This is a genomic window from Streptacidiphilus carbonis (assembly GCF_000787775.1).
GTDB lineage: Bacteria > Actinomycetota > Actinomycetes > Streptomycetales > Streptomycetaceae > Streptacidiphilus > Streptacidiphilus carbonis.
In genome coordinates, this window is the sequence record NZ_BBPM01000003.1 from 20,012 (window position 1) to 75,581 (window position 55,570).

General features: G+C 72.1%; 56 protein-coding genes and 2 pseudogenes (1 of these 58 only partly in view). 30 read left to right on the top strand and 28 right to left on the bottom strand.

Annotated features, from left to right (window positions below; all coding sequences use genetic code 11):
- From TR46_RS42050 to TR46_RS02845, 3 genes are all read left to right on the top strand, one after another.
- On the top strand, window positions 1-299 hold a 299-nt coding region (locus TR46_RS42050; RefSeq protein WP_201776361.1), incomplete at its 5' end, for a hypothetical protein.
- A gap of 72 nt (window positions 300-371) precedes the next feature.
- On the top strand, window positions 372-1,364 hold the full coding sequence (ku, locus tag TR46_RS02840; RefSeq protein WP_042392926.1) for a non-homologous end joining protein Ku: 993 nt from the start codon (window positions 372-374) through the stop codon (window positions 1,362-1,364).
- A gap of 92 nt (window positions 1,365-1,456) precedes the next feature.
- Window positions 1,457-1,903 (top strand): ATP-binding protein, encoded by a 447-nt coding sequence (locus TR46_RS02845; protein ID WP_236655183.1) that lies wholly within the window; start codon window positions 1,457-1,459, stop codon window positions 1,901-1,903.
- Here the strand turns inward: TR46_RS02845 and TR46_RS43010 are convergent.
- The gene (locus tag TR46_RS43010; protein WP_169790627.1) at window positions 1,900-2,067 is read right to left on the bottom strand and encodes a hypothetical protein; all 168 of its coding nucleotides are present in this window, start codon (window positions 2,065-2,067) and stop codon (window positions 1,900-1,902) included. The two genes, TR46_RS02845 and TR46_RS43010, sit on opposite strands and share 4 nt — an antisense overlap.
- Before the next feature lie 27 nt (window positions 2,068-2,094).
- On the bottom strand, window positions 2,095-2,451 hold the full coding sequence (locus tag TR46_RS02850; RefSeq protein ID WP_042392929.1) for a PRC-barrel domain-containing protein: 357 nt from the start codon (window positions 2,449-2,451) through the stop codon (window positions 2,095-2,097).
- Window positions 2,452-2,565: 114 nt separating this feature from the next.
- On the opposite strand from TR46_RS02850, the gene TR46_RS02855 reads away from it, so the two are divergent.
- From TR46_RS02855 to TR46_RS02875, 5 genes are all read left to right on the top strand, one after another.
- Window positions 2,566-3,075 carry a mycothiol transferase gene (locus tag TR46_RS02855; RefSeq protein WP_042393336.1) on the top strand — a complete coding sequence of 170 codons (510 nt, stop codon included), beginning with the start codon at window positions 2,566-2,568 and terminating at the stop codon, window positions 3,073-3,075.
- A 116-nt stretch (window positions 3,076-3,191) separates the two neighbouring features.
- A complete protein-coding gene (locus TR46_RS02860; protein WP_152626278.1) occupies window positions 3,192-3,452 on the top strand; it encodes a hypothetical protein in 261 nt (86 codons plus the stop codon).
- Window positions 3,453-3,664: 212 nt separating this feature from the next.
- A complete protein-coding gene (locus TR46_RS02865) occupies window positions 3,665-4,690 on the top strand; it encodes a PRC and DUF2382 domain-containing protein (RefSeq protein WP_042392934.1) in 1,026 nt (341 codons plus the stop codon).
- A 123-nt stretch (window positions 4,691-4,813) separates the two neighbouring features.
- A complete protein-coding gene (locus TR46_RS02870; protein ID WP_042392937.1) occupies window positions 4,814-5,212 on the top strand; it encodes a hypothetical protein in 399 nt (132 codons plus the stop codon).
- Window positions 5,213-5,328: 116 nt separating this feature from the next.
- Entirely contained in the window at window positions 5,329-6,135 is an 807-nt protein-coding gene (locus TR46_RS02875; protein WP_063770511.1) for an SAM-dependent methyltransferase, read from the top strand.
- Window positions 6,136-6,185: 50 nt separating this feature from the next.
- Here TR46_RS02875 and TR46_RS44980 read toward each other — a convergent pair whose 3' ends face one another.
- A complete protein-coding gene (locus TR46_RS44980) occupies window positions 6,186-6,719 on the bottom strand; it encodes an ATP-binding protein (RefSeq protein WP_042392939.1) in 534 nt (177 codons plus the stop codon).
- A gap of 121 nt (window positions 6,720-6,840) precedes the next feature.
- Between TR46_RS44980 and TR46_RS02885 the strand changes: the two genes are divergently transcribed.
- The 5 genes and pseudogenes from TR46_RS02885 to TR46_RS43930 form a co-directional block, all read left to right on the top strand.
- Window positions 6,841-7,740: an oxygenase MpaB family protein gene (locus tag TR46_RS02885; RefSeq protein ID WP_042392942.1), complete on the top strand. Its 900-nt coding sequence runs from the start codon at window positions 6,841-6,843 to the stop codon at window positions 7,738-7,740.
- Window positions 7,741-7,864: 124 nt separating this feature from the next.
- Window positions 7,865-8,656: a DNA-formamidopyrimidine glycosylase family protein gene (locus TR46_RS02890; RefSeq protein WP_042392944.1), complete on the top strand. Its 792-nt coding sequence runs from the start codon at window positions 7,865-7,867 to the stop codon at window positions 8,654-8,656.
- Window positions 8,657-8,674: 18 nt separating this feature from the next.
- A complete protein-coding gene (locus TR46_RS02895; protein ID WP_042392947.1) occupies window positions 8,675-9,520 on the top strand; it encodes an aldo/keto reductase in 846 nt (281 codons plus the stop codon).
- A 102-nt stretch (window positions 9,521-9,622) separates the two neighbouring features.
- Window positions 9,623-10,435 (top strand): VOC family protein, encoded by an 813-nt coding sequence (locus tag TR46_RS02900; protein WP_042392949.1) that lies wholly within the window; start codon window positions 9,623-9,625, stop codon window positions 10,433-10,435.
- Between the two features lie 110 nt (window positions 10,436-10,545).
- A pseudogene (locus TR46_RS43930) lies at window positions 10,546-10,788 on the top strand (type B 50S ribosomal protein L31); the annotation flags it as partial.
- A gap of 318 nt (window positions 10,789-11,106) precedes the next feature.
- Here the strand turns inward: TR46_RS43930 and TR46_RS02910 are convergent.
- From TR46_RS02910 to TR46_RS02920, 3 genes are all read right to left on the bottom strand, one after another.
- Window positions 11,107-11,352, bottom strand: a complete 246-nt coding sequence (locus tag TR46_RS02910) for a DUF2630 family protein (RefSeq protein WP_042392954.1) — start codon at window positions 11,350-11,352, stop codon at window positions 11,107-11,109.
- Window positions 11,353-11,436: 84 nt separating this feature from the next.
- Complete coding sequence (locus TR46_RS02915) at window positions 11,437-11,793, bottom strand: hypothetical protein (protein ID WP_042392957.1); 357 nt, start codon at window positions 11,791-11,793, stop codon at window positions 11,437-11,439.
- Window positions 11,794-11,854: 61 nt separating this feature from the next.
- Window positions 11,855-13,150: an MFS transporter gene (locus TR46_RS02920; protein WP_084717808.1), complete on the bottom strand. Its 1,296-nt coding sequence runs from the start codon at window positions 13,148-13,150 to the stop codon at window positions 11,855-11,857.
- A 78-nt stretch (window positions 13,151-13,228) separates the two neighbouring features.
- On the opposite strand from TR46_RS02920, the gene TR46_RS02925 reads away from it, so the two are divergent.
- Together TR46_RS02925 and TR46_RS02930 are read left to right on the top strand one after the other, a co-directional pair.
- On the top strand, window positions 13,229-13,828 hold the full coding sequence (locus TR46_RS02925; RefSeq protein WP_042392960.1) for a TetR/AcrR family transcriptional regulator: 600 nt from the start codon (window positions 13,229-13,231) through the stop codon (window positions 13,826-13,828).
- A 101-nt stretch (window positions 13,829-13,929) separates the two neighbouring features.
- Window positions 13,930-14,970 (top strand): L,D-transpeptidase, encoded by a 1,041-nt coding sequence (locus tag TR46_RS02930; RefSeq protein ID WP_439654335.1) that lies wholly within the window; start codon window positions 13,930-13,932, stop codon window positions 14,968-14,970.
- Between the two features lie 79 nt (window positions 14,971-15,049).
- Here the strand turns inward: TR46_RS02930 and TR46_RS02935 are convergent, their stop codons facing one another.
- The gene (locus TR46_RS02935; RefSeq protein WP_042392963.1) at window positions 15,050-15,787 is read right to left on the bottom strand and encodes an SAM-dependent methyltransferase; all 738 of its coding nucleotides are present in this window, start codon (window positions 15,785-15,787) and stop codon (window positions 15,050-15,052) included.
- A gap of 56 nt (window positions 15,788-15,843) precedes the next feature.
- Window positions 15,844-17,175, bottom strand: a complete 1,332-nt coding sequence (locus TR46_RS02940) for a cellulose binding domain-containing protein (RefSeq protein ID WP_052432529.1) — start codon at window positions 17,173-17,175, stop codon at window positions 15,844-15,846.
- A 298-nt stretch (window positions 17,176-17,473) separates the two neighbouring features.
- Here TR46_RS02940 and TR46_RS02945 point away from each other — a divergent pair, with 298 nt between their 5' ends.
- Together TR46_RS02945 and TR46_RS02950 are read left to right on the top strand one after the other, a co-directional pair.
- A complete protein-coding gene (locus TR46_RS02945) occupies window positions 17,474-20,173 on the top strand; it encodes a glycoside hydrolase family 9 protein (protein WP_052432510.1) in 2,700 nt (899 codons plus the stop codon).
- 347 nt (window positions 20,174-20,520) lie between these two features.
- Complete coding sequence (locus TR46_RS02950; protein WP_042392969.1) at window positions 20,521-24,111, top strand: choice-of-anchor D domain-containing protein; 3,591 nt, start codon at window positions 20,521-20,523, stop codon at window positions 24,109-24,111.
- Window positions 24,112-24,175: 64 nt separating this feature from the next.
- On the opposite strand, the gene TR46_RS02955 is transcribed toward TR46_RS02950, so the two are convergent.
- Complete coding sequence (locus TR46_RS02955; RefSeq protein ID WP_084717810.1) at window positions 24,176-25,411, bottom strand: PP2C family protein-serine/threonine phosphatase; 1,236 nt, start codon at window positions 25,409-25,411, stop codon at window positions 24,176-24,178.
- Window positions 25,408-26,931: a sensor histidine kinase gene (locus tag TR46_RS02960; RefSeq protein WP_369405976.1), complete on the bottom strand. Its 1,524-nt coding sequence runs from the start codon at window positions 26,929-26,931 to the stop codon at window positions 25,408-25,410. Before TR46_RS02960 ends, TR46_RS02955 begins: the two co-directional genes overlap by 4 nt.
- Before the next feature lie 288 nt (window positions 26,932-27,219).
- Between TR46_RS02960 and TR46_RS02965 the strand changes: the two genes are divergently transcribed.
- A complete protein-coding gene (locus TR46_RS02965) occupies window positions 27,220-27,894 on the top strand; it encodes a GNAT family N-acetyltransferase (RefSeq protein ID WP_042392973.1) in 675 nt (224 codons plus the stop codon).
- 18 nt (window positions 27,895-27,912) lie between these two features.
- On the opposite strand, the gene TR46_RS02970 is transcribed toward TR46_RS02965, so the two are convergent.
- From TR46_RS02970 to TR46_RS02985, 4 genes are all read right to left on the bottom strand, one after another.
- On the bottom strand, window positions 27,913-29,301 hold the full coding sequence (locus TR46_RS02970; RefSeq protein WP_042393350.1) for an NADP-dependent succinic semialdehyde dehydrogenase: 1,389 nt from the start codon (window positions 29,299-29,301) through the stop codon (window positions 27,913-27,915).
- A 5-nt stretch (window positions 29,302-29,306) separates the two neighbouring features.
- On the bottom strand, window positions 29,307-29,735 hold the full coding sequence (locus TR46_RS02975; protein WP_042393352.1) for a DUF5709 domain-containing protein: 429 nt from the start codon (window positions 29,733-29,735) through the stop codon (window positions 29,307-29,309).
- 122 nt (window positions 29,736-29,857) lie between these two features.
- Window positions 29,858-30,664 carry a hypothetical protein gene (locus TR46_RS37650; RefSeq protein ID WP_052432511.1) on the bottom strand — a complete coding sequence of 269 codons (807 nt, stop codon included), beginning with the start codon at window positions 30,662-30,664 and terminating at the stop codon, window positions 29,858-29,860.
- A 154-nt stretch (window positions 30,665-30,818) separates the two neighbouring features.
- Window positions 30,819-31,739 (bottom strand): RNA polymerase sigma factor SigF, encoded by a 921-nt coding sequence (locus tag TR46_RS02985; RefSeq protein ID WP_084717816.1) that lies wholly within the window; start codon window positions 31,737-31,739, stop codon window positions 30,819-30,821.
- Window positions 31,740-31,959: 220 nt separating this feature from the next.
- Between TR46_RS02985 and TR46_RS02990 the strand changes: the two genes are divergently transcribed.
- From TR46_RS02990 to TR46_RS03005, 4 genes are all read left to right on the top strand, one after another.
- A complete protein-coding gene (locus TR46_RS02990; protein WP_052432512.1) occupies window positions 31,960-32,406 on the top strand; it encodes an ATP-binding protein in 447 nt (148 codons plus the stop codon).
- Window positions 32,407-32,489: 83 nt separating this feature from the next.
- Window positions 32,490-32,921, top strand: coding sequence for an STAS domain-containing protein (locus TR46_RS02995; protein WP_042392976.1), 432 nt, complete (start codon window positions 32,490-32,492; stop codon window positions 32,919-32,921).
- Window positions 32,918-33,391 carry an ATP-binding protein gene (locus TR46_RS03000; protein ID WP_174505082.1) on the top strand — a complete coding sequence of 158 codons (474 nt, stop codon included), beginning with the start codon at window positions 32,918-32,920 and terminating at the stop codon, window positions 33,389-33,391. The genes TR46_RS02995 and TR46_RS03000 overlap by 4 nt, the downstream gene beginning before the upstream one ends.
- A 205-nt stretch (window positions 33,392-33,596) precedes the next feature.
- Window positions 33,597-33,905, top strand: a complete 309-nt coding sequence (locus TR46_RS03005; protein WP_063770513.1) for a DUF6296 family protein — start codon at window positions 33,597-33,599, stop codon at window positions 33,903-33,905.
- Here the strand turns inward: TR46_RS03005 and TR46_RS03010 are convergent.
- Window positions 33,845-35,191, bottom strand: a complete 1,347-nt coding sequence (locus TR46_RS03010) for an FAD-dependent oxidoreductase (RefSeq protein ID WP_042392978.1) — start codon at window positions 35,189-35,191, stop codon at window positions 33,845-33,847. The two genes, TR46_RS03005 and TR46_RS03010, sit on opposite strands and share 61 nt — an antisense overlap.
- A 36-nt stretch (window positions 35,192-35,227) precedes the next feature.
- Window positions 35,228-36,253 (bottom strand): alpha/beta hydrolase-fold protein, encoded by a 1,026-nt coding sequence (locus TR46_RS03015; RefSeq protein ID WP_042392981.1) that lies wholly within the window; start codon window positions 36,251-36,253, stop codon window positions 35,228-35,230.
- A 99-nt stretch (window positions 36,254-36,352) separates the two neighbouring features.
- On the opposite strand from TR46_RS03015, the gene TR46_RS03020 reads away from it, so the two are divergent.
- Entirely contained in the window at window positions 36,353-36,733 is a 381-nt protein-coding gene (locus tag TR46_RS03020) for a hypothetical protein (RefSeq protein WP_084717820.1), read from the top strand.
- Between the two features lie 39 nt (window positions 36,734-36,772).
- Here TR46_RS03020 and meaB read toward each other — a convergent pair whose 3' ends face one another.
- The 5 genes from meaB to TR46_RS03045 form a co-directional block, all read right to left on the bottom strand.
- Window positions 36,773-37,834 (bottom strand): methylmalonyl Co-A mutase-associated GTPase MeaB, encoded by a 1,062-nt coding sequence (gene meaB / locus TR46_RS03025; protein WP_174505083.1) that lies wholly within the window; start codon window positions 37,832-37,834, stop codon window positions 36,773-36,775.
- Window positions 37,831-40,035, bottom strand: coding sequence for a methylmalonyl-CoA mutase (scpA, locus tag TR46_RS03030; RefSeq protein WP_174505084.1), 2,205 nt, complete (start codon window positions 40,033-40,035; stop codon window positions 37,831-37,833). The genes meaB and scpA overlap by 4 nt, the downstream gene beginning before the upstream one ends.
- Window positions 40,035-41,885 carry a methylmalonyl-CoA mutase family protein gene (locus TR46_RS03035; RefSeq protein ID WP_042392990.1) on the bottom strand — a complete coding sequence of 617 codons (1,851 nt, stop codon included), beginning with the start codon at window positions 41,883-41,885 and terminating at the stop codon, window positions 40,035-40,037. The genes scpA and TR46_RS03035 overlap by 1 nt, the downstream gene beginning before the upstream one ends.
- 125 nt (window positions 41,886-42,010) lie before the next feature.
- Window positions 42,011-42,241: a hypothetical protein gene (locus tag TR46_RS03040; RefSeq protein ID WP_042392993.1), complete on the bottom strand. Its 231-nt coding sequence runs from the start codon at window positions 42,239-42,241 to the stop codon at window positions 42,011-42,013.
- A 154-nt stretch (window positions 42,242-42,395) separates the two neighbouring features.
- Complete coding sequence (locus TR46_RS03045; RefSeq protein ID WP_042392996.1) at window positions 42,396-43,154, bottom strand: SDR family oxidoreductase; 759 nt, start codon at window positions 43,152-43,154, stop codon at window positions 42,396-42,398.
- A gap of 103 nt (window positions 43,155-43,257) precedes the next feature.
- Between TR46_RS03045 and TR46_RS03050 the strand changes: the two genes are divergently transcribed.
- Window positions 43,258-44,067, top strand: coding sequence for an MBL fold metallo-hydrolase (locus tag TR46_RS03050; protein ID WP_042392999.1), 810 nt, complete (start codon window positions 43,258-43,260; stop codon window positions 44,065-44,067).
- A 7-nt stretch (window positions 44,068-44,074) separates the two neighbouring features.
- Here the strand turns inward: TR46_RS03050 and TR46_RS03055 are convergent, their stop codons facing one another.
- From TR46_RS03055 to TR46_RS03065, 3 genes are all read right to left on the bottom strand, one after another.
- Entirely contained in the window at window positions 44,075-45,130 is a 1,056-nt protein-coding gene (locus TR46_RS03055) for a phosphatidylinositol-specific phospholipase C domain-containing protein (protein WP_042393002.1), read from the bottom strand.
- A 156-nt stretch (window positions 45,131-45,286) separates the two neighbouring features.
- On the bottom strand, window positions 45,287-45,496 hold the full coding sequence (locus tag TR46_RS03060; protein ID WP_042393005.1) for a hypothetical protein: 210 nt from the start codon (window positions 45,494-45,496) through the stop codon (window positions 45,287-45,289).
- 148 nt (window positions 45,497-45,644) lie between these two features.
- Window positions 45,645-47,360, bottom strand: coding sequence for a glycoside hydrolase family 99 protein (locus tag TR46_RS03065; protein WP_042393008.1), 1,716 nt, complete (start codon window positions 47,358-47,360; stop codon window positions 45,645-45,647).
- A 164-nt stretch (window positions 47,361-47,524) separates the two neighbouring features.
- Between TR46_RS03065 and TR46_RS03070 the strand changes: the two genes are divergently transcribed.
- The 3 genes from TR46_RS03070 to TR46_RS03080 are packed head-to-tail and all read left to right on the top strand — an operon-like array spanning window position 47,525 to window position 50,115.
- Window positions 47,525-48,469 carry an ABC transporter ATP-binding protein gene (locus TR46_RS03070; protein WP_042393011.1) on the top strand — a complete coding sequence of 315 codons (945 nt, stop codon included), beginning with the start codon at window positions 47,525-47,527 and terminating at the stop codon, window positions 48,467-48,469.
- Window positions 48,470-48,497: 28 nt separating this feature from the next.
- Complete coding sequence (locus TR46_RS03075) at window positions 48,498-49,322, top strand: ABC transporter permease (RefSeq protein WP_084717824.1); 825 nt, start codon at window positions 48,498-48,500, stop codon at window positions 49,320-49,322.
- 10 nt (window positions 49,323-49,332) lie between these two features.
- Window positions 49,333-50,115: an ABC transporter permease gene (locus tag TR46_RS03080; RefSeq protein WP_042393014.1), complete on the top strand. Its 783-nt coding sequence runs from the start codon at window positions 49,333-49,335 to the stop codon at window positions 50,113-50,115.
- A gap of 142 nt (window positions 50,116-50,257) precedes the next feature.
- On the opposite strand, the gene TR46_RS03085 is transcribed toward TR46_RS03080, so the two are convergent.
- From TR46_RS03085 to TR46_RS03095, 3 genes are read right to left on the bottom strand one after another with little or no spacing between them, the layout of a single operon-like run.
- On the bottom strand, window positions 50,258-50,554 hold the full coding sequence (locus TR46_RS03085) for a DUF3349 domain-containing protein (RefSeq protein WP_042393016.1): 297 nt from the start codon (window positions 50,552-50,554) through the stop codon (window positions 50,258-50,260).
- 21 nt (window positions 50,555-50,575) lie between these two features.
- A complete protein-coding gene (locus tag TR46_RS03090; RefSeq protein WP_042393018.1) occupies window positions 50,576-50,848 on the bottom strand; it encodes a hypothetical protein in 273 nt (90 codons plus the stop codon).
- Complete coding sequence (locus TR46_RS03095; RefSeq protein WP_042393020.1) at window positions 50,845-52,002, bottom strand: inorganic phosphate transporter; 1,158 nt, start codon at window positions 52,000-52,002, stop codon at window positions 50,845-50,847. The genes TR46_RS03090 and TR46_RS03095 overlap by 4 nt, the downstream gene beginning before the upstream one ends.
- Window positions 52,003-52,312: 310 nt before the next feature.
- Here TR46_RS03095 and TR46_RS03100 point away from each other — a divergent pair.
- Both TR46_RS03100 and TR46_RS03105 read left to right on the top strand, forming a co-directional pair.
- A pseudogene (locus TR46_RS03100) lies at window positions 52,313-53,446 on the top strand (RNA polymerase sigma factor); the annotation flags it as partial.
- Window positions 53,447-53,496: 50 nt separating this feature from the next.
- Entirely contained in the window at window positions 53,497-53,883 is a 387-nt protein-coding gene (locus tag TR46_RS03105) for an RNA-binding S4 domain-containing protein (protein WP_042393022.1), read from the top strand.
- Here TR46_RS03105 and TR46_RS03110 read toward each other — a convergent pair.
- On the bottom strand, window positions 53,837-54,907 hold the full coding sequence (locus tag TR46_RS03110) for a terpene synthase family protein (RefSeq protein WP_042393024.1): 1,071 nt from the start codon (window positions 54,905-54,907) through the stop codon (window positions 53,837-53,839). The two genes, TR46_RS03105 and TR46_RS03110, sit on opposite strands and share 47 nt — an antisense overlap.
- 144 nt (window positions 54,908-55,051) lie before the next feature.
- Between TR46_RS03110 and TR46_RS03115 the strand changes: the two genes are divergently transcribed.
- A protein-coding gene (locus tag TR46_RS03115) for an AI-2E family transporter (protein ID WP_201776362.1) crosses the window boundary here: on the top strand, window positions 55,052-55,570 show its 5' end (the start). The gene runs 651 nt beyond the window's last position; only the first 519 of its 1,170 coding nucleotides appear in the window; its start codon is at window positions 55,052-55,054; the stop codon falls past the right edge of the window.

Consider the following 55,570-nt stretch of genomic DNA (forward strand, 5'->3'; position numbering starts at 1 on the left):
GCCTCAAGGAGGCCGAGCGGCAGTCCGCCGCAGCGGCCAGGGCCGCCACCGCGGCCCGCCGGGAGCTGGACCGCGCCGCCGAACGCCACCGCCGCGCCCACAGCGGCGCGGAGGAGCTCTCCGCCCGGCTGGACCGGGCCCGCGCGGCCGAGCGCACCGCGGCGGAGCAGGAGCGCACGCTCAGGACCAAGGTCGAGACCACCGACCGGGACGCCCGCAGGGCCGCCGGCCGGGCCAGGGACGCCGCCGTCCGCGTGCGCCACCTCGACAACAGGCGTATCAGGGATGCAGGGGGCTGAGCAGGGACAACCGTAGAAGACGTACCGACCTGAAACGTACCGACGGGGAACACAACAGACAGGAGCAGAGCGATGGCGCGAGCGACCTGGACCGGCGCGCTGACCTTCGGCCTGGTCACCGTGCCGGTGTCGATATTCTCGGCGACGGAGGACCACACCACCCGGTTCCGGCAGATCCAGCGCGGCACCGCCGACCGGGTCAGGATCCGGCGCACCAACGCGCGCACCGGCGACGAGGTCGCCTTCAACGAGATCGTCAAGGGGTACGACCTCGGCGACGACCAGTACGTCGTCCTGGAACCCAGCGAGCTCGACGAGATCGCCCCTGGCCGCTCCCGGCTGATCGAGGTCTCCGGCTTCGTGGACCTGGCCGCCGTCGATCCGCTGTTCTTCGTCTCCGGCTACTACCTGGCGCCGCGCGGGGAGGAGTTCGCCCAGGTCTACTCACTGCTGGTGGAGGCCCTGGAGGAGTCGGGCCGGGCGGCGATCGCCACCATGGTGATGCGCGGCCGGCAGTACCTCACCGCCGTCCGCGCCAGCGGCGACGTACTGGAACTGCACACCCTGCACTGGGCCGACGAGGTCCGCGACCCGGCCGAGGAACTGCCGAGCCCACCGGTGCGCACCCGGGTCTCCGCCGAACAGTTGAGCGCCGCCAAGCAGTTGATCGACGCCATGAGCGTGGACTGGAAGCCGGCGGACTACCGCGACGAGTACGAGGACCGGGTGCGCGAGCTGATCGACGCCAAGCGGTCCGGCCAGGAGATCGTCACCGCCGAGCCCGCCCCCGAGGCCACCAATGTCATCGACCTGATGGAGGCCCTGCGGCGCAGCCTGGACCGCTCCGGCAGCCCGACGGCGCAGAAGTCCAGGGCGACCACGGTCAAGAAGCGGGCCGGGCGGAAGCAGGAGCAGAAGGAGGACCTGAGCGGACTCAGCAAGGCCGAGCTCTACCAGCGGGCCACCGCGCTGGACCTGCCGGGCCGCTCGAAGATGACCCGCGAGGAGCTGGAGCGCGCCGTCGCCGCGGCTGCGCCGTCCGGCCGCGCCAAAGCGGTCGCCTGAGGCGCAGTCAGCGTCCGGGTGCGATTGGGACCGCCCGCTGCGGGGAGGAGATCCTCCGGACCGCGCAGGAACTGCACGCGGGAGGACTCGCGGTGGAATTCCATCTGCTGGTCGAGGGCGTGGGCGCCCCGCAGCTGCGCCTGGACCTCGACGGCGGCACCGGAACGGCGGGGACGGCCAGGGAGGCCGTCACCGCGTTCCTCACCGCCCTCACCCGGGTCTGCCGGCCGACCCGCCGGGGCGCCCCCGGCGACGTCCTGCTGGTGGTCTCGGAACTCGTCACCAACGCGGTGCGGCACGCCCCGGGCGCGCTGACGCTCTGCCTGGCCCGGCTGCCCGGCGAGGTGCAGGTGACGGTGCGCGACGGCAACCCCTTCGGGCCCCGGGCCCGTCCGCCGGACCTGAGGTCCGGCACCGGCGGCTTCGGCTGGCCCACCGTGCAGCGTCTGGCCCGCGAGGTCAGGGTGGTCCCGCACCGGGACGGCAAGGAGATCCACGCCTATGTCCCCTGGGACCCGCCGCCGCCCGACGGTCCCTAGCGGACCCGGCGGCGGTGCGACCGCGACCAGCGGGAGCCGATCCAGGCCAGGTCCAGGAGCAGCAGCACGCACCCGATGACCAGCAGGTAGAGCAGCCCCTGCACGACGAAGCCGATGATGCCCAGCACCATCGCGATGATCACGACCAGCAGGAAGAGTGCCATGGCTGCGTGTCCTTCCCGGTTCCGGCGTCAGCCTCGGGCGAGCAGCCGCTCGCCGTTCGCGCCCGGCTGGTACTCCAGCCCGTAGTGCTCGAAGACGGCCTTCTCGTCCGCGGCGGCGAGGACGTCGTCGGTGCCCATCGCGGGCGAGCCCTTGACCAGGCCCCTGGCGAAGGGCACCTTGACGTACCCGGGGCCCACCACGGCCTCGGCCAGCGGGACGAAGACCAGCCGGTGCCGGGTCGGCAGGCCGATCCGCACGGTCGCCATGGCCGGCTGATCGGTTCGCGTGTCGACGTACACCGCTTCCAGTGTGCCGATCCGGCGCCCTTCGCCGTCGACCACGTCCTGCGTGCGCCACTCGCGGATGTCACCGACCTCGATCACCGGACTTCCTCTCCGACGTACTGTGTGTCTGCTCTGTATCTGCCCCGGTGCGTCCCGCGCACTCCCAGCCGACGCCACCGGCGGCCGCACCGAGAGGACACTCCCATCATGGCTGTGACAAGCACCGATCTGCTCGCCGACGCCTTCGACCGGATCAGCGAGTGCGTCGGCGACGTGCTCCAGGACCTCAGCGGCGACGACCTGGTGGCCCGGGTCGGCCCCGGGGCCAACTCGATCGGCTGGCTGGTCTGGCACCTGACCCGGGTCCAGGACGACCACGTCGCCGCGGCGGGCGGGCTGGAGCAGGTCTGGCTGGCCGGCGGCTGGCAGCGGCGCTTCGGGCTCCCCTACCCGCCGGAGGCCCACGGCTACGGCCAGTCCAGCGCCGAGGTGGGCGACTTCCAGGGCGTCCCGGTGCGGCTGCTGCAGCAGTACCACGAGGCGGTCCACGAGCAGACCCTGCGCTTCCTGAAGGGGCTGGACGAGGGCGCTCTGGACCGGGTGGTGGACACCTCGTTCCACCCGCCGGTCACCCTCGCCGTCCGGCTGGTCAGCGTGGTCTCCGACGATCTGCAGCACGTCGGCCAGGCGGCCTACGTCCGCGGACTGCTGCGGCGGCGCTGACGCCGCTCCCGGTGACGTACCGTCGAATGTGTCTCGGCGTTCGCGGCGGGCCAGGGGCCGGGGCGGGTCCCTGCCCCCCACGGGCGAGCCGAATCCGTCCGGCAGGGGGTTGGACCATGTACACAGGCAAGAGCTGGCCGTTCCGGTCTCGAGCGGCCCGGCGCGGGTCGGAGCCGACCGTGCGCTACGGGATCCCGCAGGTGACGCCGCTGCACCCGGTGGCCGGGCTGGACCACGCCCTGGCGCAGGCGACCGCCCTGCTCTCCCGGGCGCGGTCGGCCCGGGACTGGGCCGAGGTGCAGCGGCTGCTCGGCTGGATCGACGCGCACCTGGACCAGCGGCTACGGCTCACCCGGCCGCCGACCACCGCGCCCTGATCGCCGCGGCCTGGACACGGCTTCCCTGCGGGACCTCCGCGGGCGCCCTGGGACGTTCCGGGGACGCCCGCAGACATCCCGGAGAGTGAGCGCGCCACCGTCCCGAGTTGCGGGGCGGATCACCCGGACGCACCGTCGACTCGTGGTGTCCCCCTGTCGCCGCGCACGTTCCGGCGAGGCCGCCACTTCCCCTCACGTCTGTGGAGGTAGTTGTGAGCACGACGCTTGACCCGGCCCGGGTGATCGGGCACAAGGTAATCGACGCCGATGGCCACAAGATCGGGCAGGCCGACGAGGTGTACCTGGACGACAGCACCGGCACCCCGCAGTGGGTGACCGTGAAGGGCGGACTCTTCGGCGGCAAGGGCCACTTCGCCCCGCTCGGCGGCGCCGTCCTGGTGGACGACCAGCTGCGGTTGGCGTACCCCAAGGCCAAGGTCGACAGCGCACCCGAACTGGAGACCGGCCGGCATCTGTCGGTCGAGGAGGAGATGACCCTCTACCAGCACTACGGGCTGGGACATCCGGAGAAGTCCGGAACCGGCACGAACATAGGCACCGGCACCGGCATGGGCACGGGCATGGGCACTGGAACGGGCACCGGCACGGACTCGGCCAGGGGCATGGACGCCGCCGCCGGCACCGCCGCCGGCACGGCCATGTCCGACCACGCCGGCGCCCACGGCTCCGCGGGCATCAACGCCGGCTCCGCGGGCATGAACGCCGGCTCCGCCGGAATGACCGCGGGCTCCGCCGGAATGATGGCCGCCCCGACCGGCATGGGCCGGCTCGGCACCACGGACGCCGGTCCCGAGGCGACCCCGGACCGGATGGCCATGGGCAGCGCCGACGGCAGGGTGATGACCCGCTACGAGGAGCGGCTGCACGTCGGTACCGAGCGGGTCGAGGCCCGCCAGGCCCGGCTGCGGAAGACCGTCACCACCGAGCACGTCGAGCGGACCGTCCCGCTCACGCACCAGGAGATCCGGGTCGAGCGCGAGCCGATCGCCGAGGGCGAGCGCGACTCCGCCATGGGTACCGCCGACTTCGCCGACGCCGACCTGGACGTGACGCTCTACGAGGAGCGTCCGGTGGTGACCAAGGAGGTCGTCGCCGTGGAGCGGGTGCGGCTGATGGTGGAGGAGGTCACCGAGCAGGTGACCGTGCAGGAGGAGGTCCGCGCCGAGCGGATCGACCTGGTCGGCGATGCCGAGGAGGACCCCAGGAACCGCATGTAGCGGACGCGTGGCCGCCGGCGCCGCTCCCGCCCGTGTGCGACCCGTCGCACCTGCGCGGGGGCGGCGCCGGCGTCGGCCGAGCGGCCCCCCTTGCCCCGCGCCCGAAGGGGAAGAAGGAGAGACATGGACGACTTCGCCGGACCCACACCGCAGGACCAGGTCTCGCTCTACCTGGAAGCCCTCGAACTGAACATGGACCCGGACCAGTTCCGGGTCCTCGGCGCCCTGCTGCAGGGCGCCGGACAGCTGTACGACTCCGGGATGGAGCAGGTCGACACCGCCGTCGACGAGGAGGACGAGGAGTTCCTGACCGAGGACGTCATGGAGGAGTTCCTGGTCATCGTCGGCATGCTCACCACCGGCCGGATGGACCAGCAGGTGGTGGACATCGGCGGCGGGATCACCACCGTGGTGACCCAGGACGTCGCCACCGACCCGGCACGGATGCGCGAGCTGCGCACCTGGGCCGCCGAGCAGCGCGGCCTGCGGGACGCCGAGGACGACGCCGGCCCGGACCGCTGACGCACCGTCAGCCGGGGGATCCTGCCCGCACGAAGTCGGTTACCCCAGCCCTGATCTGCCGTCATTCCCCTCTACACTGGGGACCACACCCCTGCGGAGAGTCGGACAAGGATGCGATGACCGATCAGACCTGGATCCCCGAGGACGTGGACACCGGGCGGCCCAGCATCGCCCGCATCTACGACTTCCACCTCGGTGGGGACCACAATCTGCCGGTCGACCGGGAGGCCGCGCGCGAAGTCGTCGCCGTGATGCCGGAGCTCCCGAGCATCCTGCGGGCCAACCGGGCCTTTCTGATCCGCTGCGTGGCTCACCTCGCCGACCGGGGCGTCAGAAACTATCTGGACCTGGGCTCCGGCATCCCGACCGTGGGCAACGTCCATGAGACCGCCCAGTCCGCCGACCCGCTGGCCCGGGTGGTCTACCTGGACAGCGACCCGGTCGCGGTGGAGCACAGCCGGCGGATACTGCTGGACAACGACCGCGCCGTCGCCGTCGCCGGGGACCTCCGCGACGCGGCGTCGGTCCTGGCCCACCCCGAGGTGCAGCGGCTGCTGGGACCGGCCGAGCCGCTCGCGGTGCTGATGAGCGCGGTGCTGCACTTCGTCCCCGACGACGCCGAGGCGGCCGACCTGGTCGCGGCCTACCGCGAGGCGATCCCGGTCGGCAGCTACCTGGCGGTGTCGCACGGCAGCCACCGGGAGGAGTCGGCGGCCAGGATCGGGCGGGCGGCCGAGACCTACTCCCGCAAGGTCGCGCCGATGCGGCTGCGCTCGCTGGAACAGGTCGCGGGACTGCTGAAGGGCTTCGAGGTCGTGGAGCCCGGGGTGGTCTACTGCGAGCAGTGGCGCCCGGGCCCGGAGGACGACCCGGCACCGGTCTATCCGCTGCCGCAGGCCTGCGCCCTGGCCCGCAAGGTCTGACCCGCGCCGGGGGCGGTGTCCCGGGGGCCCGGCGGCCCTTCGGCGGGGGGTCACAGCTCCAGGTCCACCTGGACCCGCTTGCCGCCGGCCTGCCGCTCGACCTCGAAGCGGCGGCACAGGGCCAGCACGATCTCCAGGCCGTGCCGCCCGATCCGGGCCGGGTCGGGCTCACTGGGCACGGGCAGGGCCGGCTGGGTGTCCCACAGGGTGATCCGCAGGACCCCGCCACCCAGGTCCAGAGCCCCCGGTTCCGGATCGCCCGGGTCCAGGCAGCCCAGGTCCGGGACCCCCGGCTCCAGGCAGCCCAGGTCCGGGTCCAGCAGTTCCAGGTCCAGCAGGCACGGCCCCGGTGCGTACTTGGCGGCATTGGTCACCAGCTCGCTGATCACCAGCCGGGCGTCCTCCAGCAGCCTGCCGGTGACGGCGACGCCCTGCTCCGCCTGGGCGCGCGCCAGGAACTCCGCCACGAAGCCGCGGGCGGCGACGATGGTGCCGGTCCTGCCGTCGTAGGTCGCGCCGGCTGTGAGCCCGTCCCGCGCCCGCGGCCACGACCGCTGCCACTCCCGTCCCCGTTGGTGTTCCATCGGCTGCCTCTCCGTACCGACCGCTCGGCCGCCCGTGGTCCGTGGGCGACAGGCGCACGTCTACCCGTGTTGCACACGTCCAATCCGGTCAGCCGGCCCCTTCTCCGGGTAGGAGCCGGGTATGCAGTCGCGGACGAGCGGTACCAGGGACGGACACCCGGGCGGACTCCCGCCGGAATCGCCGGACTTCGGGCTCTTCGGCCCGCAGTCGGTGACCTGGCGGGTGCACGCCGACCCGATGATGCTGCCGGCCGGGCTGCGCGCGCTGCTGCTCCAGGCGCTGCACCCGCTGGCGATGGCCGGGGTGGCCGAGCACTCCCGCTACCGGGAGGACCCCTGGGGGCGGCTGATCCGCACCGCGCGGTACATCGGCGCGGTCACCTACGGCAGCACCGAGCAGGCCGAGGAGGCGCTGGCCCGGGTCCGGGCGGTCCATCTGAAGGTGCGCGGGACCGACCCGGAGTCCGGCGCGCGCTACCGCGCCGACGACCCGGCGCTGCTGACCTGGGTGCACTGCTGCGAGACGGACAGCTTCCTGCGGGTCACCCGGGCCGGCGGGCTGCGGCTCACCGCCGAGGAGGCGGACCGCTATGTCGCCGAGCAGCGGGAGACCGCCTGGCGGCTCGGGGTCCCCCGAACGGACCCGCTGCCGGCCACCGAGCACGAGCTGGCCGAATACTTCGAGCGGATCCGCCCCGAACTGCGGGCCAGTGCGGCGGCGCGCGAGGCCACCCGCTTCGTGCTGCTGCCGCCGATGCCGCTCTGGGTGTCGCTGGCCACCCCGGCGCGGCCGGCCTGGACCGGGGTGATGGCCCTGGGCATGGCCTCGCTGCCGCGCTGGGCCAGGCGCATGTACGGGCTCCCGGGCTGGCCGGTGGGGGACCTCGGGGCGAGGGTCGCGTCCCGCTCCCTGCGCGCCTCCCTGCTGGCGCTGCCCCCCGCGGTGCGGGAAGGCCCGCACCTCAAGGAGGCCCGGGCCAGGGTCGCCGCGCAGGCCCGTTACCCGTGGGGCCGGCCTTAGGTGGTGATGACGGACTGCAACTGAACCACTGTGGGTGAGTTGCAGCACCGTCAGGGGCGCGGGGAACTGCGCGAACGACCATCTACGGTCCGCAGCCGAGGCAACACCGAACAGGAGACCCCCCGTGCCAGAGGGAGACTCGGTATTCCAGACGGCCGTGCGCCTGCACACCGCGCTGGCCGGACGGGTGCTGACCACCGCCGATCTTCGCGTGCCCGCGCACGCGACCGCCGACCTGACCGGGCGGCAGGTCCTGGAGACCGTCCCCCGCGGCAAGCACCTGCTGACCAGGATCGAGGGCGGGCTGACCCTGCACACCCATCTGCGGATGGACGGCCGCTGGCAGACCTACGGCAGCTCCGAGCGCTGGCCCGGCCCGGCCTGGCAGATCAGGGCGGTCCTGGGCAACGCCGAGCGGACCGCCGTCGGCTACCGGCTGCCCGTGGTCGAGCTGCTGCGCACCGGGGAGGAGCAGCGCGCGGTGGGCCATCTGGGGCCGGACCTGCTGGGCCCGGACTGGGACGGCGCCGAGGCCCTGCGGCGGCTGTCCCGGGACCCGCTGCGGCCGCTCGCGCTCGCCCTGCTGGACCAGCGCAACCTGGCCGGTATCGGCAACGTCTACGCCACCGAGCTGTGCTTCCTGGCCGGGGTCAGCCCGTGGACGCCGTTCGGCGAGGTGCCGCGCCCGGACCGGGTGGTGGGCCTGGCGCACCGGCTGCTGGGGCTGAACAGGACCCGCTCCGGCCACGTCACCACCGGTGACATCCGACCCGACCGGCGGCACTGGGTCTACGGGCGCGCCGGGCAGCCCTGCCGCCGCTGCGGCACCAGGATCCGCAGGTCGACCATCGGCGCGCCGCCGCAGGACCGGGTCGCCGTCTGGTGCCCGCACTGTCAGCCTGGGCCTGTGAACTGATCCGAAAGGAGAGAGAACGTGACCGGCACAGTTCCCACCGTTCCCACTGTCAGGCTGAACAACGGCATCGACATCCCCCAGCTCGGCTTCGGCGTCTTCCAGATCAAGCCCGCCGACACGGTGGCGGCCACCCTGGCCGCCCTGGAGGTCGGCTACCGCCACATCGACACCGCCGAGATGTACGGCAACGAGAAGGAGGTCGGCGAAGCGGTCCGCCGCTCCGGCCTGGACCGCGGCGACGTCTTCGTCACCAGCAAGCTCAACAACGGCCACCACGCCTACGACGACGCGCTGAAGGCGTTCGACCAGAGCCTGTCCGACCTGGGCTTCGACCACCTCGACCTGTTCCTGGTGCACTGGCCGCTGCCCAAGGTCGGCGACTTCGTGGAGACCTGGCGGGCGATGGAGGAGATCTACCGCTCCGGCCGGGCCAAGGCCGTCGGGGTCTCCAACTTCCAGCCGCACCACCTGCGCCGGCTGCTCGAGGAGACCGAGGTGGTCCCGGCCGTCAACCAGATCGAGGTGCACCCGTACCTGACGCAGGACGAGGTGCGCGACTTCGGCGCGGCGCACGGCATCGCCACCGAGGCCTGGTCCCCGATCGCCCAGGGCCGGGTCCTCGACGACCCGGTGCTGCAGCGGATCGCCCGGCGGCTGGGGCGCACCCCCGCCCAGGTGGTGCTGCGCTGGCACCTGCAGCGCGGCGACATCGTGTTCCCGAAGTCGGTCACCCGTTCCCGGGTCGAGGAGAATTTCGCCCTGTTCGACTTCGAGCTCGACGCCGACGACGTGGCGGCCGTCTCCGGCCTCGACCGGGACGAGCGCACCGGGCCCGACCCCGACAGCTTCAACTGGATCCCCTGACGCGCCGACCGGAGCATCCGCCCGAAACGGTCTAAAGTCGTCGCGGTGGGCAGACGTGCGCAGAGCAAGAGATGTGCACCGAGCACAGTCCTGGAGGAAGCGATGACGGCACCGGCCGAGAACCGGACCACCCCCCGGGTCCCCTGCATTCCGGGTGCCCCCAGCTGGGTCAGCCTGCTCGCCCGTGACCCCGCCGCCCAGCAGGCCTACTACGGCGCACTGCTGGGCTGGCACTACGAGCAGGTCGACGAGGAGTGGTGGGGCTCCTACGCCTTCGCCGTGGCCGAGGGCGAGCGGGTGGCCGGGATCGGCTCCCAGCCCGAGGGTTGGGCGACGGCCCCGACCACCTGGACGGTCTTCTTCGGCGTCGAGGACATCGACGGGGCCTCCCAGCGGGTGCGCGAGCGGGTCGGCACGGTGGGCATCGGCCCCGTCGACGTCAGCGCGGGCCGGGTGGCCATCGCGGTGGACCCGTCCGGCGCGGTGTTCGGGCTGTGGCAGGGCACGCCGGGCCCGACCCGGATCCTGGACATGGCGGGCGCGCCCTCCTGGATGGAGCTGCGCACCGACCCCTTCGCCGCCGCCCTGTTCTACGGCGAGGTGCTCGACTGGGCCGGTCAGGACCGCACCCACCTGGACGTGTACTGGGAGAACGAGCGGGTGGTGCTGCGTGCCGGGGGCCACCGGATCGCCGCCCTGCGCGAGTCCGACCCGATGCTCGCGGGCGGCTCGGCCCAGGTCGAGCGCCCCTACTGGCACGTCTCCTTCGCGGTGGACGACGCCGACGACGCCGCCGAACGGGCGATCCGGCTCGGCGGCTCCCCGGTCGCGCCGGTCGCCGACTCGCCCTACGGCCGGGTCGCCGAGCTGCGCGACCCCGAGGGCGCCCGGTTCGCCCTGATCAGCAACGGCTGACGACCTCCGCCGGACAGCAGCCCGAAGCAGCGGATGCGGTAAGCGGTCGCGCCGCGCCCGTCCGCCGAGGATGCTGGAACCATCCGTCTCCTGATTCCCTGGAGTGAAGCATGCGACAGGACACCCACCCCGACTACCGCCCGGTCGTGTTCCGGGACCGGTCGGCCGGCTACGCCTTCCTCACCCGGTCCACGGCGACCAGCGAGCAGACCATCGCATGGGACGACGGCAACACGTATCCGGTGGTGGACGTCGAGATCTCGGCCGAGAGCCACCCGTTCCACACCGGCCGGGCCAGGACCGTCGACCCGCAGGGCGAGATCGCCAAGTTCCGGCGCCGCTACGGCGGCGAGGACGACGCGGTGCGCACCCCCACGCCGGCCGAGGTCACCCCCGACGCGCGGCTGCACACCGGCAGCGACGGCGAGGTGTCCGCCGAGGACCTGGTGCTGGCCAGCGGTCGGGACGTCACCCCGGCGACGCTGGAGTGGGCCCGCCGACGGCTGGCCGAGGAGGGCCGGGCGGCGGTGGACAAGCAGCTGCCCTGACGCCGGGCACAGCCCGACAACGGCCGGGGCCCGGTGACGTTCTGTCACCGGGCCCCGGCCGTTGTCGCTCAGGACGATTCGCTCAGGACCGGCCGGCTCAGGACCGGCTCGCTCAGGGCCGGTTCAGGACTGGTAGCCCTCGACCTCGGACGCCGGCCGGATCGCCGCGCCGCCCTCGGCCTCGCCGAACTCGCGCAGCGCCCGGCGCTGCCGCAGCAGGTCCCAGCACTGGTCGAGCTGCACCTCGATCTCGGCGAGCTGCTTGTGCGCCAGGTCCGGATCCGCCTCCCCCGAGGCGACCTTGGCCCTCAGTTCGTGCTCGGCGGTGACCATGCTGTTGATGGCCTCCAGAATGTCTGGATCAGGCATGCGCTCCTCCTGGTGCTGCGGACTGGTGTGCCGGCTGGGGTCTGCTGCCCATCCTGCCCGCACGGCCCGCGCCGTGCACGGCGATCAGGCCGCCTGGTCCCAGCCGCGCTCCGGGCCGGGCCGGTCGGCCCGCTGCCTGCGGTGCACGTCCAACCGGGGGATCAGCACGGTGGCGGCCAGCAGGAGCAGCAGCACCACCGCGACCACCGCGGCGGGCCCCGGGCGGGCGGGGACCTCGGCGGCGAGCAGCACCCCGGCGGCGACGACCAGCAGCAGCGCGACCGCGCCGCGGGTACCGCGCAGGAACAGCCAGAGATGCCACACCCGGTACAGCCGCATGGTGCTCAGTCTCCGGTCGAGCTCGGCGTCCTCACGCAGCCGCGCCTCGATCCCGTCCAGGATCTGCTGTTCCCGCCTGGTAAGTGCCGGTCCGTCAGTCATCGCCATCCCCGCAACCCCCACCGTGAACCATGGTGAGCCGCTTCCCGAGTTCAGCGGGTTTCTAACCTCTGGACGCCACCCGGTCAGCCGCGGACGCCGTGGATTCGGCCACCGGCGCGTCGGACGGCGAGGAGGAGGCCACCAGTACGGACTGTCCGACCGCCGCCCGGCCGCGCCGCGGCCGGACCAGGCCGAGCAGGGCGACGGCCGCCAGGGCCATCACCGCGAGGCCGTACTCGCGGGTGGTCGGCAGCAGCCCGCCGCCGTGCACCACCAGCATGCCGCCGATCACCGCGGGCAGGCCCATGGCCAGGTAGGAGACCACATACAGGGTGGACAGCAGCCCGGACCGCTCGTGCGGGGCGGCCAGCGGGACGGTGGTCCTGATCGCGCCCTGGAAGCCGCCGCCGAAACCGGCCCCCGCCAGCGCGGTGCCGAGGAAGAACCCGGCGGTGGAGCGGTGGTCGACCGAGAGCAGGGTGGCGCCGACGCCCAGGATCAGGGCGGCGATGCCCAGCAGCATCACCAGCCGCGGCCGGGTGCCGCGCAGCAGCAGCACGGTCAGCGCGCCGCTGCCGGCCAGGACGAACAGGGCCAGGCCGCCCAGCAGCGAGGAGCCGGAGCCGACCACGACGCGGACCACGGCGGGCGCCACCGAGCCGTAGAAGCCGGCCAGCGCCCATACCGCGACCAGTACCGGGACCGCCGTCAGCACCGGGCCCAGCGCCGTCCTGGGGATGCCGAGCCGGGGCCGCAGCGAGGCCAGCGCGCCGGGCTTGGGCGAGGAGGTCTCCGCCATCAGCCACACGCCGATGCCCTGCAGCAGGAACACGCCCAGCAGGGCCAGGTAGACCAGGTGGACCGGCCAGGGCAGGTACTGGACCAGCAGGCCCGAGGCGAGCGAGCCGGTGGCGGTGCCGGTCATCGGCGCCACCGCGTTGGCGATGGTGCCCTTCGCCTTGTCGATGTCGAGCATCCCGGCGCCGACCGCGCCGACCGCCGCGCCGGTGGCCAGGCCCTGGACCACCCGCGCCAGCAGCAGTTCGGGCACTCCGCCCGCGGTGGTCAGCACCACCATGGTCACGGCCTGCAGCGCGATGCCGGCCAGCAGCACCGGACGGCGTCCGACATGGTCCGACAGCGAGCCGACGACCAGCAGCGCGGCCAGCACGGCCAGGGCGTAGACGCCGAAGACCACCGTGGTGGTGATCGGCGAGAACCCCCATTCGCCCTGGTAGACGGCGTAGAGCGGGGTCGGGGCGCTGGAGGCGGCGAGGAAGGAGACCACGATCGACGCCTGGAGGTAGAAAGCGGCGCCGCGTGGTAGCTGCCACCGTCGTCGGGGCTGGGTGGTCATGACTGCTCCCGAGATTGAATAGACAGGTCTGTCTAGTACGGCACGACACTAGACAGACCTGTCTGTTAAAGTCAAGTCATGGCTACCTCCGCACGGGAGCGGCTGCTGAACGCCGCCACCGAACTGTTCTACGAAGAGGGCGTGCACACCGTCGGCATCGACCGGGTGATCGAGCGGGCCGGTGTGGCCAAGGCGACCCTCTACAACACCTTCGGCAGCAAGGACGCCCTGATCCGCGCCTACCTCGCGGACCGGCACGAGTCCCGGCGCAGCCGGATCACCGCCAAGGTCGAGCAGCAGACCGACCCGCGGCTGCGGCTGCTGGCCGTCTTCGACGCCTTGGGCGACTCCATCGCCGCCCCGAACTACCGCGGCTGCGCCTTCGTCAACGCCAGCGCGGAGGCGAGCCGGGACAGCTCGATCCAGCAGGTCAGCACCGAGTACCGGGGCTGGGTCCGCGGACTGTTCGCCGACCTGGCCCGGGCCGCGGGCGCGGCCGACGCCGAACTGCTGGCCCGCCGGCTGATGCTGCTCTACGACGGCGCCTCGATCGCCGCCCGGATGGACGGCGACCCGGACGCCGCCGGGCTCGCCAGGAGCACCGCCGCCGACCTGCTGGACGCGGCCACCGCCCCGACCGGCGCCGCGACCGGCGCGGCCACCGCCAAGCGTGTCTGAATCTTTACCCTGGTTTTACGTGCCCCCTGCAACCGCATGCGTAAGGTTCTGAGTCTTTGCACTCGGATATCCAAATGTCATGACGTGAGTGGAGCGAGTACGTGCGGCGGATCATGAACACCATCGGGATAGCCCTGGTGGCCGGTGCGGTGCTGGGCACGGCGAGTGCCTGCGGCGGCGACGCTTCGGCGAAGAGCGCGGGGTCGTCCCAGGTGAGCGCCGCTCCCGGGAGCAGCGCCGGAGCGAGCGCCGGGGCCAGTACCGGCACCGGCGGCAGTGCCGCCGCCTCCCCCAGCGCCAGCCCCTCCCCCTCCCACCCGGCCGGGCCGGCCATGCTGCTGGACTCGCTCACCCCGGCCGCCAACGCCGACGTCGGCGTGGCCATGCCGATCTCGATCGTCTTCACCAAGCCGGTCGCCGCCTCCGCCCGGAAGGCGATCGAGCAGCACCTCACCGTCTCCGCCTCGGTCCCCACCACCGGCGCCTGGCACTGGTTCAGCGACAGGCGGGTGGACTGGCGGCCGGAGAGCTACTGGAAGTCCGGCACCAAGGTCTCGGTCACCGCGGCCCTGACCGATGTGGGCGACGGCAACGGCGACTACGGCACCCACTCCTACCAGCACTCCTTCACCATCGGCAGCGACGTCGAGACCACCGTGTCGGTGACCGGCCACTCGATGACCGTGAAGAACGCCGGCACGGTGGTCCGCACCATGCCCATCGACGCGGGCAGCTCGACCTGGCCGTCCTGGGACGGCACCATGGCCGTGATCGACAAGGCCAAGACGGTCCGGATGACCTCCTGCAGTGTCGGCATCAGCTGCGACAAGAACAGCTCGGACTACTACGACCTGACCCTGCCCTGGGACGTGCACCTCACCGACTCGGGCACCTACATCCACTTCTCCACCGGCGACCCGACGCCGGGCCACAGCGTGGGCTCGCACGGCTGCGTGCACCTCTCGCTGAGCAACTCCGAGTGGTTCTACAACTATGTCAAGCAGGGCGACCCGGTCACCATCACCGGCTCCCCGCGCGGCAAGGCCGCCGCCGACAACGGCTACGCGGCGTTCAACCTGAGCTGGTCCCAGTGGCTGGCCGGCAGTTCCGCGGGGGCCCAGCAGACCGGCGCGCTCTCGTAGTCCCTCGTTGTCCGTCCCTGTGCCCCTCCCCCGAACTGTCGGGGCGAGGGGCACAGTCGCGTCGTCGGGTGACGGCCGGTCAGTCCGCGGTACGGCGGAGTATCAGGCAGAGGAAGCCGAAGGTGCCCCGGTAGCCGCGGAGCCACTCGGTGCGGCGCAGTGCGGCGTTCTCCAGGACCTCGGAGCTGTCCGGGTCGGCGGGGTGGTCCAGGGCCCAGGCGGCCAGCGAGCCCCAGTTGGCCCACTCGTAGTCGTCCAGCTCCTGGCGCGTGCTGGCATGGCCGTGGACCGGGGTCCATCCCGCGGCGACGACCTGCTCCACCGTGGTGGCCAGATCGGCGAAGTCGCCCAGCATCTCGACCGCCTCCGGCGTGGGCGGACGCTCCCAGATCCCGTCGCCGATCAGCACCCGGCCGCCGGGGGCCAGGTGCTTGCGCGCGGCCTCAAGGGTCGGGAGCAGGCCGCCGAAGGCGTGCGCGGCCCCGACGCTGAGCACCAGGTCGAACGGTTCCGGGGAGGAGAACGAATCGGCCGCAAGCTGGTGCAGTTCGAGCCGGTCCCGGACGCCCAGCCGGTCGGCCTCCTGCCGGGCCTGCTCCAGGGCTTCCTCGGAGATGTCCACACCGGCGGCGTGGACCTTCGGATGCGTCGTCAGGGCGCGCAGCAGCCACTCACCGCCGCCGCAGCCGAGGTCGAGCACCCGCTCATCGCCTCGGGGCAGGCCGTGCTCCAGAAGCCTGCGCACGGAGTCGTCGTCGATCGGGGACTTAATCGGATGGCCGGCATGGGCGATCCTGGACATCTGTTCACGATTCACCGGCGCAGCCTGCCACCGCCCCGGACCTGACGCATCCGATTTTTCGCCGCCTGGGGTCAGCCGCAGACCGGGTCGACCAGGGGTTGGTCGCTGCCGTTGACGACCATGCCCCAGGTGGTGGAGGTGCCGGGGGTGAGGCTGCCGTTGTAGGCGGCGCTGGTCGCGGAGACGGCCGCTCCGGACTGGGTGACGGTGGCGTTCCAGGAGTTGGCGATCGTCTGCGCGCCGGCGAAGGAGAAGCCGACCTTCCAGGCGCTGATCGCCGAGGTCCCGCTGTCGGTGACGGTGAACTGCAGCTGGTAGCCGCCGGTCCAGGAGCTGACCACGCTGGTGGCGACGGTGCAGGCGCCGGTTCCGGCGGTGCCGCTCGCGCTGGCAGACGGGGACGCCGAGGCCGATGCCGAGGCCGAGGTACTCGGCGAGGCGCTGGTCGGGGCGCTGGTGGTGTACGTGGCCGCCGTGTAGGCCTGGCCGCAGGACGAACCGCAGGAGGCGGGCAGGGAGAAGGAGTAGATCCGGCCGCCGTTGAGCAGGTTGTCGGAGGCGTCCACCACCTGGATCTGGTACTGCGATCCGCCGGCGACGGTCGGGGCGATGATGTAGTCGTCACCCATGTCGCTGTTCATCCGGGCGCCCTGCCAGCTGCCGGCCGAGTAGTAGCGGATGCCGTGGATGCCGTTGGGCAGGTGCGACACCGCGATCGCCGGCCAGTAGACCTGGGCGGACTGCAGGAAGCCGATGTTGATGTCACCGGTGTAGTCCGGGGCGGGCACGAACTGCCAGGACACCTGGCGGTTGTTCCAGTGGTTCGGGTACATGTCCCCGACCGCCTTGCCGTTGAGCGCGAACTGGTTCAGCGAGCCCTGCGCCAGGTCCACGTGGTAGGGGTCGTCCCGGCACCAGGCGTTGGAGTCGCCGCAGCTGTCCGCGACCACGAAGGTCAGCGTCGCGCCGTTGTAGGCGTCCGGGCCCCAGGAGCCGTTGCGGCAGAAGGGCTCGTTCTGGGCGCCGTCGTTGGTACCCGAGCAGTAGTCGCCCACGGTCACCTGGACATAGCGGCCGCAGTTCAGTCCGTTGTCGAACATCCCCATGGTGCTCGCCGCCGAGGCCGGGATCGGCCGGGTGAACCCGCCGTAGTCGCCCGGGGTGTTGAAGACATTGAGGGCCAGGAAGTTCTGGGTGTCCAACTGCGCCTGCGGCAGCCCGCAGCCGCCGTACGGCGCTCCCAGCGAGCTGAACCAGGTGGCGTTGCCGGTCACCGGCGTCGGATCACCCGTCACATCCAGTGCTCGGGCCACCAGTTGGAAGGACAGCACCAGGGCGAACGCGGACAGGGCGGCGCCGAGGGACATCCAGGCCCTGGTCGACATGCGGCGGCGAGCTCTCATGGCGGTGGTCTCCTCGCTCGGGTCCCGTGGCGGCTCGACGGGGTTGCCCGTGTTCATAGGAGCGTCGCGGCGGAGTCGCAATCAGCGACCGTCACGGCCCGGAAGAGCCGCAGGTCAGCGTCGCCGGCCCGCCGACCGAGCGATGAAACCTACATGCGTTCCAGCAGTGCGGACCCACCCGTAACCGGCCTTCCTTGACAGGTACGCACCCGTCGCCCAGCGTGACAGCCCAGCCACGACGCCCTGCCAACCGACCACCCACGGAGCCGGCATGCGTACTCTGAGGCAGCTTCATCCCGTGCGACTTCTGATCGCCCTCATCGTGGTGCTGGCCCTGCCGGCCGGCCTGCGCCCGGCCGCCGCCAGGGCGGCCACCGCGCCGGCTCTCGCCGGTGTGCCGCACTACAGCCTGCCGCTCGCCGCGCAGGAGTCGCTCTACTTCTACGACGCGCAGAAGTCCGGGCCCGCCCGCACCCTGGGCGACCAGCCGCTGGACTGGCGCGGCGACTCCGAGCCGACCGACGCCTGCGTCCCGTTGAAGCCCATGAGCAGTACGGTCCCCAACGGGGTGAACATGTCGGCTGCGTTCATCGCCGCCAACACGTCGGTGCTGGACCCGGGCGGCGCCGGCTGCGTCGACCTGTCCGGCGGCTACCACGACGCCGGCGACCATGTGAAGTTCGGCCTGCCGCAGAGCTACTCCGCCGCCGAGCTGGGCATGGGGATGTACGAGTTCCCGCAGGCCTACCAGGCCACCGGGACCTGGGCGCACGGCCTGGACATCATGAAGTGGTTCAGCGACTACTTCCTGCGCTCGACCTTCCTCAACCCCTCCGGCCAGGTCGTCGCCTTCGCCTACCAGGTCGGCGAGGGCTCGGTGGACCACGACTACTGGGGCCCCTCCGAACTGCAGAGCGCCACGCTCTACCCGCGGCCCGCCTACTTCGCCACCGCCGAGACCCCGGCCGCGGACCAGGCCGCCAGCGCCGCGGCGGCGCTGACCGTCGAGTCGCTGCTGACCAAGTCCAGCGACGCCGCCTACTCGGCCAAGGCGCTGCAGTACGCCGAGGCACTGTACGCCTTCTCCAGGGCCCACCCGGGCACCGGCTACTCCGGCGGCTTCTACAACTCCAGCGGCTACGCCGACAAGGAGGCCTGGGCGGCGACCTGGCTCTACCTGGCCACCGGTACCACGTCATACCTCACCGACATCACCGCGACCAACACGGCCGGCGCCTATACCGGCTACCTCGGCAGCATCGTCGCCACCACGGCCAACACCTGGCAGAACATCTGGGTGATGAGCTGGGACGCCCGCTGGGGCGGGGTGTTCAGCCTGCTCGACCCGCTGGTGCAGGGCAACACCGCAGTCCCGGCCGCGCTCCAGCAGCAGATCCACTACTTCGACAAGTGGCAGGTCCAGTACTGGTCCCATGTCCCGCACGACAACGCGAGCGACACCAGTTTCATCGCGCAGACCCCGGCCGGGTTCTCCTATCTGACCACCTGGGGCTCGGCCCGCTACAACACCGCCGCCCAGTTCGAGGCGCTGACCTACCGGCGCAACTTCCCCGACGACACCCAGAGCACGGCCTTCAGCGACTGGGCCATGGGCCAGATGAACTACGTCATGGGCGACAACCCGGCCAAGACGTCCTACATCGTCGGCTTCGGCAGCACCACCCCCGGCGTCGGCGCCCAGGTCGGCGGCAGCGCGGTCGCCGTCTCCCACCCGCACCACGGCGACGCCCAGGGATCCTTGACGAACAGTCAGGACAATCCGGCGACGGACCGCCACATCCTCTGGGGCGCACTGGTCGGCGGCCCCAGCTCGACCGACCAGCCCGACGACGTGACCACGGACTTCGTGCTCAACGAGGTGGCGATCGACTACAACGCAGGGATGGTCGGCGCGCTGCTCGGCCTCTACCAGTACTACGGCCAGAGCCAGCCGATGACCGCCTTCACCCCGCCCAAGGGCGCCGCCGAGACGCCGTACTACGCCACCGCGGTACTGAACCAGGACACCGACCAGGGCACCCAGCTGACCGTGACCGTCAACAACACCGCCTCGCTGCCGCCGCACCAGGAGAGCGACCTCAGCGCCAGGGTCTACTTCGACATCTCCTCACTGCACAAGCAGGGCCAGGGCATCGACGCGATCTCCACCCCGGTCTACTACGACGCGGCGAGCCAGATCGACGGGAGGGCCACCGCCGTCAGCGCCCCGGTCCAGTGGGGTGACGCGAACAGCTGCCTGTACTACGTGACCCTGGACTGGACCGGCGACCGGATCGGGCTGCCGCCCTCGCGGGCCTTCGAGTTCGGCATCAACGCCGCCCAGGGACCCGGCTACACGTCCTACTGGAGTTCCGCGGCCTCGCCGAGTCTCACCGGATTGGCCGCAGGCACCTATGCGGCGACCCCCGACCCCAATATCCCGGTCTACGCCAACGGCGTGCTCGCCTACGGCAGCGAGCCGTCCAAGACCCTGGACGAGTCCTGCGCGCCCAGCACCGGCGGCGGTCCCGGGGCCGGCACCGCCGCACTCACCGCCCAGTACGAGACCAGTGCCACCGCCGCCTCGACCTCCACCATCAGCAACCAGATCCAGCTGGCCGACACCGGCACCGACGCCGTCCCGCTCTCAGCGGTCACCGTCCGCTACTGGTTCACCGAGAACGGCACCCAGCCGCTGAGCTACGCCTGCGACTACGCGCCGGTCGGCTGCGCCAACATCACCGGGACCTTCGGCACGGTCAGCCCGACCAGGACCGGCGCGGACCACTACCTGCAGCTCTCCTTCTCCGCCGGGGCCGGATCGGTCGGGCCCGGACTGCTCACCGGGGGGATCCAGAGCCGGATCCACCAGTCGGACTACTCCGCGATGACCCAGACCGACGACTACTCCTTCAACGCGGCCGACACCGCCTTCACCGCCAACCCGCACATCACCGTCTACTACAACGGCGCCCTGATCTACGGAAGCGAGCCCTGATCCCATCACCGACTACACCGGCAGCCCCACCCCCTACGGCTCCGGAGTGGAGGCGCACCTGCGCTCCGTCGCCCAGCCCGCCGCCCGGGGCTCCTGACGCCCCGTCGGACACAGAAAGCCAGGTCGGCCCCGGCATCGCCGGGGCCGACCTGGCTTTTGGGTGTTCGCGGCAGTCTTGCGATCGAAAGTTGGAATCAAACGAAGATGTGTCTGGATATTGCATGGAGTTGTCGACTCCGTTACGGTCCAGCGTGCACCCGTCAACCCTCCTGTGTTCCCAGCTCCTCCACCCCACCTGACTGCGGAGCCGCTTCGGGTCCGGCCCTCCGCGTCGAAGGGAGCAATAGGTGTTCCACTCCATCCACCAGCTGAGGCGAGCGATCGCCGTGGCGGTCGGCACCGCGATGCTGGCCGCCATCGGCCTGGTCGCACTGGCGGTCCAGCCCGCCTGGGCCGCCGCCACCGGCGGCAGCGGCGCGAGCCTGCCCTACGTAGAGGTGCAGGCCGAGAACTCCGCCACCAACGGGACGGTGATCGGCCCCAGTTACACCCAGGGCCAGCTGGCCGACGAGGCGTCGTACCGCAAGGCCGTGACCCTGCAGGGCAGCGGACAGTACGTCAGCTTCACCACCCCGGTGGCGACCAACTCCATCGACTTCCGCTACAGCATCCCCGACACCTCGGGCGGGACCGCCTACACGGCGCCGCTGTCGCTCTACATCAACGGCGTCAAGCAGCCCGACTTCACCCTGACCAACGCGTACAGCTGGTACTACGGCAGCTACCCGTTCACCAACTCCCCCGGCAGCAACCCGCACCACTTCTACGACGAGGCGCACCGCCTGTTCGGCACCACCTATCCGCAGGGGACCACCTTCAAGCTGCAGGTCGACGCGGGCGACACGGCGTCCTCCTACACCCTCGACTTCGCCGACTTCGAGCAGGTCGGCGCGGCGCTGACGCAGCCGGCCGGATCGGTATCGGTGACCAGTGAGGGCGCCGACGCCAGCGGCGTCGCCGACTCCACCAGCGCCTTCAACGCCGCCGTCAGCGCGGCCGGCGCGGGCGGCACCGTGTGGATCCCGCCGGGCACGTACAACATCCCGCGCCACATCACCGTCAACAACGTCACCGTCGAGGGCGCCGGCATGTGGTACTCGACCGTCACCGGCGCGGCCCCCGGCTTCTACGGCCTCGGCGAGCCCGACAGCTGCGGGGTCGGCGGCAACAAGGGCGTCAGCAGCAACGTCCACCTGTCCAACTTCGCGATCTTCGGACAGGTCTCCACCCGGCTCGACTGCGACCAGGTCAACGGCATCGGCGGCGCGATGAGCAGCTCCACCGCGTCGAACATCTGGATAGACCACCTGAAAGTCGGCGCCTGGATGGACGGGCCGATGAACGGCCTGGCCCTCAGCGGGATGCGGATCCGGGACACCACCGCGGACGGCGTCAACTTCCACGGCGGCGTCACCAACTCCTCGGTCACCAACAGCGACATCCGCAACACCGGCGACGACGGCATCGCCACCTGGGCGGACTCCGCACTGGGGGCCGACGCCAACGACACCATCTCCAACAACACCGTGCAGGACCAGATCCTCGCCAACGGCATCGCCATCTACGGCGGCCACGACAACACCGTCAGCGGCAACCTGGTCCAGGACAGCGGGCTCAGCCAGGGCGGCGGCATCCAGGTGGGGCAGCGCTTCACCTCCACCCCGGTGGGCACCACCACGATCTCCGACAACACCATGATCCGCGACGGCAGCCTCGACCCCAACTGGCAGTTCGGCGTCGGCGCACTGTGGTTCGACGGCAGCCAGGGCGCGATCACCGGCCCGATCAACGTGACCAACGCGCTGATCGAGCAGAGCCCGTTCGAGGCGGTCCAGTGGGTCGAGGGCACGGTCAGCGGGGTCTCGCTGAACAATGTGACCATCGCCGGCACCGGCACCTTCGCCCTGCAGGAGCAGACCGGCGGTGCGGCCACGCTCACCGATGTCACCGCGACCGGGGTACTCGGCCCGGCGCCGGTGTACAGCTGTGAGGGCGGCAACTTCGCGGTCACCGACGGCGGCGGCAACTCGGGCCTCAGCGGGACCGCGTTCTGCGGCCAGCAGCCGACCACGCCGACCTTCCCGCCGTACCCGGCCACCGGCGTGACGGCCACCCCGAGCGCGCTGAACTTCGGCTCGGTGGCCACCGGCGCGACCAGTGCCGCGCAGACCGTGACGGTCACCAACCCGACCGGCGCTGCCGCTGCCGTCTCGTCCATCGCGGCGAGCGGTGACTTCGCCCAGACCAACACCTGCGGCTCGTCCATCGCGGCCAACGGCTCCTGCTCGGTCAGCGTCACCTTCAAGCCCACCGCGACCGGCAGCCGCAGCGGCAGCCTGACCGCCAACGCGGGCGGGGTCACCAACACCGTCAGCCTCTCCGGGACCGGCACCGCGCCGGGCCCGGTGCTGAACGCCTCCCCCGGCGGGCTCAACTTCGCCGGGACGGTGGTCGGCTCCTCGGCCGCCGGGCAGAGCGTCACCGTGACCAACTCGGGCACCAGCTCGGCCACCGTCTCCGGGGTCGCGGTCACCGGTGACTTCAGCCAGACCAACAACTGCTCCAGCATCGCGGTCGGCGCCTCCTGCACCGTCGACGTCGGCTTCAAGCCCACCGCCGGCGGCTCCCGCACCGGGACCCTGACCGTCACCAGCAACGCCAACAACAGCCCGACCACCGTCGGCCTGTCCGGCACCGGCATCGACAGCAGCACCGACATCGCGGCCGGCCGGCAGGCCACGGCGAGCTCCAGCAACGGCGCCTACGTCCCGGCCAACCTGACCGACGCGGACGCCTCCACCTACTGGGAGAGCGCCAACGGCTCCTTCCCGCAGTGGGCCCAGGTCGACCTCGGCCAGAGCTACAGCGTCGGCAAGGTCGTGCTGAAGCTGCCGCCGGCGACCGCCTGGAGCGCCCGCACCGAGACCCTGTCGGTGCAGGGGTCCACGGACGGCACCACCTTCTCGAACATCGTCGGCTCGGCCGGCTACACCTTCGATCCCAACGCCGACAACAACACGGTGACCATCACCTTCAACGCCGCCACCGCGCGGTACGTCCGGGTGAACGTCACCGCCAACACCGGCTGGAGCGCCGCCCAGCTGTCCGACTTCGAGGTCTTCCCCAGCGGCAGCGGCGGCGGCAACCCGGCGGCGACGCTGTCGGCCAACCCGAGCTCGCTGACCTTCGCAAGCCAGGCGCTGAACACCAGCAGCAGCGCGCAGTCGGTGACGGTGAGCAACACCGGCACCGCCGCCGCGGCCGTCTCCTCGGTCGCCGCCACCGGTGACTTCTCGCAGACCAACACCTGCGGGACGGCGATCGCCGCCGGGGCCTCCTGCACCGTCAGCGTGGTCTTCAAGCCGACCGCGTCCGGCGCCCGGACCGGCAGCCTCACCGTGGCGAGCAACGCCTCCGACAACCCGCTGACGGTCGCGCTGACCGGCACCGGGGCCGGTACGGTGAGCACCGACCTGGCGGCCGGTAAGGCCACCGGGGAGTCCAGCCACACCGACGTCTACCCGTCGTCCAATGTCACCGACGGCAACCAGAACAGCTACTGGGAGAGCGCCGACAACGCCTTCCCGCAGTGGGTGCAGGTGGACCTCGGCTCCGCGCAGAGCGCCTCCCGGGTGGTGCTCCAGCTCCCGGCGGGCTGGGGCGCCCGCAACCAGACGCTGTCCCTGACGGGCAGCACCGACGGCTCCACCTTCAGCACGGTCAAGTCGTCGGCCACCTACACCTTCGACCCGTCCGCCAACAACACGGTCACCATCACCTTCCCCGCGACCACCCAGCGCTACTTCCGGGTGAACATCACGGCGAACACCGGCTGGCCGGCCGGACAGGTCTCCGAGTTCCAGGTCTGGAACAGCTGACCTGACACCCACCGGTGCCGCCGGACGCGAGAGCGCCCGGCGGCACCGGCATGTCCGATCCGGTTCAGTCCCAGCTGAGGTGCAGCGCCGCCAGGTCGTCCGCGTGCCGGCCGGCGTTGAGGGTCTGCGCGGTGGAGACGAGGTGGTCCAGCAGCCGGTCGGCGGCCTGCTCGGGGGCGTCGGCGATCAGCGCGACCAGCCCCTCGGTCTCCAACCGGTCCTTGCCGGGGCCGCGGTAGCCCTCGACCAGGCCGTCGGTGTAGAGCAGCAGCGCACCCTTGTCCGGCAGCGCCACCTCGCTGGGGCGCCAGTGGCCGCCGCCGGGCATGATGCCCAGCGCGGGGCCGTGGGCCGCCGGGACCACCCTGGCTCCCCCGTCCGCGCAGAGCAGCGGCTCGTGGTGCCCGGCCAGGTAGACGGTGGCGGTCTGCCCCCGGGGGTCCAGGGTGACCGTGCTGCAGGTCGCGAACATGTCGCCGCGGGGGCGCTCGGCCACCAGCACCTGCTCCAGCAGGCCCAGCAGCTCGCTGCCGCGGTGTCCGGCCAGCACCAGGGCCCGCCAGGTGATCCGCAGGCAGACGCCCAGCGCGGCCTCGTCAGGACCGTGGCCGCTGACGTCGCCGATGACCGCGTGCACCGTGCCCGCTTCCGCGCCGCCGGCGTCGCCGTCCCCGCCGGTCTGCACCACGTCCAGGAAGTCGCCGCCCAGCAGGGCCCGCTGACGCCCCGGCAGGTACCGCATGCTGGCGCGGACCCGGTCGTCGCGCAGCAGCGGGGCGGGCAGCAGCCCGCGTTCCAGCCGGGTGTTCTCCTGGGCGTGGATCCGGTTCTCGCGCAGCTCGGCGCTGGCGCGTTCGGCCTGCTTGCGGTGGACCGCGTAGCGCACCACCCGGTTCAGCAGGTCCGCCGTGACCTGCCCCTTGACCAGGTAGTCCTGCGCGCCGTTGGCCACCGCCAGCACCCCGGCCCGGGACTCGGCCAGGCCGGTCAGCACGATCACGGCGCTCTGCGGGCAGGCCGCCTCCAGGGTCTGTATCGCGCCCATGCCGCTGGCGTCGGGCAGGTGCAGGTCCAGCAGTACGCAGTCGGGCGTCCGCGCCCCCAGGTCGGCCAGCGCGCCGGCCATGGTCTGGGTCCAGCTCAGGGTGTGGCTCAGCCCGGTGTCCGCCAGCAGCTCCTCGACCAGCAGCGCGTCGCCCGCGTCGTCCTCGACCAGCAGGATGCGGTAGGTCTCGGTCGGGGCCTTGGCCTGCGTCGGCACCCCGGCACCGGTCGGCACGGTCCGGACCGGCGTCCTCATACGACCACCCCGGCGCGCTCGGGCTCGCCCGGGTCGGCGACCGGGACGGCCGGGGCCAGCGGCAGGGTGAAGCTGATCCTGGCGCCGCTGTCACGGTCGGGGTCGACCGTGATGCTGCCGCCGTGGAACTCCACGATCTTCTTGCACATGGCCAGGCCGATCCCGTTGCCGGGATAGGCCTCCTTGGTGTGCAGCCGCTGGAAGATCACGAACACCCGGTCGGCGAACTCGTTGCCGATGCCGATGCCGTTGTCCGCCACCGCGAACTGCCAGCGGTCGCCGTCCGGTTCGGCGGACAGGTGGACCTCCGGGGAGCGGTCCGGGGACCGGAACTTGATGGCGTTGCCGATCAGGTTCTGGAACAGCATCCCGATCTGGGTGGCGTCGGCGGTCAGCACCGGCAGCGGATCGTGGGTGATCACCGCTCCGGACTCCTCGACCGCGATGCTCAGCGCGTCCACCGTGTCCGTGAACACCTGCTCCAGGTCCACCTGCACGTACTCCTTGTGCGTCCGGCCGACCCGGGAGAACGCCAGCAGGTCGTTGATCAGGGTCTGCATCCGGTTGGCGCCGTCCACCGCGAAGCCGATGTACTGGTCGGCGCGCTCGTCCAGCTTGTCCGCGTAGCGGCGCTGGAGCAGTTGGCAGAAGCTGGCGACCTTGCGCAGCGGCTCCTGCAGGTCGTGCGAGGCGACATAGGCGAACTGCTCCAACTCGCCGTTGGAGCGCCGCAGTTCCTCGGCCTGCTCGTCCAGTCTGGCCCGGGCCTGGTCGGAGAAGGCCAGTTCGTCGGCCAGCCGTCGGCGCATCCCCTCCACGTCCTTCGCCAGCCGGCGCAGGTCCGCGGGGCCGGTGCTGGTGGTGACGGCCCGGGCGAAGTCGCCGGCGCCCACCTCCCGGACGTCCCGCGAGAGCCGCTCCAGCGGCGCGGTCACCCCCCGCCGCAGTCCGGCCACGACCAGCACGGCCAGCAGCAGGAGCACCACCGCGATGGCGGCGAAGATCCAGTCGCGCTGCCGCTGCACCGTCTGCAACTGCCGGTAGGAGGCGGCGCCGGCCTGCTGCAGATGGGACTGCTGCAGCGCCGCGGCCGTCCTGATTGCGTCGAACTCCTGTCTGCCCTGGTCCGAGCGCTGCGCGGCGAGGGCGACGGGGGCGCCCGGCGGGGCTGCGGCGATCGGGGCGGCGAAGCCGTCCTGCCAGGTCCTCACCCGGACCAGCACCGCGTCCAGGTCCGCCGTCGCCGACGCGTCGCCCGCGAGCAGGCCGCGCAGTTCGGTGACGGCCGCCTGCTGGGCGGCCAGCCCCTCGGTGTAGGGCTGCAGGAACGAGCTCTGGCCGGAGAGGCCGTAGCCGCGGATACCGGTCTCCTGGTCGAGCACCGCCGACTCCAGGCGCACCGCGGCGATCAGCGCGGGTGAGCTGCGGTTCACCATGGTGCCGGTCGTCGAGGACGCCCGGTTCAACGCCCAGGCCGCGAGCAGCCCGAGCACCAGCAGCACGGTCAAGGAGACGGCCACGCCGACGGAGAGCCACCTCCCGGTCGTCCAGCGCTCCCAGAAGGTCCGGCCGGCCCCGCCTGCTGATGGTTCCGCAGTTCTTCGTGACACCACGTGGGTTCCCTCCCTGGAGCCGGCCGCGCCACGGCCCGCGGCACACACCTTACAGCGAGACCGGACAACGGATGTTGTCCACGGGGGACACCGGACTGCACGGCCAGGAATAAACGGCCGGACAGCGGTGTCGTGGCTGAGGAGTAGACCCGAACCGCTGACCCGAACCGCTGACCCGAACCGCTGAGGGACCCGATGAACCATCCGCTGGACAACCCCGCCCACGCCGCCCTCACCGGCCCCCACGCGGAGTTCGCCGAGCGCCGTGGCCAGGCCCTGCGCTACCAGCCGGACGTGGCGCCGTTCACCGCCGTGCCGGTCGGCGCGGACGCCGGCGCCTGGGCCGACGCCGCCGCGCTGGCGGGGCCGGGCCGGCGGCTGTTCCTCCCCTCCGACGCCACCCCGGCGCCCGCGGACTGGGAGGAGTGGTTGCGCGTCGACTGCTTCCAGCTCACCGGCGAGGCCGTCCGCGGCCGCCCCGACCCGGAGGCGGTCGAACTGACCGAGGACGACGTCCCGGAGATCCTCGACCTGGTCGCCAGGACCAGGCCGGGCCCGTTCCTCGCCCGCACCGTGCGGCTGGGCCGCTACCTGGGGCTGCGCCGCGACGGCGCGCTGGTGGCGATGGCCGGGGAGCGGATGCGGCTGCCCGGCTGGACCGAGGTCAGCGCGGTCTGCACCGACCCGGCCTACCGCGGCCAGGGCCTGGCGGCCCGGCTGGTGCTGGCGGTGTCGGACGGCATCACGGCCCGGGGCGGGCAGCCGTTCCTGCACGCGGCGATCGACAACACCGGCGCGGTGCGGCTGTACGAGTCGCTCGGCTTCCGGACCCGCCGCAAGGTCGGCTTCGTCGGCGTCACCGTCCCCTAGCCGCGGGCCGACGGTCCGTCAGCCGTACCAGACGGTGGTCGTGTTGCAGAACTCCTTGATGCCCTGCCCGGCCAGCTCGCGCCCGTAGCCCGAGCGCTTCACCCCGCCGAAGGGCAGGGCCGGGTGCGAGGCGGTCATGCCGTTGAAGAACACGGCGCCGGCCTGGAGATCGCGCTCCAGTACCTCCTGCTCGGCCGGGTCGGTGGTCCAGGCGTTGGAGCTGAGGCCGAAGGTGCTGTCGTTGGCCAGCGCGACCGCCTGGTCCAGGTCGTCGACCCGGTAGAGGGTGGCGACCGGGCCGAAGCACTCCTCGCGGTGGATCCGCATGTCCGGGGTGATCCCGGTGAGCACCGTCGGCTCGTAGAACCAGCCGGCGGTGCGGTCCTCCGGCCTGCGGCCGCCGCACTGCGCCTTGGCGCCGCGCCGCAGCGCGTCGTCGACCAGCTCCTCCAGGTCGGCCCGGCCGCCCTCGGTGGCCAGCGGGCCCACGTCGGTCCCCGGCTCCGCCGGGTCGCCCACCCGCAGCGCGGACATCCCCGCCACGAAGGCGGCGGCGAACTCCTCGTAGACGTCCGCGTGCACGATGAAGCGCTTGGCGGCGATGCAGGACTGGCCGTTGTTCTGCACCCGGGCGGTCACCGCGACCTCGGCCGCCCGCTGCACGTCCGCCGAGGGCAGCACCAGGTACGGGTCGCTGCCGCCCAGCTCCAGCACGCTCTTCTTGACCTCGTCGCCGGCGATCGCGGCGACCGCCCGGCCGGCCCCCTCGCTGCCGGTCAGCGTCACCGCGGCGACCCTGGGGTCGCGCAGCACCGCCTCGATCGCCCCCGAGCCCACCAGCAGGGTCTGGAAGCAGCCTTCCGGATAGCCCGCACGGGTGAACAGGGACTCCAGCAGCAGCGCCGTACGGGGGACGTTGGATGCGTGCTTCAGCAGCGCGGTGTTCCCGGCCATCAGCGCCGGGGCGGCGAACCGGACCACCTGCCAGAGCGGGAAGTTCCACGGCATCACCGCCAGCACCGGACCCAGCGGCCGGTAGCGGACATGGGCCGCCGAGGCGCCCGCGTCGGCGACGTCGGCCGGGTCCGGGTGCTCGTCGGCGAGGAGCGCCTCGGCGTGCTCGGCGTACCAGCGCATGGCCTTGGCGCACTTGTCGGCCTCGGCCAGGGCCTGCGCCAGCGGCTTGCCCATCTCCAGGGTGAGCAGCGCCGCGGTGGGCTCCCGCTCGGCCGTCAGCAGGTCGGCGGCGGCCCGCAGCAGCGCGGCGCGCTCGCCGAAGGAGGTGCGGCGGTGCGTCTCGAAGGCGCTCACCGCGCGGGCCAGCCGGGTCTCGACGCCGTCCGCGTCCAGCGCCTGGAAGGTCTCCACGGTCTCGCCGGTGGCGGGGTTGATGGTGGCGATCGCCATGTCCCTCACCACTCCCCGTCGGGGACCACGTGCACGGCGGCCTCCTCGGCCGAGGCCCCGGCGCCGTCGATGCCCTGGTCGTAGGCGATCAGGCCGTCGGTCTCCAGGTGCGAGCCCTCGCCCGGGGCGACCAGCCGGCCGGCGCGGACGTCGCCGACCTCGTCGTCGATCTCCTCGCCGTCGGTGTCCCAGGTGTCGCCGACCCCGTCGCCGAGGTCCTGCTCGGCCTCGGGGACCTCCTCGGCGAGCCGCTCGTCCAGGGTCTCGGTGCCGCCGTAGCGGTTGACCGCCAGCGGCCGCTCGGGCGGGGAGTAGCCCTCGTCCAGGGCGTCGTCCAGGCCGCGGTCGACCAGGGTGTCCTCGGAGTCGAGCAGCCCGTTGTCGTCGTGCTCGTCCTCGCCGGGATCGGGCTGGTAGACCCCGTCACCGGTCATGTCGTCGCTCACGGTCGCTCCTCCTCGTTCTCGGACCCGGTGGCTCGTTCTCGGACCCACTGGTTCATCCCATCGTGCCTCGCCCACCCCTGCCCGGGCAGCGGATCAGCACTCCCCGGGCCTCATCCCGACCCGAAGGCGGTGAACCAGGCAGCCGGGTCCTCCAGCGCGGGGGACCTGGCCTCGTAGCGCAGCAGCACGTCGGCATGGCGGAAGAAGGTGGACCGGCAGCCGCTCCAGTCGTAGTCGTACACGCTGACCGGCAGACCCGCCACATCGCTCTCCACCCCTTCGGGCACGTCGGAAAGCGCTTCCTCGGCGTCCAGCAGGGCCAGGTGCAGCGCCATCTCCTCGGCAGGGCAGCGCGGCCGCGGCCACTCCCCCGCCGCCAGGTCGGCCGCCAGGGCGGTGAACGAGGAGATGAAGCGGTTGCGCCAGTCGGCACCCTGGCCCCAGGTCGGCTTGGGGAGCGCGGCGAACACCACGCCGCTGCGGGTCTCCGGCCGCACCGGGGCGCCGCCGAGCTCGACCAGTTCGTTGCGGGCGCAGTCGGCCAGTATCCGCAGCTGGCCGTGGAGCACGGCGGCGGTGCGCGGGGTGAGCAGCCAGGGCGTCTCCGACCCGGACGGCGGGACCAGCGGGAACAGTGCGCCGAAGTCCGGCGCCCGCCCGGCGCCGAAGCTGCCCGGCGCACCCACCGCGACCACGGAGGTGACCGCCTCGACGCTGTCGATCCCGGCCAGCAGCCGGTCCGGGTCGATGAGCACCGCGAGCGCCCCGTAGGGCCCGGACGCGACCTGCTCGGCCCTGGCCCGTACTTCCTCCGCACCGGCCCCGCGGGACACCGCGCCGAGACCGGCCGCCCGCAGGCCGTCCCAGTCGGTCAGCCGTACCCGCAGGGTGAGGCTGACTTCAATCTCCTCCGACATGTGCACAGGATAGGTCGGCGCGGGTCGACCTGAACCGCCGCAGGTGTAATGGTCACGCAAAAGCTGGGAGGTTCCTGGGCGCGTTCGTCCCTTTCTCCCTGAGCTCTTCCCTTTTCTGCTTCGCCATCGACCCCATCGGTCGTCGCGCCACCGGTCATTCATCGACCAGCAGTCTGCTGCGGAGCCGGCCCAGTGCCCGGGACAGCAGCCGCGAGACGTGCATCTGCGAGATGCCGAGCTGCTCGCCGATCTGGGACTGCGTCATGTCGGAGACGAAGCGCAGCGAGAGGATCAGCCGCTCCCGGTCCGAGAGCTGGGCGATCAGCGGCTTGAGCGACTCCAGGTTCTCGATGCCCTCCAGCCCCGGGTCGGGCTCGCCCAGCCGCTCCGCGAAGGAGGTGCCGTCGGCGCTGTCCTCGGCGGAGGCCAGCCCGGCGTCGATGGAGCTGACGGAGTATCCGTTGGCGGCGACCAGGCCCTCGCGCACCTCGTCCTCGGTCAGTTCGAGGTGGGCGGCCAGTTCGGCGGGGGTGGGCGCCCGGTCCATCGCCTGGGACAGCTCGTCGGTGGCCCGGGCCAGCCGCAGCCGCAGCTCCTGCAGCCGTCGCGGCACGTGCACGGCCCAGCTGGTGTCCCGGAAGAAGCGCTTGATCTCGCCGACGATGGTCGGCATGGCGAAGGTGGGGAACTCCACCTCGTGGTCCAGGTCGAACCGGTCGATGGCCTTGATCAGGCCTATCGTGCCGACCTGGACGATGTCCTCCATCGGCTCGCTGCGGGTGCGGAACCGCGCGGCGGCGAACTTCACCAGCGCCAGGTTGAGTTCGACCAGGGTGTTGCGTACGTACTGGTACTCGTGGGTGCCCTCGTCCAGCGTCGCAAGTCGGGCGAACATCACCTTGGACATGGCGCGCGCGTCGGTGGGGCTGACGGTGGTGGGGTCGGACAGGTCGAAGTCAGGGAAGAGTGCTGGTCCGGCCGGAGCCGGAGCCGAGGCCGGGGCCGCGCCCCGGGCCGGGGCCTGGGACGTGTTCGGCGCGGAACGCTGCAGCATGGCCTGCGTACTGGCGTGCATGGAGCCCCTCCCGAGGGTTCGTCGTGCGAAACGAGTCGAACCGAGATCTGCCGAAATCTACGCGTCTACCTCATCGCGTACCCAGGGCTGCTGATCCCACGCCCCCCGTGGGCGGTTCTTCTTTCGCCCCCGGTTCGCCCGCATCCCGCCCCGAGCCAGGGGTAGGCGTTCCTCCGGAACGACCCGTCGCACCACCGCAGTCCTCCCAGAGGAGCACACCGTGGGCACCGACCGCCCAGGAGCTGGACTCCGGGTCCGCAGCACCGACCTACCGCTGAGCGGAGCCGTCGGCACCTCGCCCCGCGCGCGGGACCACACCCGGGCCTTTCTCGAGGACCGCGATCCCCCGCTGGCCCCGACGGTGGTGGAGGACGTCCTGATCGCCTCGGGCGAACTGGTCGCCAACGCGCTCCGGCACGCGCCGGGCCCCTGCGTGCTGCGCCTCACCGACGACGGTATGCGGCTGACCGTGGCGGTCAGCGACACCAGCACCGAGGCGCCGATCCCGCGCCACCCGGACCTGTCGGCCGGCCGGGGCGGCTTCGGTTGGCACCTGCTGCTGCGGATCGCCGAGGACGTCGAGATCGCCCGGGACCCGCGGCAGGGCAAGACGATCACCGTCACCCTGCCGGTGAGGACCGACAACGCGACGGGCAACAGGCACTGATCGCCGGGGAGTCCGGCCGCGGGCAGCGCCGCTGAGGCATGATGGGCACCTACGCATCGGGCCGCGGGCGAGGAGCAGACTGCATGGACCAAGGAGCAGCGGGAGCGACCAACGAGGACGCCGGCGACGCGCGCTTCAGTGTCTCCGTCGGCCCCGGACAGGACGCCCCGGACGCCACAGTGCTGCGGTTGGCGGGCGAGTTGGACCACGACACCGCGGACACGCTCAGCAGCGCCTTCGAGACGGTCTTCGCCGCGGGCGCCCCCCGGGTCCTGGTGGACTGCGCGGCACTGGAGTTCTGCGACTCCACCGGTCTGAACGTGCTGCTGCGGGCCCGGATGACCGCCGCCGACAGCGGCTCCGCCGTGGAACTCACCGGACTGCACGCGGCCGTCGCCCGGCTGTTCGAGATCACCGGCGTCGACGGGGTGTTCCGGACCTATCCCACGCTCGCCGACGGCCTCGGTGCCGACGCCCTCAGTGAGGACACCGCGACCCGGGCGGACGACAAATGACCGAGCGCGCCCGGACGGGGCTGCCTGCCGGGGGGCAGGCCCGGCGGCTGGCGCTCTCCGGCGGCAAGGGCGTGATCGGGCGCTGCCGCGACTTCACCCGCGTCGCGCTGACGGACTGGCAGTGGATCCCCGCCGACGGGTCGGCCGACGCGGCCGAGGAGCAGCTGCTGGTGGTCGAGGACGTCCTGCTGCTGGTCTCCGAGCTGGTCACCAACGCCTGCCTGCACGCCGGCGGCCCGGAGGAGCTGGTCCTGCACTGCACCGACGAGCGGCTCCGGGTCGAGGTCACCGACCCCAGCCCGACCACGCCCACCCCGCGCCGTGCCAGCCCCTCACTGCCCGGCGGCCACGGGCTGCACGTGGTGGAGCGGCTCAGCCGCGACTGGGGCACCACCGCACGCGGCTCGGGCAAGACGGTGTGGCTGGAGGTCCCCTCCCCGCTCGGCGCCGTCGTGGGCAGCGAGGAGTAGGTTCCGGCCGTTTCTTCGACTGCGGACCGTGGGTGGCTTGTCGCGCAGTTCCCCGCGCCACTACGGGTCTGCAACTGACCCACAGTGGGCAAGTCGTACCTGCCCAGGGCAGTCAGGTGACCGTCAGCTACCAACGGGACGCATGGGACGGATGATCCGGGGCAGGCGGGGTCCAATCCCTCTGCCCCACAGAACGGTGACCGACTTGACCCGCTTCGAGCTGACCTTCGCCCCGCTGCCGCCGACAGCTTCGGGCCGCAGGCCCACCCCCGCTCCGGTCGACGGCGTCGTGGTGCACCGCACCAGCGCCCACGGCCCCGGCGGCCACCCCGTGTACACCGACGAGACCGGCATCATCCGCGCCGAGATCAGCGACCGCGGCGAGGTCCGGATGCTCGTCACCAGCGTCCACCAGCGCCCGCGCCGCCCCTCGGCCTGCCGTCCGCTGCCGGCTCAGAGCCGGCGGGCGGCCACCAGGACCGGATCCCAGACCGGGGAGAACGGCGGGGCGTAGCCCAGGTCCAGGGACACCACCTGATCGACCGTCATCCGCGCGGTCAGCGCAACCGCGCCGATGTCCACCCGCTTGGCCGCCCCCTCGCGGCCGACGATCTGCAGCCCCAGCAGCCGTCCGCTGCCCCGCTCGGCGGTCATCTTGACCGTCATCGGGGCAGCGCCCGGGTAGTAGCCGGCCCGGCTGGTCGCCTCGATCACGGCCGACTCGTAGGCCAGCCCGGCAGCCGCAGCCTCACGCTCGGTCAGCCCGGTGCGGGCGATCTCCAGTTCGCACACCTTGCTGACGGCGGTGCCCACCACGCCGGGGAACACCGCGCTGCCGCCGCCGATGTTGATGCCGATCACCCGGCCGTGCTTGTTGGCGTGCGTGCCCAGCGCGATGTGCCGGTGCCGCCCGGACACCAGCTCCAGCACCTCGACGCAGTCGCCGCCGGCCCAGACGCCGTCCTGTCCCGGGACCCGCATCCGCTCGTCGGTGGGCAGTCCGCCGGACTCCCCCAGCGGCAGCCCCGCAGCCCGTGCCAGCTCCGTACGCGGCCGTACGCCCATCCCGAGCACCACCAGGTCGGCCGGGTGCTCGCCCACGGTGGTGGCCACCGCCGCGGGCCGTCCGTCCGGTCCCAGCAGCACCTCCTTGGCCTCGGCGCCGGGCACCACCTCGATGCCCATGCCCTCCATGGCCAGCCGCACCAGCCGGCCCATGTCCGGGTCCAGCGTGGACATGGGCTCGGGCGCCCGGTGCACCACGGTGACCTGCAGCCCGCGCCGCTTCATGGCCTCGGCCATCTCGATGCCGATGTAGCCGCCGCCGACCACCACCGCCCGGCGGCAGTCCCGCTCCAGCGTCCGCAGCAGCGCCTGGCCCTCGTCCAGGGTCTGCACGCCGTGAACCCCGGGCGCGTCGAAGCCGGGCAGCGCGGGCCGGGCCGGCTCGGCGCCGGTGCCGATCACCAGCTGGTCGAAGCCGGTCCAGGCCTCGGTGCCGTCCTCCAGGTCCCGGCTGCGCACCCGCCGCCGGTCCAGGTCCAGCTCGACCACCTCGGTGCGCATCCGCAGGTCGATCCCGTGCTCCCGGTGCTCCTCCGGTGACCGGGCGATCAGCGCGTCCCGCTCGGGCACCTCGCCGCCGACCCAGTAGGGGATGCCGCAGGCCGAGTAGGAGCTGAAGTGGCCGCGTTCGAAGGCGGTGATCCGCAGCCGCTCCGGCCCCCGCAGCCGCCGCGCCTGCGCCGCCGCGCTCATCCCCGCCGCGTCCCCGCCGACCACCACCAGATGCTCCGTCATGCTCTGGAGACTAGCCGCCCGGGGGCGGAGCACGGCTCAGGGCTGGATGCGGCGGGCGAGCCAGTCCAGGGCGAGCGGGTAGCGGTAGTCGATGCCGCCGTGCCCGGCCTCGAAGAGCTCGAAGTGGACCGACTCCGCCGGCAGTCCGGCGGCCAGGACCGCGCGGTGGAAGGCCTCGGCGCCGATGTCGAGGTAGTACTCGTCGCGGGTGCCCGCGTCGATCCAGACCGCGCGCAGCGAGCGGACCGCCTCGGTGTGCCCGGGGACCATCCGCACCGGGTCCAGCGCCAGCCAGCGCTGCCACACCTCGGGGAGCAGTTCGCCGGTCCTGGTGTCGAAGGGCAGCCGCGGGGTGCCGTCATCGTCGGCGGAGAAGCAGGCGGCCACGCCGAGCGCGGAGAGCACGGTGTCGTCGCCGGGCCTGGTCAGCGCCGGCCGGCCGCGGAAGTCGTCCCACCAGGCGGCGATGTCGCCGTCCCAGTCCCGCAGCGCCCGGACCACCTGGGGGAACTCGGCGATGTAGCAGTACTCGTAGAGGGCGTCGCCGGCGTGGGTGGCCAGCGCGCCGAAGAGGTCGGGACGCAGCATCGGGGTGATCATCGCGCCGAAGCCGCCGCTGGACTTGCCGGAGATCGCGCGGTGGTCGCGCTCGGCGAGGGTGCGGTAGCGGGAGTCGACGAAGGGGACCACCTCGTCGCAGAGGTACGAGTGGTAGCGGCCGGTACCGGGCGAGTCCACGAACTGGCTGCCGCCGTAGGAGGTCCAGGCGTCCACGAGGACGACGATCACCGGCGGCGTCCCGGCGGCGAACAGCGCGTCGGCCGTCTCCGGGAACGGCTGGCGGAACGGGGTGCGGTTGTACCACATGCCAAGATGGCCGGTGTAGCCCTGGATCACGTAGACGCTGGGGTAGCGGCGGTCGGGTTCGTCGTCGTAGCCGGGCGGCAGGTAGACGTGCAGCGGGCGCTCGAACGGGTCGCCCAGGTGGTTGCCGCGCAGCAGCTCACTGGTGAGGACCTGTTCGTCGATCCGTCCGGACAGTTCGGCGGACCATGGCAGCATCGGTGCTCCTCCGGGTCAGGTGGCCCCCAGCCTGCCACACCCGGCTGTTGCCCCCCGTGTCCCAGGCATTCATCACCGCGTTGCGGTCAGACGTCAGCCATGACCGATTCCAGCGCACCCGTCCAGAGAACCGACCTCATCGGCACCCGTGACCGCACCGACGTCGAGCACGCCTTCGAGGAACTGGAGGCCGACGCGGCAGCGCCGCAGCGGCAGACCCAGTACTCCCGCGGCGCCCTCGCCGGCTACCTCTGGGCCCTGGGCCGGGGCACCATGGCCCCGGTCACCGGGGCCAGGCCCGACTACGCCGTCCCCGACCTGGTCCACCTCACCGCCGAGGTGGACGCCTCGGTGGCCCAACTCGACGACCGGATCCACCGGATGGCGCCGCGCGACTACCTCCAGGGCGTCCATGACGCGCTGGCCTGGCTGTGCGGGCTGCGCGAGGACCGCCCGTCGGCAGCCGCCGACGGCAGCTGAGCTTCCCCGCACACGACCGGACGGCCGTCCCGGTCCGGATCAGCGGGGCTCCGGGCCGCTCACGGCACCGGCGCCGAGACCGCTCCTGAAAGCGGCCAGGATCTGCTCCGCCGCCAGCGTCGCGGTCAGCTTGCCGTCCCTGACCTGCTGCTCCAGACCCGGCGTCAGTTCCCGCACCCCGGCGTCCTCGCGCAGCCTGGTCAGCAACTGGTCGCGGACCATCGCCCAGACCCACTCCACCTGCTGCTCGCTGCGGCGCGCGGCCAGCGACCCGTCGCTGTCCAGGATCCGGCGGTGCTGCTCGACCCGCTCCCAGAGCTGGTCCAGCTCCAGCCCCTCCCGACCGCTGCAGGTCAGCACCGGTGTGTTCCAGGCCGCGTCGGGGGACGACCGCATCAGCCGCAACGCGCCCGCGAGCTCGCGGGCGGCCGCTCGGGCGGCGACGATGTGCTCGCCGTCGGCCTTGTTCACCGCGACCAGGTCGGCCAGCTCCAGCACGCCCTTCTTGATGCCCTGCAGCTGGTCGCCGGTCCTGGCCAGGGTGAGCAGCACAAAGGTGTCGACCATGTTGGCGACGGCGGTCTCCGACTGGCCCACCCCGACGGTCTCGACCAGCACCACGTCGTAACCGGCCGCCTCCATCACCACCATGCTCTCCCGGGTCGCCCGGGCCACTCCGCCGAGGGTGCCGGAGGTCGGTGAGGGCCGCACGAAGGCGTCCGGGTCCACCGCCAGCCGCTCCATCCGGGTCTTGTCGCCCAGGATGGAACCGCCGGTCCGGCTGGAGGACGGGTCGACGGCGAGCACCGCGACCCGGTGGCCCCGGCCGGTGAGCAGAGTGCCCAGCGCGTCGATGAATGTCGACTTGCCGACACCCGGCACCCCGGTGATCCCCACCCGCACCGCCTTGCCGGAGTGCGGCAGCAGCTCGATCAGCAGCCGCTGTGCTGCCTCCCGGTGGTCGGCGCGGCTGGACTCGACCAGGGTGATCGCCCGGGCGATCCAGGCCCGCGAGCCCGCCAGCACCCCGGCCGCATAGGCGTCCACATCCACCGGACGGGGCCCGCGCGGCCTCGGAGCGGGCGGCGTCGCTCCCGTCACGGCAGCTCGTGGCCGAGCGACTCGGCCAGCCTCCGCAGCAGGTCGATCGCCGCCTCCGGGATCACCGTGCCGGGCGGGAACACCGCGGCGGCGCCGGCCGCGTAGAGCGCGTCGAAGTCCTGCGGCGGGATCACCCCGCCGACCACGATGGTGATGTCCTCGCGCCCGGCCTCGGCCAGCGCCGCGCGCAGCGCCGGCACCAGGGTGAGGTGCCCCGCCGCCAGCGAGGAGACGCCGACCACGTGCACGTCCGCCTCCACCGCCTGCCGGGCCACCTCCTCCGGCGTCTGGAACAGCGCGCCGACGTCCACGTCGAAGCCCAGGTCGGCGAAGGCGGTGGCGATCACCTTCTGGCCGCGGTCGTGGCCGTCCTGGCCCATCTTGGCGACCAGGATGCGCGGCCGCCGTCCCTCCGCCTCCTCGAACGCCCGCACGAGTGCTCGGCTCTGCTCCACGGACCCGGTCGCCCCTGCCTCCTCGCGGTACACACCGGTGATGGTACGGATCTGGCCCGCGTGCCGTCCGTACACCGCCTCCAGCGCGTCGGAGATCTCCCCGACGGTGGCCTTGGCCCGGGCCGCGTCCACGGCCAGCGCCAGCAGGTTGCCGTCCAGGGTGCCGTCGTTGCGGGCCCCGGCCCGGGCCGAAGCGGTGAGCGCGAGCAGGGCGTCCTGGCAGGCCTGCTCGTCGCGCTCGGCGCGCAGCCGGCGCAGCTTCTCCACCTGCTGGGCCCGGACCGAGGAGTTGTCCACCTTGAGCACGTCGATCCGCTCGTCGGTGGCGACCCGGTACTTGTTGACCCCGATCACCGGCTGCCGCCCGGAGTCGATCCTGGCCTGGGTACGGGCCGCCGCCTCCTCGATGCGCAGCTTGGGGATGCCGGCGTCGATGGCCTTGGCCATCCCGCCGGCCGCCTCCACCTCCTGGATGTGCTGCCAGGCCCGCTCGGCCAGGTCCGCGGTCAGCCTCTCGACGTAGGCGCTGCCGCCCCAGGGGTCGATCACCCGGCCGGTGCCGGACTCCTGCTGCAGCATCAGCTGGGTGTTGCGGGCGATCCGCGCGGAGAAGTCGGTGGGCAGGGCGAGGGCCTCGTCCAGGGCGTTGGTGTGCAGCGACTGGGTGTGGCCCTGGGTGGCGGCCATCGCCTCCACGCAGGTCCTGGTGACGTTGTTGAAGACGTCCTGGGCCGTCAGCGACCAGCCCGAGGTCTGTGAATGGGTGCGCAGCGACAGCGACTTGGGGTTCTGCGGGTCGAACTGCTTCACCAGCTTCGCCCACAGCAGCCGGGCCGCCCGCAGCTTGGCGATCTCCATGAAGAAGTTCATGCCGATGGCCCAGAAGAACGACAGCCGCGGCGCGAAGGAGTCCACGTCCATCCCGGCCGCCAGCCCGGCGCGCAGGTACTCCACGCCGTCGGCGAGGGTGTAGGCCAGCTCCAGGTCGGCGGTGGCCCCGGCCTCCTGGATGTGGTAGCCGGAGATGGAGATCGAGTTGTAGCGCGGCATCCGCTGCGAGGTGTAGGCGAAGATGTCGGAGATGATCCGCATCGAGGGCTGCGGCGGGTAGATGTAGGTGTTGCGGACCATGAACTCCTTGAGGATGTCGTTCTGGATGGTCCCTGCCAGCTTCTCGGGCGGCACCCCCTGCTCCTCGGCCGCCACGATGTAGAGCGCCAGCACCGGCAGCACGGCGCCGTTCATGGTCATCGACACCGACATCCGGTCCAGCGGGATGCCGTCGAACAGCTGGCGCATGTCGTAGATGGAGTCGATGGCCACCCCGGCCATGCCGACGTCGCCGGTCACCCGGGGGTGGTCGCTGTCGTAGCCGCGGTGGGTGGGCAGGTCGAAGGCGACCGACAGGCCCTTCTGACCGGCCGCCAGATTGCGCCGGTAGAAGGCGTTGGACTCCTCTGCGGTGGAGAACCCGGCGTACTGACGGATCGTCCACGGCTGGTTGACGTACATCGTCGGGTACGGGCCGCGCAGGAACGGGGCGATCCCCGGGTAGGTCTCCAGGAAGTCCGCCCCGGCCAGGTCCGCGCCGGTGTAGAGCGGCTTGACGGCGATGCCCTCCGGGGTCTCCCAGACCAGCTCCTCGACATCCTTGCCGGCTGCCTGCTGCCAGGCCGCACGCCAGTCCGCCTCGGTGGCGGCGGTCCCGCCGTCGCCCAGCTCGATCCCACTGAAGTCAGGAATCATCACACCGCTCCGATCAGGTCGAACGTCGAAGTCAGCACCGCGACCGCGTCGCATCCGGTGAACACCGCGCCGTCCACCCCCGCCACCGCCTCCGGTCTGCCCGCCAGCAGCACCCGTCGCGCCCCGGCCGCCCTGAGCTCGGCCACCGCAGCTTCGCCCTGCTCGGCGTAGAGCCGGTCGCTGGAGCAGAGCACCGCCACGGCGGCTCCGGAGGCGCGGAAGGCCCCGGCGCCCTCGCCGGGCACCGTCTCGATGCCGCCGGCCTGGAACAGGTTGGCGGCGAAGGAGGAGCGGCCGGAGTGCACCGCCGCCGGGCCCAGGGTCGCCAGGAACACCCGGGGCCTGGCCCCGGTCGCGGCCAGCTGCCGGTCCGAGCGGGTGCGCAGCGCCTCGAAGGCCTGGGCGCTGCGGACCCGGGGCAGGCCGCCGCCGGGCGGGGCCGGCGCGGGCTCACGCCGCACCGGGGCCTCGGCCAGGTCGGGGAACTCGCTGACGCCCGTCACCGGTTCGCGCCGGTGCGCCAGCTCCTCGCTGCGGGCCGCCCAGGTGCCCGCGATCCGCTCGCCCACCAGGCCGGAGGCGAGCGCGGCGGCCAGGCCGCCGGCCCGCTCGATCTCCTGGAACCAGGCCCAGGCCGCCAGGGCCAGCTCGTCCGTCAGGCTCTCCACGTACCAGGAGCCGCCGGCCGGGTCGATCACCCGGGCCAGGTGCGACTCCTCCACCAGGATCGCCTGGGTGTTCCGGGCGATCCTGCGGGCGAAGGCGTCCGGCAGGCCCAGGGCGCTGTCGAAGGGCTGCACGGTCACCGCGTCCGCGCCGCCGACCCCGGCGGCCAGGCAGGCGACGGTGCCGCGCAGCATGTTCACCCAGGGGTCGCGCTCGGTGGCCATCACCGACGAGGTGACGGCGTGCTGCCGCTGCGCGGCGGCCTCCCCGGTGACACCGCTGACCTGGGCGACCCGCGACCACAGCCGCCGGGCCGCACGCAGCTTGGCGATGGTGGTGAACTGGTCGGCGGTGGCGGCGTAGCGGAACTCCAGCTGCGCGGCCGCCTGATCGACGGTCAGCCCGGCCGCGGTCAGGGCGCGCAGATAGGCGACCCCGGTGGCCAGTGAGCAGCCCAGCTCCTCGGCGGTCGAGCCGCCCGCGTCGTGGTAGGCGAGGGCGTCCACGGTCAGCGCGCGCAGGCCGGGGAAGTCGCGGACGCAGCGGGCGGCCAGCGCGGACGCCTCCTCCAGGGCGGCCGCGTCGGCGCGGCCGGCGTCGCCGGTGCGGGCGGTCAGGCCCAGCGGATCGGCGCCCAGGTTGCCCCAGGGAGCGCGCGGGGAAATACCGCGCTCCTGGTACACCCGAAAGAGTTGCTCGGCGGCGGCGGTCGTCTCGCCGCCCGCGTCCAGGACCACCCCCGCCAGGTCCAGGTAGACCCCCTCCAGTGCGGTCGGCAGCCCCTCGACCGGCAGGCCGGCCGGGCCGACGGTGAGCCAGAGCGAGCCCACGCCGTTCTCCAGATCGGCGAGCACGGCCTCGTTGGCCCGGCGCGGGTCCGGCTGGGCGTGCTGCTGCCGTACCTCCCAGCCGCCGGGCACCGACCCCTGCGCCCGGCCGCCGCGCACGAAGGGCGCCAGGCCGGGATAGCCGCTGCTCACGGCGGGGGCGTCGGCGGCGGTGTAGAGGGGCCGGACCGTGATGCCGTCCTGCAGCCGGGTGCTGAGCCGCTCCTCGGCCCGTACGCCGGACACGTCCTCCGCACCCGACTTGCGGAGGACGCCTTCGACGAGGCGCTGCCACTGCTCCCGGCTCGCGTCCGGGAACTCGGCGGCCAGGGAGAGCCCTTGGGGTGAGACCGTCATGTTCGAAGGTTAGAGGTGGTTAACCGCTGATTGCAGATCAGCTGCGTGTGACCTTGACCTCTTGCACTCCGCAGGCAGCGGAGTGCCACGCAGCCGACCGCGCGGGGGCCCGCTGCCCGGGCCGACTACCTGGGCCATTCCCTCGGACGGTCGGTCCAGAAGACCTGGTCCGGATCGTCCAGGTCGATGTCGGGGAAGACCTGCCGCACCCTCAGTTCGAACTCGCCCTCCGCCAGCGGCTCCCAGCCGATGCCCTTGAACCTGACGAGCCGGAAACGGGTGTCGGCGTGATAGCCGGCCACCTCGATCAGATGGTGCTCCGAGGGTTGCTGCCCGGATGCGCTGTCGTCGCTCATGCCTCCAGACTGCCCCCGTCGCGCCGCTTCAGGCACCCGGGGTGGGCCGGTCGGGCGTGTCCCGGAGGTCATGGGTGCCCGCCCGCCCGCACCGGGGTCGCCGACCGGTTCGCGGCCTGCGCCGGCCCGGCCACTCCCCTCCGCTGTCGCTCCGCTACTCCGGGGGCGCGACCAGGGCTGCCAGCTGCTGCTCCAGACCCCTCGGGGAGGAGTGGAACTGCCCGCCGATGCCCGCCGCGAACGGGTCGGGGAAGACGTACTCCTCACCCGCCTCGACGCCGTCCAGGATCCCCTTGGCGACCTGCTCCGGCTGGGCCTTCTCGAACCCGGGCGGGAGGTCCCGGGTCATCTCGGTGTCCGTCGGCCCGGGGTAGACCCCGTGCACGGTCACCCCGTCGGCCGCCAGTAGGGCCCGGGCGGCCTGGGTGAGCGAGTGCTGGGCGGCCTTCGAGGCGCTGTAGGTGGGCTGGAGCGGCACATTGCTGAGCCCGGCCACCGAACCGACGTTGACCAGCACGCCGCCGCGCCGCACCAGCGTGTCCGCGAAGCCCCGCAGCATCCGCAGCGCCCCGAAGTAGTTGACCTCCATCTCCCGCCGGGCCACCTCGACGATCCTTTCGTCGGTGAGCGCCGTCGGCTCGAACGCACCCGCGTTGTTGAACAGCAGATCGACGTCCACCGCCCGCCGCGCGGCCTCGGCGACCTGCCCGCCGTCGGTCACGTCCAGCTCCAACGCCACCACCCGTGAGCCGTGCCGCCGCCGCAACCCCTCCAGCGTCCTGACGTCCCTCGCCGCCGCGTACACCTTGGCGGCGCCGCGATCCAGCAACGCTTCCGTGATCGCGAGCCCGATCCCCCGGTTGGACCCGGTCACCAGTGCCACCGATCCCTCGATCCGCGTGGACCCCTGCATAGCTGCCTCCTCTGGTTGCCTTCCACCGGTACCGATCCGCGAAGGGACCGGAACTCATCGGCAACGCTCGCCAGGCATCGGCACCCCGAGTAGCGTCCGGGACATGGAGACGCGTACGGACGAGATCGCCGACGGTATCTACCGGATCTCCACCTACATCCCCGAGGTGGCCGAGCCGGCCGGTTTCACCTTCAACCAGTTCCTGGTCGACGCGGAGGAACCGCTGCTCTTCCACACCGGGATGCGCCGGCTCTTCCCGCTGGTCTCGGAGGCGGTGGCCCGGGTGGTGCCGCTGGAGTCGCTGCGGTGGATCACCTTCGGGCACGTCGAGTCCGACGAGTGCGGGGCGATGAACGAGTTCCTGGCCGCCGCACCGAGGGCCGAGGTGGCCCACGGACTGCTGGGCTGCCTGGTCTCGCTCAACGACCTGGCGGACCGCCGGCCCGTCCCGATGGCCCACGGCGAACTGCTCGAACTGGGCGGCAAGCAGGTCCGCCGGCGGACCGTGCGGCACCTCAACACGCCGCATGTGCCGCACAACTGGGAGGCCCGGGTGCTCTTCGAGGAGACCACCCGCACGCTGTTCTGCGGCGACCTGCTCACCCAGGTCGGCGACGGACCCGCGGTCACCGGCGCGGACCTGGTCGACCAGGCGCTGGACGCCGAGGCCGCCTTCCGGCAGACCTCCTGCCTCACCGCCGCCGCCCGGACCCTGCGCTCACTGGCCGACCTGGAGCCGGTCACCCTGGCCGTGATGCACGGCTCCTCCTACCACGGCGACGGCGGGGCCGCGCTGCGCGCCCTCGCCGAAGGCCTGGAGCAGCGCTTCGGCCCCGAGATCGAGTTCGCCGCGCAGCCGAGCGTGCTGGAGGGCCCGCCGGCAGCGGGTCCTCCAGCCGGCACGACTTCCTGACCCGGCGTCAGCCGCGGGGCAGGGCCTCGGACTGGACCGCGGGGAGCTTGGTCCAGTCGCTGGAGACGACGCTGGCGTGGGCGGCGGCGAGCTGCGCCACCTTGGCCTCGGCCTGCGCCTCGGTCGGGTTGGTGTCGTCGATGGCCGGGGGGACGTTCTGGGCGTCGGTCATCACCAGCAGGTAGTGGTTGGTGTCGTACCAGGAGGTGTCGATGCTGCCGTTGAGGTAGGTCGAGGCGTCACCGTCGAAGACCACGAACCACGGCCGCAGGCTGGTGTCGGAGTAGCGCGTGCGCGGGTCGCCGGCCTGGGCGTTGTGGACCGCGGGGAAGATCTGGGCCTGGCCCAACTGTCCTGCCGCGGACAGGGCGTTCAGGTGCTGGGCGTACTCCTTGTCGGTCCACAGGGTGTCGGTGGGGTTGGACTCCTCCACAGTGCCGGGGATGATCTCCAGGATCACCTTTCCGGCCAGATCGCTGCGGCTGGGCCAGTTGTTCGCTTTGGCCGCCTCGTCCAGCGAGGCGTAGCTGCCGCCGCCGGGCCTGGCCAGCAGGTCCGCCGGGCGGAACACGTCGCTGCCGAGGTGGGCCGCGATGGTCGAGTCCAGCTGGGTCGGGCCGAGCCCGTAGGTGGACTGGAAGCCGGCCTTCAGCTCGATCTTGATCATCAGCGGGGCGTGCCCGGGGTGCGCCGCGAGCCAGACCCTGACGTCGTCCAGGCAGCTGCCGAGGTCCTTGTTGGCGCCGCCGCTGTAGAGCTGGGAGGCGCTGCTCGCGTCCACGCAGTTGTTGCTGTTCCCCAGCGGGTTGGAGTGGCTGACCTTCCACTCCTTGGTGATGAAGTCGTCCCAGACGTCGAGCTCGATCATCGAGGTGCCGGTGTCCAGGGCGTCCGCGAGGTAGGGGAACGCGCTGGGGTCGTAGGTGTTGTGCAGGCCCACGGTGGTGGCACCAGCCTCGCCGAGGGAACCGGTGTCGGCGGCGCTGCCGGTGGCCGCGGGCACCAGCAGCGCCGCGGCGAGCAGCGCGAGGAAGGGGAGCGCACGACGGGTGGGACGGGACATGCTTCCTCCTGGACGGTGGCGGAGCGCGGCCCCTGCCGCGCAACCGGACTGGACCATGGTGGGGATCCCGAAAGAATAGACAGTGACATGACAATGACGACTGCCCGGCCATCCGACCCCGAACACCCCAACCCGTCGGCGGCAGCGTCAGCGCCGTCAGCGGCAGAGGTGCAGCCGCCGCGGGGTCAGCCGCAGCCGGGCCGCGATCTTCCGCTGCTTGCGCGACAGCGGCACCCCGCAGGGCAGGCAGGGGGCGCCGCTCGGGGCGCGCCCGGTGCCGTGGCAGGTCGCGCACTCGTCGTCGACGAGTGCGCGGTAGCCGTCCTCGTACCGCCCGTACTGTCTCTCGGTCGTCCACCGGTCCATGGTTCCTGGTTCCCCCTGTTTCGAAGCAGCTTCGATCGCGGAGGAAGGCCCTCTCCCGGGCGTTCCGCGAGGCGTTCGTAGCTGTTACGCACCAGGATTGGTCCAGGATCACGCAATTCTCAGATTTTTCAGTGGAGTTGAGCGTCAGTCAGGAGGTGTACGCCTGCAGCCCGGAGACCTGCCCGGCGGGCCAGCCGGTGTTGGCGGTGAAGGTGAGCCTCAGGTAGCGGGCGCTGCCGCCGGCGGGCAGGGTGACGGCGGCGGTGTTCCCGGTCGCCGGATCGAAGGTGTAGCCGGCCGAGCCGGCCAGGGTGCCGAACGAGGAGCCGTCGGCGCTGCCGGACACCGACAGCGTCTGGGTCCGGGCACCCCAGGCGGAGGAGGGCGGCAGGGTGAGCACCAGCCGCCGCACCGGCTGGGCGCTGCCCAGGTCGACCTGGATCCACTGCGGGAAGGCGTTGTTGGCGCTCTCCCAGTAGCTGTTGGGGTCGCCGTCGACCGCGTTGCCGCTGGCGTAGACCTGGGTGTGGCTGCTCTCCGACGTCGGCCGGTGCAGGGCCAGGTCGGTGCCGGGCGGCGGGGTGGTGGGCGGCGGGGTGGTCGGGCCGCCGGAGGCGGTGGGCGAGGTCGGCCGGGTGGCGGTCAGCGCGATCTGGCCCTTGAGCATCCGCCCGCCGTCGGCGGTGAGCCGCAGGTAGTAGTCCGAGGAGCAGGCGGTGCCGTCCGCGTCCAGGGCCAGCAGCCCGGACCCGGCCGGGACGCCGGCCTGGGTCTCCGCCGTCTTGGCGATCTGGTTGCCCTCGCCGTACTCGTCGAACATGGAGATGTAGATGCCCTGGGCGCCGACCCTGACCATGTTGTAGAACTGCCGCCACATGAAGTCGCCGTGCGCGCGCTGGTTGGCCGAGACGTCGCCGGGCAGCACGCAGGGCTGGTAGTCGATGCCGTTGGCGTTGCAGTCCGCCTGGTCCGGGACGTTGATGTTCTGGTAGACCGAGTCGGAGTCCGCGGCGGTGCCGATGGCGCCGACCATCCACGGCGAGAGCATGTTGAAGGCGTGGTAGGTGCCCAGGTAGCCGGCCCTGGACCCGCCGGTGCCGGTGCGCCACTCGCGCGGCACCCCGCCGATCACGTAGCAGCCCTGGCCCTTGAACCAGTTGACGACGTCCAGGCAGGTTCCGGCGTCCCAGGGGTGGTTGGCGTCGTTGAAGCCGAACCCCCAGATGCACACCACCGGCTTGCCGCTCTGCCGGGCGTAGGCGGCGGACGCGGTGTGCGCGGACATCTTGTTCGTCCAGTCCGCCTTGATCTCGGACTGCATGTTCGTCCAGCCGGTGACGTCGTACATGATGTAGAACTTGCGGCCGTAGGCCTCCGCCGAGCTGCGCACCCTGGCGGCCATCGCGTCGCGGGTCGGGCCCTCGCTGCTGTTGGGGTTGAACCGCTGGAGCGCGGCGGTGTCGCAGCCGTTCTGCTGCATCCACAGGAAGTGGGTGTCCACGGTCTGCTGGTCATAGGAGGAGAACAGGGTGGCCGGCCGGCCGTTGTTCAGGTTGGCGTAGCCGGTCTGGTAGCCGTGGGTGTACTCGCGCATGTCCGGCCAGGCCTTGATGGCGTTGTTCGAGGGCGACGGCGCCTGCGACCAGTTCTGGCTCCAGTGCCACCAGCCGTTGATCGGCGCACCGTCCCCGGCGCAGGCGAACCAGCCCTGGTAGCCGACGGTGATCTTCCCGACCACGTCGCCCGCCGGACCGGCGGGGGCCACCGCGGCGTCCGCCGTGCGCAGCAGCTGGGTTCCGGTGACGGCGACTACCGCTGTTCCTCCGAGCACGGACGCCATGAATGTCCGTCGTGACAGTGCCATGGGTGATCCTCACGGGTGGGTGAGCAACGGATGAGCGATGTACCGTCAAATCGTTGAGTATTTCCCGATGGTTGTAAATAGATTGCTGAAAACTGTCGACAACCCCTAGCTTCTCAGTTGCCGGAATGACCGCCGCACCGTCCAGCCAGGGGAGACCGGGACCGTTGACAGAGCATCAGGGAACGCCGCTGGTGGAGGCGGAGGGGCTGCGCAAGGTCTACCAGCCCTCGGGCTTCACCGCCGTGGACGGCATCGACTTCGCCCTGGCCCCCGGCGAGGCCTTCGGCTTCCTGGGCCCCAACGGGGCCGGCAAGTCCTCGACCATGCGCATGATCAGCTGCGTCTCCCCGCTGAGCGGCGGCTCGCTCCGAGTGCTCGGCCTGGACGCGGCCACCCGGGGCGCCGAGATCCGGGCCAGGATCGGGGTGGTCCCCCAGGAGGACACCCTGGACGAGGAGTTGACGGTCCGGGAGAACCTGCTGATCTACGGCCGCTACTTCGGGCTGCCCCGCGCGGTGGTGCGCGAACGCGCCGACCGGCTGCTGGAGTTCGCCCGGCTCACCGACAAGGCGGGCGAGCAGGTCTCGGCCCTGTCCGGCGGCATGAAGCGACGGCTCACCATCGCCCGCGGCCTGGTCAACGAGCCGGAGATCCTGCTCCTGGACGAGCCCACCACCGGCCTGGACCCGCAGGCCCGCCATCTGCTCTGGGAACGGCTCTACCAGCTCAAGTCCGAAGGCGTCAGCCTCATCCTGACCACCCACTACATGGACGAGGCCGAGCAGCTCTGCGACCGCCTGGTGGTCATGGACGGCGGCCGGATCGTCGCCGGGGGCACCCCGCGTGAACTGATCGAGGCCCATGCCGGCCGCGAGGTGCTGGAAATCCGGGTCCCGCCCGGCGAGCAGGCGGTGACGGCGGAGAAGCTGCAGGGCCTGGCCGACCGGCTGGAGCCGCTGCCGGACCGGCTGCTGCTCTACACCGAGGACGGGGAGACCGCGCTGGCCGGGGTGCACGTCCGGGGCATCGTGCCGATCACCGCGCTGGTCCGGCGGGCCGGCCTGGAGGACGTCTTCCTCACCCTGACCGGCCGCACCCTCGTCGACTAGCCGCACCGAAAGCGAAAGGGACGCCCCCATGGCCACGGCCACCGTCCGACCCGCCGCCGCACCCCCCGCGCCGCACTCGGGCCCGCCCCCGGCTCTGCGGGAGTTCGGCTACCGGCTGCACCGCTACCGCCGCACCTGGCGCGGCACCGTGGTGATCAGCGTGGCCAACCCGCTGCTGTTCCTGGCCGCCATCGGCGCCGGGCTGGGCAAGCTGGTGGACCGCGGCGGCAGCGGCTACCTGCACGGCGGCTCCTACGTCGCCTTCTTCGCCCCCGGGCTGCTGGCCGCGATGGCCATGCAGACCGGCTACATCGAGGCCGCCGGACCGGTGTTCCAGGCGGCCCGCCCGCAGGGCAGCTACCGCGCCGCGGCGGCGACCTCGATGGAGCCCACCGACATCCTCGGCGGCCATCTGCTGTTCATGGCCTTCCGGCTGGCCCTGAGCGCCACCGCGTTCACCGCCGTCGTCGCCGCGTTCGGCATCACCGGACCGCTGCGCGCCCTGCTGCTGGTACCGGCGGCCACCCTCACCGGGATGGCCTTCTGCGCGCCGGTCGCCGCCTGGTCGGTCACGGTCACCCGGCAGGCCCGGCTCAACGGGGTGTTCCGCTTCGTACTGATGCCGCTCTACATGTTCTCCGGCACCTTCTTCTCGACCGACCAGCTCCCCGGCCCGCTGCAGGGCGTCGTCGCCTGCACCCCGCTCCACCAGGGCATCGCCCTGTGCCGCTCGATCGTCGCGGGTACCGCCACCGCCGGGGGCAGCGCGATGCACACCGGCTACCTGGCCGCCCTGGTCCTGATGGGCTGGCTGGCCGCCCGCCGCACCTTCACCCGCCGGCTGAACGGATAGAGGAGCCCCCGTGCCCGCCCTGCTCCTGCTCGAACGCAATCTGCTCATCTACCGCCACACCTGGTACCTGCTGCTGGCCGAGGTGCTGGAGCCGATGCTCTACCAGCTCACCATCGGCGTCGGCATCGGCCAACTGGTCGGCCACGTCCCCGGCCTGGACGGGTCGGGACCGGGCGGCGGGTCCACCGGCGGCATCGGCTACTCGGCCTATGTCGCGCCGGCCCTGCTGGCCACCGCGGCGATGAACGGCGCGATGAACGAGACCACCTTCAACATGTTCGCCAAGCTGAAGCTGCAGCGCGTCTACGACTCGATCCTGGCCACCCCGATGACCGTCCACGACGTCGCCGTCGGCGAGGTGTGCTGGGCGCTGCTGCGCGGGGTGCTGGTCACCGCCGGCTTCCTGGCCGTGGTCGGCGCCTTCGGCCTGGTCCAGTCGGCCTGGATCCTGCTGGTGATCCCCGGGGCCGCGGTGGTCGGCTTCGCCTTCGCCTCGGTGGGGCTCGCGGTGGTCACCTTCCTGCGCGGCTGGGCGGACTTCCAGTTCATCCAGCTGGCGATGCTGCCGATGTTCCTGTTCGCGACCACTTTCTACCCGCTGGGGGTGTACCCCCGGCCGGTCCAGATCGCGGTGGAGTGCCTGCCGCTCTACCAGAGCATCCAGCTGATCCGGCTCCCCGCCCTGGGCGAGCCGGGCCCGGCCCTGCTGGTCCCGGTCGTCTACCTGCTGCTGATGGGCGCACTGGGACTGCGGATCGCCCTGCCCCGAATGCAGCGGATGCTGCTGCACTAGGTCGACTGCGGACCGTAAGTGGCTTGTCGCGCAGTTCCCCGCGCCCCTGCATAGTGCAACGCCCCCACAGCGGTTCAGTTGCAGCACAGGGGCGCGGGGAACTGCGCCGCCAGCCACCTACGGTCCGCAGCCGTAGAAACCCTCAGCCCTCCGGCCGGGCCAGCGGCCACCCCCCGGCGGCGAGCCGGGCCCGGACCCGGGCCACATCGGCGTCGGCCAGCGGGCCGTTCGCGGTCGCCTCGGCCGCCTCGCGGATGGTTCTGGCGGTGATCGGGTCGCTGCCGCCGACCAGTTCATCGACGATCGAGAAGACCTGGTCGTCGGTCAACTGGCTTGCCAGCAGCGCGAACAGCGGAACGTAGTCACGCTCGGGCACACCCTCGGGGTAGCCCGCGCGGAGCCAGCCGACGATGGATGAGAGTACGGGAGGCAAGGGCATCTGCCTGGTCCCTTCTTGGTGTCAGGTCGCGGCGACGATCAGGTAGATGCCCCAGCCCACTGCGGCCAGGACCACGGCGAAGCACAGCACGGCGACGGCCAGTCCCAGCGGGCTGCCGCCGACCACCCGGTCGTCGTCGTCCGCGCCGGCCCTGGTGGTGCCGGCCGCGCCGCCCGCGCCGGGGAGGCTCAGCGCGCGCAGCCCGACCGCGAACAGCGCCGGCAGCCCCGCGCCGGCCAGCAGGCCCACCACCACGATCTGCCACAGGGCGCTCAGATTGATCCAGTCGTTCATACCGCCGCGACCTCCTTGGGCGCCTCGGTCGGCGGCGCGACCGAACCGGTCCACTCCGCGTTGACGTTCTCATGGCTGACCGCGGTCCGGCGGGACCGCACGTAGATCAGCCCGGCCACCGCGAGCAGCAGTACCAGGACCACCACGATCCCGGCGTTGCCGCCGATGACATGGGCGAGCCCGTAGGCGCCCGCGCCGACCAGACCGGCGGCCGGCAGGGTGAACAGCCAGGCCACGGCCATCCGTCCGGCGACGTTCCAGCGGACCTCGGCGCCCTTCTTGCCGACGCCGGTGCCGAGGATCGATCCGGTGGCGACATGGGTGGTGGACAGTGAGTAGCCGAAGTGGCTGGACAGCAGGATCACCGCGGCCGAGGAGGACTCGGCGGCCATGCCCTGCGGCGACTCGATCTCCACCAGTCCCTTGCCGAGGGTGCGGATGACCCGCCAGCCGCCCATGTACGTGCCCAGGGAGATGGCGAGGGCGCAGGTGAGGATGACCCAGAACGGCGCCTTGGCACCGGAGTGCAGGCTGCCGTTGGCGATCAGCGCCAGGGTGATGATGCCCATGGTCTTCTGTGCGTCGTTGGTGCCGTGGGCCAGCGAGACCATCGACGCCGACCCGATCTGGCCGATCCGGAAGCCGTGGCTGCGGGCCTTGGGGTGGACCCCACGGCTGATCCGGTAGACCAGCCAGGTCCCGGTTGCGGCGACCAGCCCGGCGATGACCGGGGAGAGCCCGGCCGGGATGATCACCTTCTGGAGGAGTCCGTGCCATTTGACCGCGTGGCCGCCCGCCGCGGCGATGGTCGAACCGACCACCCCGCCGATCAGGGCGTGCGAGGAACTGGAGGGGATCCCCAGGAACCAGGTGAGGAGGTTCCAGATGATGCCGCCGGCCAGTCCGGCGAAGACCACGGTGAGTGTGACGAGGTTGGTGGCCACCAGACCGCTGGCGATCGTCGCCGCGACGCTCAGCGAGAGGAAGGCACCGATCAGATTGAGTGCCCCGGACAGCGCGACCGCTGTCCTGGGACCGAGGGCGCCGGTGGCGATGGAGGTCGCCATGGCGTTGCCCGTGTCGTGGAATCCGTTGGTGAAGTCGAAGGCCAGCGCCGTGACGACCACCAGAGCAAGCAGAGTGTCGTTACCCACATCGGCAGTGTCCCGAGGCGTGGGACGGCCGTCGAGACACCGGCGCGATCCTTACCCGACTGGCCGCACCCCCGTCACCAGGCGTCCACCTCAGCCACCGTTCCGCTACGTCTCGGGCCGGCCCGGACCGTTTCACCGGCCAGAACCGGGGAACACAGCTGTTCGGGTGACCCGGGCGGGTGTGCCACACATCACTCTTTCGCCGATGTAACGAATATCCGTCCTTCACCGATAAACCCATCGGTGCTGCTTGGTGTGCAGTGCCGGATGCGTGTCCTGCGCAGCCTCGAGCAGGTCCTATGAGGGAGGCACAGCGCTGATGGTGGCCGTTGCCAAGACTTCCGCGCCCGCACGGAAAAAGCCCGCGAAAGCCGCCGGGAAGAATTCCGAGGAAATGCCGGAAGCCGTGGAGCAGACAGACCAGCCCGAGCAGGCTGATCTGTCCGAGGTCGCCGGCCCGACCGGCCAGGAGGTCTTCACGGTCTCCGACGAGGACGAGGACGACGCTCCCGCCCAGCTGGTCACGGTCGCGGGGGCAACCTCCGACCCGGTGAAGGACTACCTCAAGCAGATCGGCAAGGTCCCGCTGCTCAACGCCGAGCAGGAGGTCGTCCTCGCCAAGCGGATCGAGGCCGGCCTGCTCGCCCTGGCGATGACCGAGGGCGACGACGAGCTGACCCCGGAACTGCGCCGCGAGCTGGAGATCATCGCCGAGGACGGCAGCCGGGCCAAGAACCACCTGCTGGAGGCCAACCTCCGGCTGGTCGTCTCCATCGCCAAGCGCTACACCGGCCGCGGCATGCTGTTCCTGGACCTGATCCAGGAGGGGAATGTCGGCCTGATCCGCGCGGTCGAGAAGTTCGACTACACCAAGGGCTTCAAGTTCTCCACCTACGCGACCTGGTGGATCCGGCAGGCGATCACCCGCGCCATGGCCGACCAGGCCCGCACCATCCGCATCCCGGTGCACATGGTCGAGGTCATCAACAAGCTCGCCCGGGTGCAGCGCCAGCTGCTGCAGAGCCTGGGCCGCGAGGCCACTCCGGAGGAGCTGGCCAAGGAACTCGACATGACCCCGGAGAAGGTCGTCGAGGTGCAGAAGTACGGCCGCGAGCCGATCTCCCTGCACACCCCGCTCGGCGAGGAGGGCGACAGCGAGTTCGGCGACCTGATCGAGGACTCCGAGGCAGTCGTCCCGGCCGACGCGGTCAGCTTCACCCTGCTCCAGGAGCAGCTGCACGAGGTGCTGGACACCCTCGCCGAGCGCGAGGCCGGCGTGGTCTCGATGCGCTTCGGCCTGACCGACGGCCAGCCGAAGACCCTGGACGAGATCGGCAAGGTCTACGGGGTCACCCGCGAGCGGATCCGCCAGATCGAGTCCAAGACCATGTCCAAGCTGCGCCACCCCTCCCGCTCCCAGGTCCTGCGCGACTACCTGGACTGATCGGCCGCTGCCGCCCCGGCCGATGGAGTCATGGCCGCTAGAGTCGTGGCATGACTACGGACCAGGGGGACCAGGGGCCGGTCAGGGTCGACAGCTGGATCTGGTCGGTGCGGCTGACCAGGACCCGCTCACTGGCCGCGGCCGCCTGCAAGGCCGGCCATGTACGGGTGAACGGCGAGCGGGCCAAACCGGCCCAGACCGTGCGGCCCGGCGACGAGGTGCGGGTGCGCGAGAGCGGCGGCTACGAGCGGATCGTCACCGTCGCCAAGGTGGTGCGCAAGCGGGTCGGCGCGCCGGTCGCCGCCGAGTGCTATGTGGACGCCAGCCCGCCGCGGCCGCCGCGCGAGGAGGTCGTGCTGGTGGCGGTACGCGACCGCGGCACCGGTCGGCCTACCAAGCGGGACCGCCGCGAGCTGGAGCGGCTGCAGCGGCACTGACCGGGGTCGCGGCCCGGGGGGCGTCCCGGAACTCGGTCCGGTCCGGGTGCAGCACCATCACCGCGGGCAGCTCGTCGGCGGCGCCCTCCCAGCGCCGGCCGCCGTCGCGGCCGTTGTAGCGCGGGCAGGACAGCGACCAGGCCAGGTTGCCGCTCAGCATCAGCCCCCAGGCCTCCAGGTACGGCTCCAGCCCCGGCCGATCGCCGTACCCGCGCCGCAGCCGCCCGGCCTCGGCGAAGAAGGCGTCCTCGGCGGCGGCCAGCCGGGCGCACAGCTCGTCCACCGCCTGCTGGAGGTCCAGACCGCGGGTGCGGCACAGTACGCCCAGCGCGTTCATCGGCTCGTCCAGCAGGTACTCCTTGCGGTACGACAGCAGGTCGTTGACCAGGATGGTGTGCTCGAAGCAGGCGTCCAGGAAGCCGGCCAGCTCGGTCTCGGACGGCCCCGGGTCGCGCTCGCCCTCCAGTCCCAGGCCGTGCGCGATGGCCACTCCCACCAGGTCGAACGCGGCGTCGGCGCGCCGCACCGCGAGATAGCCGGCGTAGTCCGGGACCGGCGCGGCCGACTTGGTCGCGGCGGTCCGCACCACCTCCGAGAAGCCCGCCACGAACCGGGCCCACAGCGTCGGCGAGACGCCCTGGCGGACCCGCTCCAGGGTCTGCGCCAGCAGTCGCAGATGCGCGGACCCCCCGTCGGCCGGGGCTCCGGCCAGCACCGCCAGATAGCGCTCGGCCTGGGAGGTCTCCGCGGAGTCACCGTCCGTCACATCGTCCAGCAGGAACAGTACCGAGGCCGCCAGGCAGATGCCCAGCAGCCGGTCCTCGTCGGCGCCCGGCAGTACCCGGCACATCAGGCTGACGCCCTCGCACTCCCGGAACAGCCGGTGCTCCAGCGGCAGTCCGACGGCGGCCATCCGCTCCCGGAACCAGGCGTCGTGCCCGCGCCGCAACCGGGGCCCGGCCGGATGGTTGCCGGGGCCGGGCAGCCGGCCGCCGGGCAGTGCCAGACTCAGTTCGATCGTCATTCGGTGCTCCCAAGATCCGCTTTCCTGAGGAAACCCAACGACACACCCTTCCCCGCGTTGCTACCGTTCGCACGGATGCACCCGGCCATTCGGGGTAGGTGCCTGCACCCGGCGGCGACCAGGCCCCGACCTCAAGGAGTACCGGTGAGCACGGATCGAGCCGACGCAGCGCCGGCGCAGACCCCGGAGCCGCAGCCGACCGGCCCACAGTCGACCGGCCCACAGCCGGCCGAGCCGCAGGAGGCCGGCCAGCAGGTCCCGGCGCCGCGGCGTCCCGCGCCGCAGGCGGCCGCGCCGCGCTCCTGGTTCACCGTCGGACTGCGGCTGGGGCTCGGCCTCCTGACGGCCTATCTGCTGGTCCAGGCCGTGCTGAAGATCCAGAACGTGCTGATGCTGGTGCTGCTCTCCCTGGTGATCGCGGTCAGCCTGGAGCCGATCGTCGCCTTGCTCACCACCAGGGGGATGCGGCGGCGCTGGGCGGTGCTGATCGTCATCGTCGGGCTGGTCGTGGTGCTGGGCTCGCTGGTCTCGCTCTTCGTCCCCCCGGTGACCGGCGAGGTCAACGCGCTGGTGAAGGCCATCCCGACCTGGCTGCAGCAGCTCCACGACCACCACTCCTTCCTGGGCCGGCTGGAGGACCGCTACCACATCAGCACCAAGGTG

What these genes read in the sequence shown, in the direction of transcription:
- TR46_RS03110 (WP_042393024.1), bottom strand. Translation starts at nt 54,907, where the DNA reads ATGACGATCGAACTGAGTCTGGCACTGCCCGGCGGCCGGCTGCCCGGC.
- TR46_RS03085 (WP_042393016.1), bottom strand. Translation starts at nt 50,554, where the DNA reads ATGCCCTTGCCTCCCGTACTCTCATCCATCGTCGGCTGGCTCCGCGCG.
- TR46_RS02900 (WP_042392949.1), top strand. Translation starts at nt 9,623, where the DNA reads ATGACGGCACCGGCCGAGAACCGGACCACCCCCCGGGTCCCCTGCATT.
- TR46_RS02860 (WP_152626278.1), top strand. Translation starts at nt 3,192, where the DNA reads ATGTACACAGGCAAGAGCTGGCCGTTCCGGTCTCGAGCGGCCCGGCGC.
- TR46_RS02910 (WP_042392954.1), bottom strand. Translation starts at nt 11,352, where the DNA reads ATGCCTGATCCAGACATTCTGGAGGCCATCAACAGCATGGTCACCGCC.
- TR46_RS03075 (WP_084717824.1), top strand. Translation starts at nt 48,498, where the DNA reads ATGGCCACGGCCACCGTCCGACCCGCCGCCGCACCCCCCGCGCCGCAC.
- TR46_RS43010 (WP_169790627.1), bottom strand. Translation starts at nt 2,067, where the DNA reads ATGGCACTCTTCCTGCTGGTCGTGATCATCGCGATGGTGCTGGGCATC.
- TR46_RS03045 (WP_042392996.1), bottom strand. Translation starts at nt 43,154, where the DNA reads ATGCAGGGGTCCACGCGGATCGAGGGATCGGTGGCACTGGTGACCGGG.
- TR46_RS03055 (WP_042393002.1), bottom strand. Translation starts at nt 45,130, where the DNA reads ATGTCCCGTCCCACCCGTCGTGCGCTCCCCTTCCTCGCGCTGCTCGCC.
- TR46_RS03040 (WP_042392993.1), bottom strand. Translation starts at nt 42,241, where the DNA reads ATGAGCGACGACAGCGCATCCGGGCAGCAACCCTCGGAGCACCATCTG.
- TR46_RS02965 (WP_042392973.1), top strand. Translation starts at nt 27,220, where the DNA reads ATGAACCATCCGCTGGACAACCCCGCCCACGCCGCCCTCACCGGCCCC.
- TR46_RS02885 (WP_042392942.1), top strand. Translation starts at nt 6,841, where the DNA reads ATGCAGTCGCGGACGAGCGGTACCAGGGACGGACACCCGGGCGGACTC.
- TR46_RS02975 (WP_042393352.1), bottom strand. Translation starts at nt 29,735, where the DNA reads ATGACCGGTGACGGGGTCTACCAGCCCGATCCCGGCGAGGACGAGCAC.
- TR46_RS03060 (WP_042393005.1), bottom strand. Translation starts at nt 45,496, where the DNA reads ATGGACCGGTGGACGACCGAGAGACAGTACGGGCGGTACGAGGACGGC.
- TR46_RS37650 (WP_052432511.1), bottom strand. Translation starts at nt 30,664, where the DNA reads ATGTCGGAGGAGATTGAAGTCAGCCTCACCCTGCGGGTACGGCTGACC.
- TR46_RS03015 (WP_042392981.1), bottom strand. Translation starts at nt 36,253, where the DNA reads ATGCTGCCATGGTCCGCCGAACTGTCCGGACGGATCGACGAACAGGTC.
- TR46_RS03065 (WP_042393008.1), bottom strand. Translation starts at nt 47,360, where the DNA reads ATGGCACTGTCACGACGGACATTCATGGCGTCCGTGCTCGGAGGAACA.
- TR46_RS02915 (WP_042392957.1), bottom strand. Translation starts at nt 11,793, where the DNA reads ATGACTGACGGACCGGCACTTACCAGGCGGGAACAGCAGATCCTGGAC.
- scpA (WP_174505084.1), bottom strand. Translation starts at nt 40,035, where the DNA reads ATGATTCCTGACTTCAGTGGGATCGAGCTGGGCGACGGCGGGACCGCC.
- TR46_RS02995 (WP_042392976.1), top strand. Translation starts at nt 32,490, where the DNA reads ATGGACCAAGGAGCAGCGGGAGCGACCAACGAGGACGCCGGCGACGCG.
- TR46_RS02970 (WP_042393350.1), bottom strand. Translation starts at nt 29,301, where the DNA reads ATGGCGATCGCCACCATCAACCCCGCCACCGGCGAGACCGTGGAGACC.
- TR46_RS03090 (WP_042393018.1), bottom strand. Translation starts at nt 50,848, where the DNA reads ATGAACGACTGGATCAATCTGAGCGCCCTGTGGCAGATCGTGGTGGTG.
- TR46_RS44980 (WP_042392939.1), bottom strand. Translation starts at nt 6,719, where the DNA reads ATGGAACACCAACGGGGACGGGAGTGGCAGCGGTCGTGGCCGCGGGCG.
- TR46_RS03050 (WP_042392999.1), top strand. Translation starts at nt 43,258, where the DNA reads ATGGAGACGCGTACGGACGAGATCGCCGACGGTATCTACCGGATCTCC.
- ku (WP_042392926.1), top strand. Translation starts at nt 372, where the DNA reads ATGGCGCGAGCGACCTGGACCGGCGCGCTGACCTTCGGCCTGGTCACC.
- TR46_RS03035 (WP_042392990.1), bottom strand. Translation starts at nt 41,885, where the DNA reads ATGACGGTCTCACCCCAAGGGCTCTCCCTGGCCGCCGAGTTCCCGGAC.
- TR46_RS02940 (WP_052432529.1), bottom strand. Translation starts at nt 17,175, where the DNA reads ATGAGAGCTCGCCGCCGCATGTCGACCAGGGCCTGGATGTCCCTCGGC.
- TR46_RS03000 (WP_174505082.1), top strand. Translation starts at nt 32,918, where the DNA reads ATGACCGAGCGCGCCCGGACGGGGCTGCCTGCCGGGGGGCAGGCCCGG.
- TR46_RS02920 (WP_084717808.1), bottom strand. Translation starts at nt 13,150, where the DNA reads ATGACCACCCAGCCCCGACGACGGTGGCAGCTACCACGCGGCGCCGCT.
- TR46_RS02985 (WP_084717816.1), bottom strand. Translation starts at nt 31,739, where the DNA reads ATGCACGCCAGTACGCAGGCCATGCTGCAGCGTTCCGCGCCGAACACG.
- TR46_RS02925 (WP_042392960.1), top strand. Translation starts at nt 13,229, where the DNA reads ATGGCTACCTCCGCACGGGAGCGGCTGCTGAACGCCGCCACCGAACTG.
- TR46_RS02870 (WP_042392937.1), top strand. Translation starts at nt 4,814, where the DNA reads ATGGACGACTTCGCCGGACCCACACCGCAGGACCAGGTCTCGCTCTAC.
- TR46_RS03105 (WP_042393022.1), top strand. Translation starts at nt 53,497, where the DNA reads ATGACTACGGACCAGGGGGACCAGGGGCCGGTCAGGGTCGACAGCTGG.
- TR46_RS02875 (WP_063770511.1), top strand. Translation starts at nt 5,329, where the DNA reads ATGACCGATCAGACCTGGATCCCCGAGGACGTGGACACCGGGCGGCCC.
- TR46_RS03020 (WP_084717820.1), top strand. Translation starts at nt 36,353, where the DNA reads ATGACCGATTCCAGCGCACCCGTCCAGAGAACCGACCTCATCGGCACC.
- TR46_RS03010 (WP_042392978.1), bottom strand. Translation starts at nt 35,191, where the DNA reads ATGACGGAGCATCTGGTGGTGGTCGGCGGGGACGCGGCGGGGATGAGC.
- TR46_RS02955 (WP_084717810.1), bottom strand. Translation starts at nt 25,411, where the DNA reads ATGAGGACGCCGGTCCGGACCGTGCCGACCGGTGCCGGGGTGCCGACG.